Annotated in this window: 40 protein-coding genes (2 of these 40 only partly in view); 7 read left to right on the plus strand and 33 right to left on the minus strand. The window is 46.4% G+C overall.

Translation table 11 applies throughout. The features are described 5' to 3' along the window. On the minus strand, positions 1 to 59 hold the 5' portion of the coding sequence (locus tag C7475_RS06925; RefSeq protein ID WP_110052570.1) for a M48 family metallopeptidase. The gene continues 1,018 nt to the left of window position 1, outside the view; 59 of the gene's 1,077 nt are visible here — the first part of the coding sequence; it begins with the start codon at positions 57 to 59; its stop codon lies off the left edge, out of view. A 6-nt stretch (positions 60 to 65) separates the two neighbouring features. Beyond that, the gene (locus tag C7475_RS06930) at positions 66 to 1,034 is read right to left on the minus strand and encodes a YjgN family protein (protein WP_110052571.1); all 969 of its coding nucleotides are present in this window, start codon (positions 1,032 to 1,034) and stop codon (positions 66 to 68) included. A 150-nt stretch (positions 1,035 to 1,184) separates the two neighbouring features. On the opposite strand from C7475_RS06930, the gene C7475_RS06935 reads away from it, so the two are divergent. Then, positions 1,185 to 1,862, plus strand: a complete 678-nt coding sequence (locus C7475_RS06935; RefSeq protein WP_110052572.1) for an alpha/beta fold hydrolase — start codon at positions 1,185 to 1,187, stop codon at positions 1,860 to 1,862. An 81-nt stretch (positions 1,863 to 1,943) separates the two neighbouring features. Further along, entirely contained in the window at positions 1,944 to 2,804 is an 861-nt protein-coding gene (locus tag C7475_RS06940) for an alpha/beta fold hydrolase (protein ID WP_110052573.1), read from the plus strand. Between the two features lie 67 nt (positions 2,805 to 2,871). Here C7475_RS06940 and C7475_RS06945 read toward each other — a convergent pair whose 3' ends face one another. Further along, positions 2,872 to 3,975, minus strand: a complete 1,104-nt coding sequence (locus C7475_RS06945) for a metallophosphoesterase (RefSeq protein ID WP_110052574.1) — start codon at positions 3,973 to 3,975, stop codon at positions 2,872 to 2,874. Positions 3,976 to 4,242: 267 nt separating this feature from the next. Here C7475_RS06945 and C7475_RS06950 point away from each other — a divergent pair, with 267 nt between their 5' ends. Further along, positions 4,243 to 6,441 (plus strand): hypothetical protein, encoded by a 2,199-nt coding sequence (locus C7475_RS06950; protein WP_110052575.1) that lies wholly within the window; start codon positions 4,243 to 4,245, stop codon positions 6,439 to 6,441. Further along, positions 6,438 to 7,214 (plus strand): SDR family oxidoreductase, encoded by a 777-nt coding sequence (locus tag C7475_RS06955; protein WP_110052576.1) that lies wholly within the window; start codon positions 6,438 to 6,440, stop codon positions 7,212 to 7,214. The genes C7475_RS06950 and C7475_RS06955 overlap by 4 nt, the downstream gene beginning before the upstream one ends. A 137-nt stretch (positions 7,215 to 7,351) precedes the next feature. Here C7475_RS06955 and C7475_RS06960 read toward each other — a convergent pair whose 3' ends face one another. The 5 genes from C7475_RS06960 to C7475_RS06980 all read right to left on the minus strand — a co-directional run bounded on the left by C7475_RS06960 (position 7,352) and on the right by C7475_RS06980 (position 11,894). Beyond that, a complete protein-coding gene (locus tag C7475_RS06960) occupies positions 7,352 to 7,891 on the minus strand; it encodes a hypothetical protein (protein ID WP_110052577.1) in 540 nt (179 codons plus the stop codon). A gap of 347 nt (positions 7,892 to 8,238) precedes the next feature. Continuing rightward, the gene (locus C7475_RS06965; protein WP_110052578.1) at positions 8,239 to 9,222 is read right to left on the minus strand and encodes an aldo/keto reductase; all 984 of its coding nucleotides are present in this window, start codon (positions 9,220 to 9,222) and stop codon (positions 8,239 to 8,241) included. 31 nt (positions 9,223 to 9,253) lie between these two features. After that, a complete protein-coding gene (locus C7475_RS06970) occupies positions 9,254 to 9,661 on the minus strand; it encodes an NUDIX domain-containing protein (RefSeq protein WP_110052579.1) in 408 nt (135 codons plus the stop codon). Positions 9,662 to 9,678: 17 nt separating this feature from the next. Continuing rightward, on the minus strand, positions 9,679 to 10,413 hold the full coding sequence (locus C7475_RS06975; protein WP_110052580.1) for a LytTR family DNA-binding domain-containing protein: 735 nt from the start codon (positions 10,411 to 10,413) through the stop codon (positions 9,679 to 9,681). After that, positions 10,410 to 11,894, minus strand: coding sequence for a sensor histidine kinase (locus tag C7475_RS06980; protein ID WP_110052581.1), 1,485 nt, complete (start codon positions 11,892 to 11,894; stop codon positions 10,410 to 10,412). The genes C7475_RS06975 and C7475_RS06980 overlap by 4 nt, the downstream gene beginning before the upstream one ends. A 201-nt stretch (positions 11,895 to 12,095) precedes the next feature. Here C7475_RS06980 and C7475_RS06985 point away from each other — a divergent pair, with 201 nt between their 5' ends. The 3 genes from C7475_RS06985 (at position 12,096) to C7475_RS06995 (ending at position 16,974) form a co-directional block, all read left to right on the plus strand. Then, complete coding sequence (locus tag C7475_RS06985; protein ID WP_110052582.1) at positions 12,096 to 12,998, plus strand: ABC transporter ATP-binding protein; 903 nt, start codon at positions 12,096 to 12,098, stop codon at positions 12,996 to 12,998. After that, positions 12,992 to 16,492: a M1 family aminopeptidase gene (locus tag C7475_RS06990; RefSeq protein ID WP_158286441.1), complete on the plus strand. Its 3,501-nt coding sequence runs from the start codon at positions 12,992 to 12,994 to the stop codon at positions 16,490 to 16,492. The genes C7475_RS06985 and C7475_RS06990 overlap by 7 nt, the downstream gene beginning before the upstream one ends. Positions 16,493 to 16,557: 65 nt before the next feature. Further along, a complete protein-coding gene (locus C7475_RS06995; RefSeq protein WP_110052584.1) occupies positions 16,558 to 16,974 on the plus strand; it encodes a hypothetical protein in 417 nt (138 codons plus the stop codon). 39 nt (positions 16,975 to 17,013) lie between these two features. Here C7475_RS06995 and C7475_RS07000 read toward each other — a convergent pair whose 3' ends face one another. The 25 genes from C7475_RS07000 to C7475_RS07115 form a co-directional block, all read right to left on the minus strand. Continuing rightward, positions 17,014 to 18,573: a M81 family metallopeptidase gene (locus tag C7475_RS07000; protein ID WP_110052585.1), complete on the minus strand. Its 1,560-nt coding sequence runs from the start codon at positions 18,571 to 18,573 to the stop codon at positions 17,014 to 17,016. A gap of 128 nt (positions 18,574 to 18,701) precedes the next feature. Continuing rightward, complete coding sequence (locus tag C7475_RS07005; RefSeq protein WP_199236177.1) at positions 18,702 to 20,081, minus strand: ATP-binding protein; 1,380 nt, start codon at positions 20,079 to 20,081, stop codon at positions 18,702 to 18,704. A 62-nt stretch (positions 20,082 to 20,143) separates the two neighbouring features. Then, a complete protein-coding gene (locus C7475_RS07010; protein WP_110052847.1) occupies positions 20,144 to 21,130 on the minus strand; it encodes a WD40 repeat domain-containing protein in 987 nt (328 codons plus the stop codon). Positions 21,131 to 21,146: 16 nt separating this feature from the next. After that, positions 21,147 to 25,100 carry a DUF4157 domain-containing protein gene (locus C7475_RS07015; RefSeq protein WP_110052586.1) on the minus strand — a complete coding sequence of 1,318 codons (3,954 nt, stop codon included), beginning with the start codon at positions 25,098 to 25,100 and terminating at the stop codon, positions 21,147 to 21,149. 90 nt (positions 25,101 to 25,190) lie between these two features. Further along, positions 25,191 to 26,717, minus strand: a complete 1,527-nt coding sequence (locus C7475_RS07020) for a DUF4157 domain-containing protein (RefSeq protein ID WP_110052587.1) — start codon at positions 26,715 to 26,717, stop codon at positions 25,191 to 25,193. A 24-nt stretch (positions 26,718 to 26,741) separates the two neighbouring features. After that, a complete protein-coding gene (locus tag C7475_RS07025; RefSeq protein ID WP_110052588.1) occupies positions 26,742 to 27,524 on the minus strand; it encodes a ParA family protein in 783 nt (260 codons plus the stop codon). Positions 27,525 to 27,613: 89 nt separating this feature from the next. Continuing rightward, on the minus strand, positions 27,614 to 29,407 hold the full coding sequence (locus tag C7475_RS07030) for a contractile injection system tape measure protein (protein WP_110052589.1): 1,794 nt from the start codon (positions 29,405 to 29,407) through the stop codon (positions 27,614 to 27,616). Then, a complete protein-coding gene (locus C7475_RS07035; protein ID WP_110052590.1) occupies positions 29,407 to 32,628 on the minus strand; it encodes a hypothetical protein in 3,222 nt (1,073 codons plus the stop codon). The genes C7475_RS07030 and C7475_RS07035 overlap by 1 nt, the downstream gene beginning before the upstream one ends. 26 nt (positions 32,629 to 32,654) lie before the next feature. Further along, on the minus strand, positions 32,655 to 39,902 hold the full coding sequence (locus C7475_RS07040; protein ID WP_110052591.1) for a hypothetical protein: 7,248 nt from the start codon (positions 39,900 to 39,902) through the stop codon (positions 32,655 to 32,657). Positions 39,903 to 39,946: 44 nt separating this feature from the next. Beyond that, positions 39,947 to 41,632 (minus strand): tail fiber domain-containing protein, encoded by a 1,686-nt coding sequence (locus tag C7475_RS07045; RefSeq protein ID WP_110052592.1) that lies wholly within the window; start codon positions 41,630 to 41,632, stop codon positions 39,947 to 39,949. 31 nt (positions 41,633 to 41,663) lie between these two features. Next, positions 41,664 to 45,671, minus strand: coding sequence for a baseplate J/gp47 family protein (locus C7475_RS07050; RefSeq protein WP_110052593.1), 4,008 nt, complete (start codon positions 45,669 to 45,671; stop codon positions 41,664 to 41,666). After that, the gene (locus C7475_RS07055) at positions 45,671 to 46,129 is read right to left on the minus strand and encodes a GPW/gp25 family protein (RefSeq protein WP_110052594.1); all 459 of its coding nucleotides are present in this window, start codon (positions 46,127 to 46,129) and stop codon (positions 45,671 to 45,673) included. Before C7475_RS07055 ends, C7475_RS07050 begins: the two co-directional genes overlap by 1 nt. Positions 46,130 to 46,154: 25 nt before the next feature. After that, positions 46,155 to 46,445: a PAAR domain-containing protein gene (locus C7475_RS07060; RefSeq protein ID WP_110052595.1), complete on the minus strand. Its 291-nt coding sequence runs from the start codon at positions 46,443 to 46,445 to the stop codon at positions 46,155 to 46,157. 19 nt (positions 46,446 to 46,464) lie between these two features. Then, a complete protein-coding gene (vgrG, locus tag C7475_RS07065) occupies positions 46,465 to 48,252 on the minus strand; it encodes a type VI secretion system tip protein VgrG (protein ID WP_110052596.1) in 1,788 nt (595 codons plus the stop codon). A gap of 2 nt (positions 48,253 to 48,254) precedes the next feature. Continuing rightward, positions 48,255 to 48,965 carry a hypothetical protein gene (locus C7475_RS07070; RefSeq protein ID WP_199236178.1) on the minus strand — a complete coding sequence of 237 codons (711 nt, stop codon included), beginning with the start codon at positions 48,963 to 48,965 and terminating at the stop codon, positions 48,255 to 48,257. After that, a complete protein-coding gene (locus tag C7475_RS33135) occupies positions 48,965 to 49,135 on the minus strand; it encodes a DUF5908 family protein (protein WP_199236179.1) in 171 nt (56 codons plus the stop codon). Before C7475_RS33135 ends, C7475_RS07070 begins: the two co-directional genes overlap by 1 nt. A 24-nt stretch (positions 49,136 to 49,159) precedes the next feature. Next, positions 49,160 to 49,624 carry a phage tail protein gene (locus tag C7475_RS07075; RefSeq protein ID WP_110052597.1) on the minus strand — a complete coding sequence of 155 codons (465 nt, stop codon included), beginning with the start codon at positions 49,622 to 49,624 and terminating at the stop codon, positions 49,160 to 49,162. A 2-nt stretch (positions 49,625 to 49,626) separates the two neighbouring features. Then, on the minus strand, positions 49,627 to 50,070 hold the full coding sequence (locus C7475_RS07080) for a phage tail protein (RefSeq protein ID WP_012792853.1): 444 nt from the start codon (positions 50,068 to 50,070) through the stop codon (positions 49,627 to 49,629). A gap of 42 nt (positions 50,071 to 50,112) precedes the next feature. Beyond that, on the minus strand, positions 50,113 to 50,961 hold the full coding sequence (locus C7475_RS07085) for a hypothetical protein (RefSeq protein WP_110052598.1): 849 nt from the start codon (positions 50,959 to 50,961) through the stop codon (positions 50,113 to 50,115). Between the two features lie 45 nt (positions 50,962 to 51,006). Beyond that, positions 51,007 to 51,960: a hypothetical protein gene (locus C7475_RS07090; protein ID WP_110052599.1), complete on the minus strand. Its 954-nt coding sequence runs from the start codon at positions 51,958 to 51,960 to the stop codon at positions 51,007 to 51,009. A gap of 55 nt (positions 51,961 to 52,015) precedes the next feature. Continuing rightward, positions 52,016 to 53,419, minus strand: coding sequence for a phage tail sheath family protein (locus C7475_RS07095; RefSeq protein ID WP_110052600.1), 1,404 nt, complete (start codon positions 53,417 to 53,419; stop codon positions 52,016 to 52,018). Positions 53,420 to 53,430: 11 nt separating this feature from the next. Beyond that, the gene (locus C7475_RS07100; protein WP_110052601.1) at positions 53,431 to 54,654 is read right to left on the minus strand and encodes a hypothetical protein; all 1,224 of its coding nucleotides are present in this window, start codon (positions 54,652 to 54,654) and stop codon (positions 53,431 to 53,433) included. A 5-nt stretch (positions 54,655 to 54,659) separates the two neighbouring features. Continuing rightward, positions 54,660 to 55,271, minus strand: coding sequence for a DUF4255 domain-containing protein (locus C7475_RS07105; protein WP_110052602.1), 612 nt, complete (start codon positions 55,269 to 55,271; stop codon positions 54,660 to 54,662). Between the two features lie 490 nt (positions 55,272 to 55,761). Next, the gene (locus C7475_RS07110; RefSeq protein WP_110052603.1) at positions 55,762 to 57,492 is read right to left on the minus strand and encodes a hypothetical protein; all 1,731 of its coding nucleotides are present in this window, start codon (positions 57,490 to 57,492) and stop codon (positions 55,762 to 55,764) included. Positions 57,493 to 57,521: 29 nt separating this feature from the next. Then, positions 57,522 to 57,671, minus strand: partial view of a hypothetical protein gene (locus C7475_RS07115; RefSeq protein WP_110052604.1) — the 3' portion only. The gene runs 5,334 nt beyond the window's last position; only the last 150 of its 5,484 coding nucleotides appear in the window; its start codon lies beyond the right edge, outside the window; it ends in the stop codon at positions 57,522 to 57,524.

The raw sequence follows: 57,671 nt of genomic DNA on the forward strand, positions 1-57,671 counted from the left end.
TGAACAGTGACAGGAATTGCTTTTGCTACCTTGTGATCGTAAAAATCTCCTTTATACATGTCTTATTAAATAATGCTCAGGTCTAACATATCAGCCATATCCTCGCCGGTTGCGTTTCTATATTCTTCTTCAGTCTGAGCAAGTTCTGACAGGTCAACGTCTCCTTCTATTTCTACGTGTGACAGCAGGAATTGTACTGTACGCGTTTGAATCCATGCGTAACCAATACCCAATGTAAAGATAAAGATCAGTGCATTTACGATCAGCAGTCCGGCAAAATTGCTGCCAGTAGCCGTAGAACGTAATCTGAAGGTCTTTTCGCCCTGTACGAGACGCAGGTTATCGATGTAATAACTGAAAATTTCAGCCTGCCACCAGAACGAATAGATACCCAATGTCAGGACCGATAGGAAATAACCTTTCAGATTGATGAAGAAATAGTCAGTACCATTACCCTGGTAACGGAATTCGCCACTGCCGAAGCGGATATTTCCCAGCAGATAGTTACGGATGTTGATGGCTGCCCAGGAACTGTAAATGCCGATCGTAATAAGGGTCAGGAACATCTCTTTGATGAACAGTTTCACAAATTCATTCCTGTCGCCACGGTAACCGAAACGGATACCTCTCCAGGAGGTCCTTGACCAATGATAACGGCTCGCGCCATGAATAGCTACCGGCACTACCAGTAACAAAAAGGCGAGATAAAGCAGTCCTCCGATCAAAGGCAGTTTAAAGTAGGCAAGAACTTGCACTGCAATGATCAAAGCAAGGAAAATACCCATTGCTTTCAGGAACCCTTTGAACATCTCTTTACCAGTTCCGCTCCATGCAAAGCGGGAACCCTCCATTTCAGTAGAGGAATAGAGATATTGCAATTTCTTTGCTTTTGCCCAGGGGTAATACAAGCCCAACGTGATCATCGTTAACAGCCCGTTTAAAAAAAGAATGCCGAAATAAGTACCACCATCGCCGTGAAATGTTAATACGGGACGGCTGGTTACAGTGCCCGAAGGGCTGTACTGTTGTTCCATGTGTAGGGGATTAAGGTATAGGTTAATAATTAATATCATCAAATATATTAAATAATTTTATACTTCTCTTAACATCTGCGTGTAACAACAAAAATTGCCTTTCCTTTGTTCTTCAATCCATTACAGTAAAAAATCCATTAAATTCAGCGTATGAAACCATCCTTGTTAATACTCCATGGCGCCATAGGCGCATCACGCCAGTTAAAAGCTATAGCAGCCTCCTTATCCGAAAAGTATGATGTACATCTTTTTGATTTTCCCGGTCACGGGGGAAAGAAACTCCCCGAAGGACCGTTCTCTATTAAACTGTTTGCAACAGCTACACTGGAATATATCCAGGCAAATGACCTTCGCGAGCTGACCATTTTTGGCTATAGCATGGGAGGTTACGTCGCCATGTATCTGGCGAAACATCATCCGGGACTGATTAACAGGATTATTACCCTGGGCACTAAATTCCACTGGGACGAGACCACCGCCGCCAGGGAGATCAAAATGCTGGATACTGCTGTCATTACCGAAAAGGTGCCTGATTTTGCTGCTGTTCTGGCCGATCTGCATGCCCCCAACGACTGGAAGGAGGTTGTTCAGCGCACAGCCGATATGCTGACCGGAATGGGTAAAGACAATCCTCTGAAACCTGATGACTATAAGGACATTAAAACAGCGTCATTGATTATGCTGGGCGATAGAGATAAAATGGTGACATTTGAAGAGACGATCGCCACTTACAAAGCGCTGCCTGATGCAAAAATGGCTGTGCTTCCCGGCACTCCTCATCCGGTGGAAAAAGTAACGCCTTCATTGCTGGCATTCTTCCTTAGCTGAGTAACAAACAATTCCCCGTTTTCGGTGATCCCTTCATCAGATATTTTGTAGCACCTTTGTTCTCCAAACAAAACGAAGAAAATGCACCGTTACATTTTAACCCTCCTGCTGCTGACCGCATCAGGCCTTTACGCTTCAGCACAGGTGCTGAAAGCCGGAAAAACAACTACCAGCTACGGACATAATCCTTCTGCCGGCAAATATTATAACATCCGCAACTTCCGCATGTATTGTGAAGAATATGGAAGTGGCACTCCTATATTGCTGATCCACGGTAACGGCAGATCTATTGAAGATTTCAGGTACCAGATCCCCTTCTTTGCCAAAACCAATCGGGTAATCGTGGCCGACAGCCGTGCGCAGGGGCGTTCCACAGATCCTTCGGATAGTCTGACCTACGATATGATGGCGGAAGATTTCAATGCGCTGCTGGAGGCTAAACACCTGGACTCTGTTCAGGTGATCGGTTGGAGCGACGGAGGTATTATCGGTTTACTGCTGGCTATAAAACACCCCGATAAGGTCAAGAAACTGGCCATTAGCGGCGCAAACATAGCGCCCGATACCTTTGCAATAAATCCGGCACTGTTAAGCCTTGTAAAAGCAGATTATAATGATCTGCTGAACAAGCAGAATAAGACAGCTGAAGACAGGAATGATCTGAAATTAATGAGGATACTGGTAGAGGAACCGAATATTCCTGTATCAGCACTGGAAACTATAAAATGTCCCACATTGGTGATAGGCGGAGACCAGGATCTTATCAACCTGCAGCATACAGTGCTCATCAGCCGGCACATTCCGAAGTCATATCTATGGATCATTCCGGGTACAGGTCATAGCGGAGCTATTTCCCGTAAAGATGCTTTTAACAGCACCATTAAAGACTTTTTTATAAAGCCTTACCGCAGGTTGTCTACTACTGAAAGTATTTTCAACTAATACCACCTGCGTCTTTAATATAAGCAGGGACTACCGGCGAAAGGCTGATAGTCCCTGCATTTTTTAGTTATATTTCTATTGTAAAGGTATCTTCCAGTGTGGCTGTTACATCACTTCCCGGCGTACCGGGGTGGGGTATCGCATAATAATTACCGGTTAATGTCAGTCCTTTATCCCTTCTCTCCAGTGTGACCTTTAAAAAACCATGTTTATCATCACAGTAACTTTCAAGGTCAACGTTTTTTAATAAAGGATCTTCGTTGGTAAAACGGTTATCTTCAACAGATGCCACGGCATGTAATTCATCATAACCTCCTCCTCCGGCAACTATAAAACATATAGGTTTACCTTCAGGATAATTCCTTTTGAGGCGCTGGTAGTTGTGTACATGACCACTAAAGACTATGTCCGGCCGGATACCCGTTTCAGCAAAAACTGACTCCAGCAGTGTGATCATAGGAATGCTGGCCCCATGATTCACATCAGCAGAATAAGGCGCATGATGTATACATAAGATCACTGCTTTCCCCGGCCTTTCCCTATCTGCAGTCCTCAACTCTTCTTTCAGCCATTCCTTTTGCTCGTCCGTCACTATCCCGAATTTAGGCACATTACTGTGCATACCGATGATATTGGCAAGCGGCGTTGTCAGCGTCCAGTATACATTGGGTTGGACCATACTTTTCCTCTCAGAACCGCCACTAAAAGCCACCTGATGCGGGGCCGTATCACAAAATACGGTCATGAAGGCATCCAGGCTGTTGTAGGGCGCTACGTCAGGATTGACGTCACTGTCATGATTACCAGCTATAGCGAAGACTGGTCCCGGATATAGTTTATAAGGATCAAAGAACTGCCGCTGATACTGTGATGCCTCTCCATGATTATACACGACATCTCCGAGATGAAAAAGGAACTGTGGCTGATCATGCTTTGAAGAGTTCTGATACTGCCTGACCATTTGCCCTACTACCTTTTCCTGAAAATCGGGGCTGCGCATACTTCCCGTATCTCCCACCATATGAAATATCATTTTGTCATGGTTAATATCAGGTATAACATCCCGTATAGATAAATGATAAGGATAAGCACCACTTGGTTTAGGCAATGCTCTGAACTTGTAGGAGTCGTCTGGCTGATCTTTCTTTAGCACAGGTGTTTTATATCTCATGACAATAGCAATAGTACAGGATAAAGATAAGCGCAAAAACGACTACTAGGTAGTAGCATGACGTTAATGTCCGGAACAGATAGGTGCAATAGTTCCCGGAAATACTCTTCTGTCTGTTTATTACGCGCTACATACCATACCGGCTTTCTGATCCGGTCATTTAACTAAGGGGACCCTCCTGCATGGTACAGTACTTGTTGATACATAATTATCACCCTAAAACAGCAACAATCTCATGCTGAAACAGATCAAGTAAATGCATATACAATGGCAGGAGTAACACTATGGGCAGCAACTGCTATGAAGCAGCTTACCGGACATAACAGCGCTGTATTTTCAAGACAGCTGGGGCAGTACGAACTTTGTGGGTCCTCCGGTGAAGATTCATTCTGGATCACCGTCTCACTCAATACAAACATTAAAATCGCTTTCCGCACAGTATACTCTCCTGATGGCCCTGTCATTAGCAACATTGCTGAAAACGATGATAGTATCGTTTGCATGCTGACTTCATTAACGGGCACCTTTGAAGTTGAGATCAAGTTACCGGCGAAAGAGAAGCCGGTACTACACTATACAGTCCGCTTCCAGGCTGCTGTTCCCACAGCGATCCCCTTCTGGCCGAAAGACCTCCTTATCATTGAAGAAAGCTCCAGCCCACACGATAGCGAAGGCGAAGTTTATATCAGTCAAACAGGGATACGCAGCGGTTTAATATATGCAGGCATAAAAAAGCCTGAGAGCGGTTCGTTTCTATACCTGCAAAACTTTTCCGCCCTGGACGATTACTTCCAGACTACAACTACATCTGTCGGTGATACAGTCGGTGGAATGTGGCCTGAAATTGGTTTTTCCCTTCCACCTACAAAAGATAAACTATTACCGCCTGACAGGATGTTCACCATTGCGGATACATTTGTTGTATTCGACCCTGTTCGTCCGAACGACCAGTTTGCCATTGCCAGGCAGTTTATAGACCGGTTGGCGGATCTGTATATTCATCTTCCCGTTCCTGATACCACTTACCATGACTATCCTGATATTCTTAACAGATCGTTGAAAGATCTTGAAGATAATAAAGGCTGCTGGAGCTATCATAACGGCAAATCTTTTCTCAATGCTTACGTAAGCGATTATGCCAATCCTCCTGAGGTGATGGTACAGCTTGCAGTATTACTACCGCTCTTGGACTACTCGTCGTGGCAGGGGAAACATGTGCCGTTAATTGATATATTAAAAGAAGTCCTTCCGGATTTTCTTGACGAAGAGACTGGCATATTACACCGGTGGCTACCAGCCAGGGCGGATATGCTTGATGGTTCCGAACCTCATAAGCAGGCCAATGTAATGGACTCCTGGTATCTCTATCATCCTTTACTTAACCTCTCCAGAATGGCGTTGAGAGGTGACAAAGATGCAAAGACGTTATTCCTTAAATCGTTGGAATTCCCGATAAAAGTAGCCCGTCATTTTAACTACCGCTGGCCTGTTTTTTTTGACCTTAATACATTGGAAGTCATTAAAGAGGAAACTGCTCCCGGTCAGGGCGGAGAAAAAGATGTAGCAGGGATGTATGCGCATGTTATGCTGCAGGCCTGGGAACTGACTGGCGACAAACGCTATCTTTCCGAAGCGGAACAAGCTGCTCAGAGCCTTACTGCCTATGGCTTCAACATTATGTATCAGGCAAATAATACCGCGTTCTCGGCAGGCGCTATGTTAAGATTATACAATATAACAAAGAATGAATTGTATCTCGATCTTGCCTTTGTCTTTCTTGCGAATTTATTTGCAAATGTGGCCTTATGGCAATGCAGCTATGGATACCTGAAACATTTTCCACTATTCTTTGCACTCTTTCCGTTAACAAACGCTCCATACACTGCCGTTTATGAGGAACAGGAATGTTTCGCCGCATTTCATGATTTTCTACAGCATGCCAACGACGCGCCACTGGCACGCTCAGCTGCAATGCTAATGGCGGAATTTATCAGGCATTTCATTTACCGCGCTGTATATTATTATCCTCCATTATTGCCCGAGGCAATGCTTTCAGAAGAAGTTAAAACAGGAGAGGTGGACCCCAAGTTATGGGTGGCACTGGAAGACATTCATGATGGTTGGGAGAAATCCGGTCTTGTAGGCCAGGAAGTATATGGCGCCGGGCTTGCCTTTGGCATTTTACCCCGCCACTATCTTAAAGTGCCTGACGGCGATTTCCTGGTCTTTATAGACTACCCGACAGCAGAACATTGCATGGGAAACCGATTTCGGTTCAAAGTGCTTGGAGTGAAGGCACTTAGTTGCCGCCTCCGCATATTAAGTCTGAGCGGAAAACCTCTTTCCGGACTTACAGTCATAGCAGGAGAAGATAAACAGACCATTGAGGGTAAAATGACTACTGAAGGACATCTGGAATATACTATTCATGGAGATCAGATCATCGAAATAAATAAACAGCAATGACAACTAATATCACACACCAAGCATATACTGACTATCTATCGCAGAACATAAGCGGTAAGTCTATCCTGGTTACCGGCGGCACCACCGGCATAGGACGTGCTATCAGCCTGTTACTGGCTTCTATGGGAGCAAATATTTTACTTACCGGACTGGATCAGGCGCACCTCGAAGACACGCTCAAAGATGCAGGAAAGATTGACGTTGGTGACAAGATCCGTGGGATCATCGCAGACATGTCCACTTCCGAAGGCATTGAGAATATCTTTAATGAAGTGGACAAACGCTTCAAGGGACTCGATATACTGATCAATAACGCAGCATTGGCTTATCAAAGCATAGTTGATGGAAATTATAAAGAGTGGGAGTATATCATCAAAACAAACTTACTGGGCTATCTGGCCTGTAGCAATCGCGCTATTGAAAAGATGAAAGCACGTCAGGCTGGTCACATCATCAACATAGGATCTATGAGTGCTGATGTAAGAGAGAAAGGCAGTTCTGTGTATGTTGCCACGAAATCAGGAATCCAGGGCTTTTCTGAAAGCCTGCGAAAAGAGGTCAATGAATACGGCATCAAGGTAACCCTTATAGAACCCGGTGCAGTCGGGACAGATATGCAGCCCTCTTCACCGGAAGAACAACGGGAAAAAATAAAGAATCTTGAGATGCTAAAGGCAGAAGACATTGCATATGCCGTGGTATATTGTCTGGCTCAACCTTCGCGTTGCGATGTTGTGGAGCTGAAGATACGCCCGCACCTGCAAATGATCTGAGCTTATTGTCACAGCTACGCCTATCCACTTTTAACGTGGAACATCACATATCAAAATAATCCAAACCGGCTGGTAAATTAAGCGCATTTGAGAATGTTCCTTCACCAAAAGAAGCCATTCGTAAACGGTGAAGACCTTTATGTAAGCAACAATTCCTTTATTGTGCGATTGCCCGGCAAACTTTTCGCTACCACAATGACCTTACCACCCTCAGGCAATGTGGCTGCTTTATAATGCCAGTCTACTCCGTTCCGGCCCAAAAATGCCCGGCCGCTTTCTGTGATAACACCTTCTGCGTCTGTCACCCTTACCTCCACTTCTGCTACACGGAACTCATTTTGGGCAGTCACTACCACCTCATCACCTTCCAATCTGATATTCTGGACTTCGGGACTGCGGTAAGCATCCTTCACCGCTATGTTATAGGCATTTTGCCCCGGCCCTGCCAGCGACTGATAATAAGCCTTGATCTGAGGATCTTCCAGCATTATCTGCGCACGCATCGAAGCAATAGTCATCTTATGCCTTGCTTCCAACTGTTTTTGTGTAGGCTTTTTCTTTGATGGGCCGCGTTTCTTCGCCATAATGATCTGCCCATTCCTTTCGTAGATCGTGATCTGTTTGCCGAGGGTGCCCCGCACCAATTGCATGAGGATATTGTCTTTAACAATGGCCATAAAAAGGTCGTTTTGAGGTTATAATTACAAGGTTACTATATCTGTTTTCTAAGGTACGTAAAAGCTTACTAAAATGTTATTAAAATATCACCTAAACGTCACTTCAATATCGATTTGATATATAAATGACCTTTAAATACCCTTTTGGTGACCTTATGGTATGCTTGTATCAAGCAGATAGGAAGCCTATCAGAACACTTCAGAAGGATTAATTCTACTGGCGGAGGCTATTATCGAGGAATTTCCGGATCGTCAAACCCTCCGGTTCCGGACTACGATGCGTGGAGTAACGGATATGATCCAAAATAAGCCACGCCCATGATTTACCGGCGTGGCTTACTCTTTTATTAATAATGTCCCCTTATCTTACTATGGATCTGTTCATTGTATAACTTTCTCAGTTGCTCATGAACTGATGATGGTAACGGCTGTAAACCGGACGCTGCCACATTACTGTTCACCTGGCTGATCTTAGAAGCTCCAGGAATAACTGTAGTTACCTCCGGATGATCCAGTATCCAGCGGATCGCCCATTCTGCCATACGCTCATCCGGTAATAAGGTTTTGATATTACCAGCCAGTTTTACGCCTTCGCCAAACTCGATACCTGAAAAGGTCTCCCCCGCGTTAAATGACTCCCCGTTGGCATTATAATGACGGTGATCCTTATCCGCAAAAACAGTATCTTCTCTAAACTTCCCGCTTAGTAAGCCACTTGCCAGCGGTACACGTATGATAAGGGCCACACCTTTCTCTTTCGCTCTTGCAAAAACCTCGTCCGCCACATGTTGCCTGAAGAGGTTAAAAATGATCTGTAACGAAGCAAGCCCTTCCTGCTCAAGGCAGATCAACGCTTCTTCCGAAGTCTCAACGCTGGCGCCAAAATAACGGATCAATCCTTCCTGCTGCAATTTCCTTAAATTATCAAACACCTTTCCCGAACGCATTTCTTCTGTAGGAATACAGTGTAACTGTTCCAGGAACAATTGTGAAACGCCCAGGTGACGTAAAGATTCCTCCGCGTGACGTTTCATTGCGTCGTAAGTGAAGTTTTGAGGCCAGCCATTTCCCGCATCGCCTCTGCGCCCCAGCTTTGTCGCAACAAAGATCTCCTTATTCACCGACTGAAGGAATTTACCAATAATAGCCTCACTGACACCCATCCCATAGACGTCGGCAGTGTCTATAAAATTGCCTCCGGCGTCTGTATAGGCCTGCAGTATTTTTAATGCCTCATCTTCATTAATATTTCCCCAATCTGCACTTCCGAGTTGCCAGGTGCCAAGTCCTACTTCGGCAACCTGTACGTCTTTAAATGGTCTGTAATTCATAACTTATAACGATTTGTGAATGTTATGTGCGTTAATCTATGTAACCTTCCTGGTGTAATTTATTCAGTATTGCTATAACTCCGGGAGCCTGCGTCTCCTGCATTAAATAATCCGCTACAGAGAAGGACCGCACCTCCCCTATTTCCGCAGCCGGTTCAGGTACGATATCACGATGAAGCCAGTAACAGTCCTGTTCCATGATAATACCTTCCTTCTCACCAAACGCAGGAGCTGTTATATGCGTATAATAGACCAGCTCCTGCTCTGTCATGCTCACATTCAGTTCTTCCGCTATTTCCCTGCATAATGCCTGGGTTTCTGACTCTCCCTCGTCTACTTTTCCACCAGGCAAATAAAAACATTTCTTATTCTTACTGTAAGCCAGTAAAAGTTTCCGTTGCTGAACTGATAAAAGCCCAACTGTTTTAAGTGCCTTCATTTCAATTAATTATTGTATCATGTTCCCTGACCGTTCACCAGTTCCTTCACTACATGTTTGTAATTTTTCCCCAGAGGCAATTGCGCCCCATTCTTCAGGTTAATGGTATTTCCCTCAATATAGCGTACAAATTTTTTATTGAGGATATAAGATTTATGAATACGGACAAAGGTATCGGCTGGTAACTGACTTTCAAAGCTGCTCAATGTCCTCGGCGTCAGCAGGAACCGTTGTTCCTCCCATACCTTAACATAGTTACCCAGGCTTTCCAGGTAGTATACATCTTCCAGATTGAGGAGGACCTGTTTTTTGTCTGATTTAATATAGATCTGAGATGGGCTGGGCGTTGTAACTGTTGGTGCAGCAGGCACCACACCCGCCGCCTGCTGTTTCAATGTATAGTTCGACAATGCCTTATTGGCGGCTTTCAGAAAGCGGTCAAAACGGAAAGGTTTCAACAGGTAGTCGCACACATCCAGTTCGAAACTTTCCAGCGCATGTTCTTCGTAGGCAGAAGTAATAATGACGAGTGGCCGCTGTTGTAATGTTCTTAAGAAATCCAGACCGTTCAGTTTAGGCATACGGATATCGAGGAAGATAAGATCTATCGTATGCCTGCTGAGAAAATCGAGCGCTTCCATAGCCCTGTAACATTGTCCGCAATTCTCCAGGAACGGTACATCTTCCATATATCGCAGGATGACATCATGTGCCAGCGGCTCATCATCTACTATTAAACATCGTAAACTCATGAGAGGTCCAGTTGCATTTCAGCCTTAAATGTATGATTTTTTACAGCAGTTTTCAGGACATGCCTCCCGGGAAACAGTAATGCCAGGCGCTTTCTGAGGTTGTCCAGTCCTATTCCGGTATTTCCGCCAGCGCCAGGTTCAAAGGAGTTCTCACAGCTGAAATATAACTCCTTGTCGTTACATGTCAGGTGCAGGTGGAGAAAAGCAGGACTGTCTGCCGGTTCTATTCCATGTTTAAACGCATTCTCAATAAAGACGATCAGCAGCATAGGTGGTACCGGCTGCATCTCATTACCTATATCCCGGTTAAACCGGAGGTCCAGTGGCATCCTCAAACGTATCTGCTGCAACTGCAAATAATCTTCAATGTATCTGATCTCTTCCTGCACAGGAACCGTCACTTCATTCCCTTTATAGATCACATAACGCATCAGCTCCGACAATTGCAGAATGCTTTCCGGTGTCTGCTTTGACTGCTGCAGGCTTAAGGCATATAAATTATTTAATGTATTGAAGAAGAAATGAGGGTTTAATTGTTGCTTCAATAAGTCCAGCTCTGTGCGGTTCTTTTCCTTCTCCAGCGAAACAATGCGATTGTTCTGCTTCGCCCATTGCATCGCCAGTACAACAGGCAGCGTTGAAAAGACAATCAGCAATCCTCCGAAAGCATTCTCCAGTATAAAGGGATTATCTGAAAATATTCCTCCAAGCAAATTATTAACAGGCAGGAATAACAAAAGCTGTCCCATAACAGGATAAAGAATAGCGATTGCGGCAAATACACTCATTAGATAGATCACTATACCTTTTTCCTTCAGCACCTTGCCCACCAGCAACTTACTATTGATATAATATAACAGATAACCGCACAGATACATAAACATGAATTGCGCAATGAAACTAAAAAAAACGCCGGCCCTTGTAATGATCTTGTGCAGATCAAACTCAAAGCCGATCAGCAATTGATCTTTCTTATGATATAACGGATTATCAAGGCTGGACACAGCCATTGCAGAAAGTGTAATGGCTATAAGCAACAGACTTACCAATACAGCTTTATTAAGACTGATCTTTTTAAACCATTCTGAATGACTGGCCCGTCGCTGCAGGAAGCCAAGCGCAGACAATAACAACTCCAGCGAAATACAGTACAGCGCACTGGTCACAAACAAACTTTCCGGCCGTGCACCTGGTTTAAAAACAACACACAAAACGGTAGCCACAGGTACACAAATCCCAAAGCAAAGCAGCCAGTAAAGCAAATACTGCCTGCGCGGCAGTACCTGCTGCCAATGGTTCTTGTACCAATAGAATATAAAGGCTGGTAATTGTGCAAGCGCTAACACACAAAAGTTTATAAAGTATTCTTCCCAGGTAACAGGACGTTCCCCAAGGATACCGATCCATATCAGCAACCCGCTTAGTAGCCAGACTTCCAGCCGGCCCACCACGAATCCCGGTCTTTCATTTACTGCATTCATATCATCAAACAGGTAAAAAAAAGCTTATTCACGCACCTGCACAAATATTAATGACGAACGTCCTGCTTTTCATGACGTACGTCTTTAATAGCGAAAATACTCAGATACCGGTCGATCATCATCTTCTTCTGTTCCTTCCTCATTTATAGTTGAGCACTTTATTGCGGAACGCTAGTTTGCGGCCATATTCAAAATACACCTATGTACAGACTAGAGATAAGACATCTGACTAAAAGCTACAATAACAATGTCAAAGCGCTGGATGATATCTCGCTGAATATTTCCAATGGCATGTTCGGACTACTGGGACCTAACGGTGCAGGCAAATCGTCTTTAATGCGCACGTTGGCTACTTTGCAGTTACCTGACAGCGGACAAATATTATTTGATGGCATGGACATCTGTAAACACCCACAGAAGCTGCGTAATCAACTTGGTTATCTGCCGCAGGACTTTGGCGTTTATCCTAAAATGTCGGCATTGTCCCTCCTGGAGCATTTTGCAGTGCTGAAAGGATTGCTCAACAAAGCCGAAAGAAAAGAGCAGATACTTGCCCTGTTACAACAGACCAATCTCTACGCCGTAAGAAAACAGGCTGTCAGCACTTTCTCCGGAGGGATGCGGCAAAGGTTTGGTATCGCGCAGGCATTACTGGGCAATCCACAGCTGATCATTGTAGATGAACCGACAGCAGGTCTGGACCCTCAGGAACGTAACCGTTTCCATGACCTGCTCAGCGAGATCGGAGAACAGGTAGTCGTTCTGCTCTCCACACACATTGTGGAGGACGTACATGATCTATGTCCTGAAATGGCAGTATTAGCCCATGGGAAAGTCATAATGCAAGGGAAGCCCGTTTCTTTGACAGATAGCCTGACCGGAAGGATCTGGCGAAAAACGGTCTCTAAAGATGCTCTTTCGCATTACCAGTCGTCTTTCAATATTATTTCTACACGGAGGATAGCTGGCAGCATACAATTACACCTGCTGTCCGACGAATGTCCTGACCGCGGGTTTGAACCTGTCCGCCCTGATCTCGAAGATGTCTATTTTTCGGCATTACTGGGAGCACAATGTTCCGGAAAGGAGGGTGTTGTATGTTAAGCGCCATCCTTAAATTTGAAGTTTTATATCATTTCCGGCAGATCACCTTTAAGATAGCGCTCCTATTGTTCCTGGGTCTTGGATTGCTGATTATACATGGTAATTTCGGTGGCAGCGAGATACATGCCAATGCCCCGTATGTCATCACTACTATCGTTGGTTTCCTTTCTCTTTTCTCAATCTTCGTATGCACGGTATTCTGTGCTAACGTTGTTTTAAGGGACACCACCTACAAGATGGACGCAGTATTATTTACAACTGCCATCAAGCGACTTCCTTATTTCTCTGTCAGGTTTCTTGGGCTGCTGCTCGCTGTTCTGCTTGTGCTCTGCGCCGCCATTGCCGGTATCTTAACAGGTTCCTTGCTGATGGATGCGACCCGGCAAGGAACATTTGATCCGCTGTACTTCGTTCAGCCGCTATTGGTTTTCGGACTTCCTAATATCCTGTTCGTTTGTAGTATTATTTTCTGCACCGCTATGCTGACACGGAATATCCGGGCTATTTATGCGGCTGGATTACTGCTATATATCCTGTATAATGTTGGCGCTATACTCGGCAACTCACCAATATATGCCAGTTCTGCATTGAGAACCGGAGGACCGGATCTCCTCACCTTATTGACCGATCCCTTCGGATTGGCTATTTTCTTTACAGATACTCATTCCTGGTCAGTATTGCAACGTAATGAACAGCTATTACCTATTCGCGGGTTATTACTGCAGAATCGCCTGTTGTGGGCGGCATTTTCGTTTGTGCTGCTACTTATCACCTACAGATCTTTTGCATTTCGCATACAACTGCCTGCGAAGACAAAGTCACCCGGAACAGGTAATAAAATAATAGCCGCAATCCCCTACAACAGTCAACAGGTGCATCCAGCCGGATTTATCTATACCTTAAAAAGCTTTTGCTCCCAGTTCCGACTGGAGGCTATATCTGTATTTAAACACATCCCTTTCCTGGTGATGATAGCCCTATGGATCTTTATCTTCACTATCGAGTTAAAGGACAATTTATTCAGCGGCGCCTATGGCATTCACTTCTACCCGGCAACCAGTATCATCGTGGAATCCTTGTTATCCATAAAACCTGCTATGTTGTTAATCATCTTCTATACCGCCGAACTTTCTGCCCGTGAGCGTACAACAAACTCACAGCTATTGCTTTACGCCACACCTGTACACAATGCTGTCATATGGGCCGCCAAATGTTGTACACTAGGCCTGCTGATTGCAACGATCATCTCTGCCAATATTATTGTAGGAGTAGTGATGCAGTTCAGTAACGGGTATCTGCATCCGGACCTTCCGCGGTATATTTCACTATTTTATTACAGCGGCTTTCCATTGTTCCTTTTTGCGGTCCTGGCGCTCTTTATCCAGACTTTAGTTCCTAATAAGTACCTGGGGATGCTACTGAACCTTTTAATTGCTGCTGTCATCATATTCAGTCGCCGGCTGGGAATAGAACATTACCTGCTACGTTACGCCAGTGTACCTGATATGCAAAACTCGGGCATGAACAGCTTTGGCCATTATGCTTCAGCATTCAACTGGTATATGTTATACTGGTCAGCTTTTGCTGCATTATTAGCATTACTGTCCGTCAGCCTCTGGCAAAGAAGTCAGTATATCAACAACAGTTGGCGATTACTCAGGTTCAGATTAATATGGTTGTTTCCCATTCTCGCCTTTCTGATCGCAGGTGCCTTTATCTTCTATAAAACCAATATTCAGGGCGGATATAAAAGCAGCAGGGAAAAACAGGACTGGCAGGCCAGCTATGAACACCGGTACAGGACATTGGCAAATCTTCCACAACCATTTATCACTTCCGTAAAAACAACCGTAGACCTCTATTCTGATGAGGCGAAATATATCGTGAAAGGCACCTATAAACTCATCAATACATCCGGCGTTCCCCTCTCTCGGATCTGGGTGAGCGTACATCCAGAAGTAACATACTGTAACATTCACCTTCCAGGCGCCAGCCGTGAAGTATATGACAAAACATTCAACCAGCATTTATATGATCTTAAAACACCCCTGCTACCTGGAGCAGAAACAACCTTACAATTCTCAATGGAAGTTGTGCGTTCCGGCTTCACTTCTTTTAACACAGAACATGCTGTTGCAGACAATGGCACTTATATTGAGCTGGAAAAATATGTCCCTTCTCTAGGATACAACAGCAGCTTTGAACTTAGCGATACGTCCCTCAGAAAGGAGAAAGGACTGATGGCGAAAGTTCCTGATCTACCGGCAGATAGTGCCTACCATCTTATTGATATCGAAACTACCATATCTACTTCTCCGGATCAATATGTTGTAACAACAGGCACTTTAAAAAGAACATGGTCAGCCAACAACCGTAATTACTTCCAGTATAAAACAGAAGTACCTGTTAACTTTATGTTTGCTCTCAGCAGCGCAAGGTATGACGTTAAAAAAGAGACCTACAGAGGTGTGGAATACCGTATTCTCTTCCATCCTGGACAAACAGTCAACCTGACTGTTATGATGCGGGCAATGAAAGACGCAATAGATTATTGTACGCAGCATTTCGGACCTTATCCGTATAAACATCTGACACTGGCAGAAATTCCACAATACAAAGGTGCGGCAACGGCCTACCCCGGCGTAGTATTCAGTGCTGAGAATATCAACTTCCAGGGCAACTTCAACGACAGTAACAAGATCAACTATGGATACGGTATCCTTGTTCACGAAATAGCACATCAGTGGTGGGCAAACAAACTAGCCCCGGTTTATCAGCCAGGCTCCCCACTACTCACGGAAACGCTTGCACAATACACGGAAGCTATGTTGGTAGAACAATCTTTTGGAAGGCAGTTCATGAGAAGATACCTCCAGACGGAAAATCAATTGTACTTCTCCCAACGTTATCCTGATGAAAAAGAATTACCATTGGCAAAGACATACGGGCAAGCGTTCGTACATTATCAAAAAGGTAGTTTAGCCATGTATGCACTGAAAGAGGCATTAGGCACACAACGGATAAATGAGGCGCTTCGCCGCTTGTTGGATAAACATGCTTCTCCGGGAACAAGAGCCACTGCTGATGACCTGATAAACGCATTAAGTCAGGGAGCATCACAGACTGAAGTAAAGCTTATTAAGGACTGGCTGGAACGGGTGATCACCTATTCGCTGAAAGTGGAAGTAATGTCGTCTAAACGGCTGTCCAACGGACAATACGATCTGCAGTTAAAAGTTCAGATAGCCAAAACAGACGATGAGCACAACCGCCCAATTCCCGTAGATGATGAAATAGACATCGCTGTCTCCGACCGGAATACTGAAGATGGTAACTGGCTCAACAAGCCATTATATCTGCATAAACATCATTTCACACAGGCAACGACCATTTTAAATATCACCTTAAACAAGCCGCCAAAGATGGTCGCTGTCGACCCGTATGCTTACTTGCCGGATGCAGACCAATCGGATAATCTGGCTGCGCTGAAATAAATACTGCCATCGTTTCCAATTTAGAAAATGTCCATACATTTACAGTAGTATAAACCATGCGACTTATGCAAAAGGATTATATCCTGGAAATGATCGAAGAATTAGGAAGGGTTTTGAGGGCCGTTATAAGCGCGAAGAAAAGCGAGCCGGCAAGAGCATTGCAGAGTATCAAGACCGTATTTACCGCTACTAAATTTGAGACAAAAGACTTCTTCGATAGCCTGAACGCAGGTGAGTTGGAAGCATTTATCAGGGAAAAGAACATTCATTACTCCACCCTCGATACTTTGACAGACCTCCTGTTTGAGGAAGCGGATATCAGGCTGGACATGGGAGAATATACAACTGTACAACGACTTATCAATAAAATTGATTTCCTGGTCACCTACATTGCTGAAAAAGAAGCTGAAGCAAAGGTGCTTTCGTTGAAACGCGGCCCGCAAAAGGAAAGATTACAATTTCTACGAACAAGTCTTAAATAAATAAAGGCGTATGTGTCAGATACATACGCCTTTATTATTCTATTTCAGTTTATCTGATGCCGGTACCAGCTTGGCCGACAGATCAGGTTCTTTCATCTCTTTGTCCAGCGGAAACATAGGGCGTTCTATCCTTTTATACGGCAACCGCTCCAGGTCCTGGTCCACCCCACCCGGTGTAAGGGCGAGTATCCAGTCCGCCCGCATATTATATAATTCAGGTTCCAGGTAACCGATCTTCACCACAACGATATCGGATTTTCTCGGGTTCAGCCCCAGCCTGGTGAAGTCCTTTTCCTTATGATAAGGTTTACGTTTCTGTGTTACGATCACATGCACACTACCTACTTTTACTACCACTTCCACTTCAGCATCCCTATCCCCTTTTTCTATCGACTCTACGGTCCCTGACAGCCGTACAGGCGGCGCATAACGGGCATCTACAGCAGCACCAGCCAGACCATCTACCTGACCTCCTACACCAACGGCCATCGCTTTTTTAATCAGCTCAGGACCAGGAATAGAGGCATATATCAATGAGGGGCCGTTCTCTGACTTAAACTCTTTACGTTTCAGGATCTCAGTTAAAGTCCAGGTTACGTCACCAGCGCCGCCCGCTGTAGGATTATCACCTGAATCACTAATAAAGAAAGGATGTTTGGAACTGGCGATAGCCTTATTCAGGCTTCCCTCCAGATTATCGGTAGGCGCTACGAAAGCATAGCCCGAACGCGCATCCCAGAAGCTTTTAGCCAGCTGTTCGGCTGTACGCGATACTTTTTCCTTATCATCACCGGTTACCATTACTACAGCGTGATTACGCGGCTCGTCTGCCCAGGCATAACCGACCCAGATAGCAGCGTCAATAATGCCTGGTTGTGCAGCAGCCGGCGCTACCGCTTTATATACTGTTTTTGCAGGTTCTATACGGGTACTGGTCTTTTCTCCCGGCAGTAATATCGGGATCGGTATCCAGGCTTTAAATGCCGGTTTCCCCTTACCGCTTTCTATCCTGTCCAGCAGGTTTTGTACTGCCCTCCTTTTAGTTTCCATGGCATCTTCATGCGGCGCCATCCGGTAACAGGTGATCAGGTCCGTATTTTCAGCCAGCCGCCAGGAAACATTACCATGCAGGTCCATAGACGTGGATATGATCGTTTTAGTACCGATCACCTTGCGGATCCGCGTGATGAAATCTCCTTCCGGATCGTCCAGTCCAACTACACTCATAGCGCCATGTATATCGAAGAACAGGCCGTCGTAAGGTGCATTCTTCTGCAGAGAGTCCAGTATTTGTTTCACCAGCGACTCGTATGCTTCGCGGGTTACAGCGCCTCCCGGCAAAGATTTACCTATCAGCGCCGGTACCCACACCGCGCGTTGGCGCAAAGGAGAATCGACCCCGAAAAAGGGATAGGTTGTGAATACCTGCGTTCCATATTTAGCATGGAACGCTTCTTCCTTCGTCAATGCAGGAGAAAATGTACTGGACTCTATCGCCAGACCGGCAATAGCAATTCGGGGAAGTGACTTCGTTTGTGCATGTACTGAAATACATACCAAAGAATAACACGACGTCATTAGCAGGAAGACACGCTTCATATATAAGATTTTAACAGATAAATCCGGGAATCCAGGAGCAGTCAAAATAGTTAAAAACCCCCTTATTTTGTAATAAAGGTTTGACTGACCCTAATGCTATTTAAGCATAACCGGCCTGTTAATGGTCCTTACTTGTATATCTTGCCTTCCTTATTAAATTCCCTGATCAGGCCTTCTTCCAGGTCATTTGCAGATACTGGCGAGATCTGACCGTCTTTCTGCATATTCTTCAGAAAACAATACTGTGCAACGTTGATAATAGAAGCCCCGGAAATTTCATGCATGGCAGATACTTTATCCAGTATCCCCTCTCTTTCCATCATATGGTCGGGCAGGATCATTTTCCAGAGTTGCAGGCGCTCTGCCTGGTTAGGCATAGGGAATTGTATGATAGACTGAAAACGCCTGGAAAAAGCGGGATCAATATTATTTTTAAAGTTGGAAGCCAGTATCACCAGACCATTATAGTTTTCAATGCGCTGTAACAGGTAGGCGATCTCCTGATTGGCGTATTTATCATGTGCATCCCTGATATTTGTACGCTTGCCGAATAATGCATCGGCTTCATCAAAGAACAGTATCCAGTTCTTATGTTCTGCTTTGTCAAATAAGTGAGACAGGTTCTTTTCTGTTTCTCCAATGAACTTGGATACCACCAGCGACAGATCAATACGGAATACATCGAAGTCCTCCTGTGTATTGTCCGGATCTTCCGCTGGATCACGTTTTCCAAGCAGACACGCGGAGAGTGTCTTACCTGTTCCCGGAGGACCATAAAATAACGCACGATAACCTGGCTTCAGACGCTTATTGGTGGCTCTTAGCTTATCTTTCAGGCGTAACCATTTCTTCAGTTCCTGCAACTGCTCCATTGTCTGTGCGTTCAACACAAGGTCCTGCCAATCCAACGGCGTCGTAATACTTTCAGCGGGAAAATCGTTCCCAAAACGTGGCTTCGCATAGGAACCCGTCAGGAACAGATCAATGTACTCCTGCGACATCACTATCTTTCCGCTCATGGCCGGTTCTCCTTCTTCCGGCTTTTCCAGCCATAATACCTGCCGTTTTGCAAAGAGATGTGATTCGCCCAGCAGTTGCATCTTACTGATGCGGACAGACAGGTCCATCCCTGCCAGCAGGAATAAAAAGGTATCTCCGGTTGGCAATAATCCCCGGAACTGCGTGCCTTTCACACAACCGATCAGTGGAAAATCACCCTTATCTACCAGATATTCGTGAATAAGGTCTTCAAAGAATACTGCATTGATATGCGGAGCCAGTGCCATAATAAGCAGTAGCTGCGCGTCTTTATCCAGTTCATTCTCCTGGATGAATTTTGTTAGTGGGGCATCGGGCCAGGCAGTGCCTGGCTGAATATTTTCATCTGGTATTGTGGGGACTGTTCCGGTTTCGGCGCCAAAATACTGGGACAGCCGCTTCCGCATTTCGGTTTGCAGCCATGTGAGGTACTCCTGCAAGGCTGCTGCATTCATGGTATTATCAATCATAACTCTGAGGCTAATTCAAACTATTTTATTCTGTACGGGTTTCAACTAATACGGTACGATCATCAGGTCAGAAATTCTGTGATATCAGTAATAACAACTCTTCCATCCATCCCTCCTGAAATCAGCTGTTTTCCATCGGCACTGAATTGGAGCGCCTTTACTGCGTCCTCATGTATATCTTTTTCCATCAGGAACTCACCAGTCGATATACTTCTGAGAAACACTTTCCCTCCTAACCCACCAATAGCAAAAAAGCGGGAAGACGGATGAAAAGTAAAGCCGGATGAACCTTCAAAATCTTCATTCAGATATTGCGGCAACAATCTTTCCATTTCCGGCAGTTCCCAAAGCAGATCAGCATATGGCAAACGTGCTGTCACGTAAAGATACTTTTCCGATTTATCTATCTCTATATGACCTGCCTGCAAAACTCCTCCGGGATATTGCTCTTTGCGCTTTCCGGAGCTGATATCATAGACAGAAAACTTATTGTCGTTGTTCCCGGTTATAATGACGGCGCTGTCCTGTTTAAAAAACGCTGCTCCTGCAGGCAGATTACCATAAGAAGCTGTCTGTACCCAATCCGGCATCTTATAATAATCCTTAACGACTTCCGCAGACAGGCCTTTCGTAGTGTCAAAGGCTTTATACTTGTTATAGCTCCACAACTCGTCATCATTACTATCCAGCACAGATACTTCCCTGCCTACGACCAGCAACAGGTCCTTATGGGCGGCATAACGCACTTTCTGAGGACTGTCGAAAGGGATCTCCTTCTGCAGGTACATATCCTTCATGTTAAAAAACCTGATATAGTCTATCGCGATCAGATAGGCCAGTGTATCACTATGTCTGTTAAAGGAAAGGCTCAATATACTGGATACGTTTCCGGCCTCCTCTTCTACTACACATTCCCAGGTGTCTGTATTCCAGATCGTCAGACTGGGATTACGGTCTTTGTCAACGAGTTTGCCAACTGCCAGCCATTTTCCATCAGGGCTGACTGCCATGCTTAATACCGGTCCTTTGTTCTTGAATTTTAGTTCCATCGTTACTATTTATTTTCTAGCGGAATGCTTCGTATACACCACCTTTTCCTCGTATCGTCTTCGCATTTTTTATATCATTGTCTGCTATTTTACTCTGAAATCCGGGTCCTACAGACAGCTCATATGTTTCTCCGCTCTTCTTGCTGTTATGCTGTTTGGTTATTAAACGCAGATTATTATCTCCTATTACCTGTTGCTCTCTTTCACCGTCATGGGTATCACGTCCTCTGGCTGTCCATAACATGCCAAGATCATCGATATGGTCCACTTCATATTTAGCTTTCGTTGGATCATATGTCTTATAATCCGCATTTTCATCGACAATCATAACTCCTTCCTGGCGATTGCCTGACTTAGTAGGATAGTGTATTGACAACTGCTTCCATTCAGTATCGTTACCTTTCTTTGCCTTATCTTTTGCATCCAGCGCTTTGGCGACCATAAAGTTTCTGCCTCTTGTTGGATGATTGTAGATCTCATCCCTTTTCTTCTTCCAGCCGTGCATATTCTCATACAACCATGGACGTATGCTCTTACTACCCGGACTCCAACTTTTCGGCAACTCCCTCAGGGCAGGAATAGGATCATTATATTCAACCAGTTGTCCTGCTGCAACAGCCTTACTAATTATAAATATCATCTCACCAGGCCATCTGTTACCACTTTCTTTCTTGAAGGTCTTATTAGACAGGATCTTTCTCACGTCTATCATATGCACTTTATCCTGGTCCTTATATATTTCACTGATCCTGTATATATCTCCTTTATATTTAAAGTGGGCTCCCACCTTAAATCCCGGAGGAATTGTAGCTGTAGTAGCGACACCGCTTCCCGGCACCTCATCCTTCTTCTTCATTCTCTGCACATAAAGATAATTCCAATGATCCTTTTTATCAATAACCGTAATTGACTTGAAAGTTTTTCCGTGTGATTTTTCAACATCGGCAGCTACCTTCTCCGCTTCTGGCCTTGTAAGCTTTTTATCACCTTCTGCGGCCTTCTCATCTTTGGCTTTCAACGCCTTAACTCCTTCTGTAAGTTGCTTTTCGGACTCTTTACTTTGTCCTGTCTCTTCTTTCTCATCTCCAGGTTTCATACTTGCTTTCACCTTAACAGACTGCTTATTCGGCATGCCGGCCATAACACCTGTTACAATCCAGAGATCAGCACCTTGCGCTTTGAAGGTGATCCCCGTTATATTAAACTGCTTTTTGATTCCATCTAAAACTGCGCTTAGTTCGGTTCGGGTCATTGGTTTATGACCTTCCAATTCCTTTACCTTCTTCATGGCAGCGGCAAAGTTCTTCATTGCTTCAGGGTCTGCTTTGCCTTTGTCCTTTTCCTTACCTTTTCCGCCTGCTCCTGGTGCGCCGCCTTTACCCGGAGCACCTCCTGCTGCCGGTTTACCAGGTGCTGCAGGCGGTGGTGCTGCTCCTGCCGGTGGAGTGGCGCCAGCTGCACCTCCATCAACGAATTTACCCTGCTTATCTTTATCTCCCGCACCGCTCTTCGATGGTACATGATCATCCACAAGATCGGTCATGAACTTCGCTCCATCGAATTTCGCCTCACTGAATGTAACTTCCGGTACCTTACCAGAGCCTAACACGTATTCCATATCTGCTCCTATGCCGAATTCACCCGGCAACGGATATTCAAGCGCCCCAATTGGCCACGTCCATTTCTTATCCGGTAATGGTGACCACCACGGACTATCCAGTTCTACAAACAGATCGCCACTCAAACCTAAGAACGGTTGGGCTGCTATTTCCATATGCCCCTTGAAGAAGAACTCTCCGGGATCGCGGTAACCGATCGTTGGCCGCGCATCTACATAACCTTTCACACCCGCATCTGCGTTAATGCCTACTCCCACTTTCAGATCATGTCCCGCCAGTTCAATACCGGCACCTCCTTCGGCTCGTAAACGAAGACCCGCATAAGCTGACATATTCAATGACCCCGACAGGGATATATTCTTCGCTATATCAGGATCATTGGAATAAGTACCAGCTACCTCTATGTTATAGATCTTCGCAGGACCTACTTTCGCTAATGCGATCAACGCCATATTCGCAAACACAAATACATTTCCTATCACAGGCAAGCCGTAAGCAGCACGTGCTTCCAGCTTGAATAATTCTTTGTTGTAGTCTTTCTGCTGGAACAGAATGATCTCTTTGGGTGGCGCGATCTTACCGATCACCGTCACAAAACCTTTACCATCTACGATCACATTCACACTACCCGCAAACCACTCCGTCATATTGAAGGTCAACGTACCCATTCCGGCCATCCCGCGAGGGCCTTTGCCTTCAGCGGCCGGTATTTCTGCAGGTGGCACCGCTTCTTCTGCAGGTGCGCCTCCCAGTTGCGTCTTCGCAAAATTGTCCGCTGTCTTCTTATCCGTCATCACCAACATCAAAGAACCACTCAACCTGTCACCGGAGTAACCCACCATGCCTTTCACATCCAGCACTCCTTCCTGGAACTTCGCCGCTATCTCTCCCGAGAAGCCCTTGAAGCTAACGCCAAATGCGCCCTCTCCTGACATCTTATCTTCCACCAAAGTGATCTCAAGATTACCTTTGGCAACACCATTGATATCCAGTTCTGCTGACACCTGTGCTGAAGGCTTCATATTTACAAAGCCCAGGTCCATGTTCGCTTCCGCAAAGCTGCCTACCTTCACTTTAACACCATTCAGGGTAAAAGTAAAGGTCCCGTTCTCAAACGTATTCGTCGCTTTGGATAGTACGTTCTCTACATCTATACCTGTTAACCAACCTAATGCTTTGCCATTCTTGCGCAGCCATTGAGGTATGGCTTCCGGTGCATTACTTTGCCCGATAGTAGCAAAGCCGCTTACTTCTCCATTGGCAAGTCTTACCGCAAGCATCGGGTTAGCGGCACTGAACATCGGCATGTTCAATGGCAGATAAGCATTCTTCAGACTTTCCATCACACCGTCCTTCTCTCTCACTTTAATTACGCCGGCACCAGCTATCTTACCCGCGTTAATATTTACGTCCAGTCCTTTACGGCCAGCTGCTTTGATCGCTTCCGCCAGGTTTGCAGAAGGATTAAAGCTGCCAGATGAAATATTCACGACTTCTCCCGGTGCAGCTGACGGCGCTGCCGCCGGTTTAGTTGCCGGCGCACGTTGTACCGCATCACTCAATGTAGGATCTGCCTTCTTTTGTACAGCAGCTCCCTGTTGTACGGTATGCGTCAGTTCATGTGCCAGCAGATGCCTGCCTGTGCTGCTGGTCGCATCAAATTTATTGTCGTTGAAATAAATATCATTACCATGAGTGAACGCCTGCGCCTGCAGGTCGTTGCTCAGTTCCGCAGCCTCTGTACCCGTATGTACACGGACATTACTGAAGTCTGCACCTATGGATGATTCCATAGCCGTCCTGGTATCAGAAGGCAATGGCGTACCTGATCCTTTCGTCTTCTGCAAACGTGCTTCCAGTCCGCTGTTGGCAGCATCTTTTGCTCCGCTGTCAGGAGCTGCGCCAGTCTCTTTCTTCTGAATATTGTCTGGTGGGTCGCCCATACTATCGAAGATCGGCTTACGTTGCACCTTTTTCTCTTCAGCCGATATGTCTTCTTCCTTCCCTTCCTGCTCCTTCATCTGCAATGCACCTTGTTGCGCTGCCGCTGCCGGCACATGCCCGGAAGGCACTGTACTGACAGCCGCCGGTGCTGCAACCTTCGTCTCTGTCGCTGCCGGTTGACTCATCCGCTGAACCACCTTATCAGCTACCTGGTCTGCCTGCTTTTCATAATGATCGTCAGGCTTTCCGATAGTAAGTTTCCGTTGAACGAAAAAGGGTTCTTTCGCTGTTTCTTTCTCTCCGAAAAAAGCATTGCTTCCTTCGTCCTTTCCGAAAAAAGAATTACCTGCAGGCTGTTGCTGCTGAGCCTTCGTGGAAGAACTTTTATTATCAGTTGCTTTTATCATTTCTCAGAGATAGAAAATATTCATTAGTCGTGGTATAATAAAAAATATACGATACCATAGCCTATGGGTAACAATGTATTAACTCACATATCAGGGTACCGCAGGAACAGGGGGATCGGTTACATCATCAGTTGCAGTCTTGCTGGTACTATGCATGTCGTCAACATAAGTCTTAAATTCCTCCTTCCAGGCCTTTTTCAGTTCTTTAAATTCCTTCATGGTAACAGGTGTCTCTATTACGATCTCTGGAAAAGGATGAGACTTTACATATTCCATAAAATCGGTACCGTGACTTCCTTCGTGGAAACCAAGCGTACCATGCCCGGCGTCCTTGTCAGCCTTAATATGACCTCTTCCATAAGCTGAATCAGAAGACGAAGTAACTTTTTTTCCATAGATGGTCTGAATAGTCAGTTTCTTGGAAATAGTGACACTCTCAATCTTTTTCTGCTTATTATATTTCAGCGAAAAACTAACGCTGATACCACCGTTTGTTTTCGCGTTATTCGCCGGCACCTTATCTGCCTTTGTTGCCTTTCTGTCTGGTTTTACCACTACGGTAAAATCACCGATAGGAAACTTTGCGATCTTCGATTTTTTATCCGGCACCACGCCTTCAGGCAAAGGAGTTGAGATCTCCCGTTGTACTCCTGGAGTGCTATGAGCGGCCGAAGCAGAGGACGGTTTGCCTTCAATGGCAGGTGCTGCTCCCTGTTGTACAACATGCGTCAGTTCGTGTGCCAGAAGATGTTTACCGGCTGATGAATCCGTATCATATTTACCACTATTGAAATAAACGTCGTTGCCATGTGTAAAAGCTTGCGCACCCAACTCGTTACTCAGCGCTGTAGCTTTCTCTCCTGTATGAATACGCACGTTACCAAAATCAGCTCCTATAGAATTGCTCATTTCATTTCGTACGTCACGTGGAAGCGGTGTTCCATCACCCCGCTGGTCTTTCAGTTGCTGCGCCAACTGAGCACTACCTTCCTGCGCACCGCCTGAATTATTTCCCTTTGCCATTATCGCAGGTGCTCCACCTTTCTTTTCTTCTTTTTCTTCCTTCAGCACTTCGTCAGCCGCTGGTTTCTTTTCCTGTTCTTCTTTCTTCTGCACAGCAGTATCCTCTTCCTTATCAGGCTCAGATTTCTTTTGCAGTTTCTCTTCCTCTTTACCTTTATCTTCCTTTTTCTGTACTGTCTTCTCTTCCTCCTTTTTATCAGGTTCTGACTTCTTCTGCACAGGTTTCTCCTCTTCCTTATTATCGGGGTCAGACTTTTTCTGCACCGTTTTCTCCTCTTCCTTATCTCCCGCACCTTTTTTCTGCACATTCTTTTCCTCCTCCTTCTTTTCAGGCATAGCCTGTACCGCAGAAATTTCCTTCCGCTGTACTGCCGTTCCTTCTGCTGCCGCCGGACGGTTCACAACTTTGTCGGCAACGCTGTCAGCCTCCTTTTCATACTGGTCTCCCGGAGCACCAATGCTCAGTTTCGGTTGAAAAAAAGCATTCTCTTTTGCTTGTATAGGTTTTGAAGGACTGAAAAAAGGGCCCTCTTTTCTATCTGTTTTCTCGGGGTTACGATGTCTCCGATAGCGACGACTATTACTCGTTTTCATATCTATCGATTTTATTGAAGCGGGCTATTGTTCAGCCACTGTTAAAAGGCGTTCTTTTATTTCCGTTGCCAGGGCGTAATAATCTTTTGCGCCATTGGCATTAACATCAAATGTGAAGATATCTTTGGATTGCTCCTGTGCCTTTGCCAGGGAGATATTACTGCGAATACCTGCCTCCAGCACCCATCCGGGGTACAGGTCCTGTAGCTGTGACCTGATCTGACGATGCATGCTTTTATGTTCGTCAAATTTTGTCAATACAATACCGAGTATTTCCAGCCTTTTGTTTAACTGCTTTTTGATCAGCTGTACATTCTTTACAAAACGTTGTACACCTTTAAAAGGCAGAAATTCCGCCTGCAGGGGCATTAATACATAATTGCTGGCAGTAAGGGCATTGACTGTCAGCATACCTACTGCCGGTGGACAATCGATCACTACCATATCGTAGGTATCATCCAGCTGACCAAGTATCTGGTTTAACAGCTGCTCTCTGCCATACATGCTTACCAGCTCCAGTTCAGCGCTGGCCAGTTCGAGATTGGCCGGAATAAGGGGCAATACGCCCGTTTCCACAATTGCCTTGCTGACATCCGTCAGCTCTCCGGAGGCAGCCTGTTTTAGCAGTTCGTATATACTCAGGTCCGAATCGTCCGCGATACCAAGTGATTGGGTAAGATTGGCTTGTGGGTCAAGGTCAATGAGCAGCACGTTCTTTCCCATCCGCTGGAAGGCAGCAGCAAGATTCAGAGCCGTCGTTGTTTTGCCTGAACCGCCTTTTTGTATTGCAATGGACAGAACGATCATGGGGGTGAATTAAACTGAATGATTAAAATTGGATTCTATTTACATCGTTTTTGGCGTAGGGCCTCAACCGGTAATACCGAAATCATCCCTTAGGTCCACACAGTCTTTATCAACCATGGCATCCACGATAATCCTACCACACTAAATCCCCATGGTAATCTGTTCAATAACATATCATATGCCTGCTGCGTTACATACAGCTGCCACTCTTCCTCTTTCCATTCCAGCTTTCCTTCCCGCAACAGGAAGTTACCACGCAAACCATCCGGAGACGTATTACCCAATGCATTCCAGTGAGAGATCACAGATGTAAGCAATTCATTCGCTTCCGTTTTCTCCAGATCTGTTAATGGTACAAAGCGTTTCACCGGCTCTGCAGGCAGGATACCGCACAATAATTTAGGTAATACGAGATCATACTCAGGAATTTCCTCCTCTCCATAAGCCAGATATCCCAGTAACTGTACCGCCCTATGCTTTGCAGCTTCATCTTTGAACTGCTTTCCATCCCTCAATTCCAGCGCATCAAAGAAGAAAGACAGGTAAGGATGCAACAATATCAGACCTGCGTTATTAATGTAATACACAGTGCCCTCTGATGGCGGTTCCGGTGTGGTCCCTGCCTCATCGGACAATGCTACTGCCCGTTCAGATGAAGAACTGTTTATTCCATCTTCAGCGTGCTTCGCAGTGGTCCCTGCCAATTCATCTTCCTCTTGTTCCTTTTTTTGTCTTTGTTGCTGGCTTTGTTGTTCTTCTTTTACTGATGATGTTTTATCCGTCCGCACCTCTTCCGGTTTCTTTCCTGTAGAAGCTTCAGATGAAGTACCTTGTTCATGGTCTTTCCGCTGTGATGCCTGCTGTTGCTCCGGGCGGTCCTTCACATCAGTCTTCTCAGGCGAAACTTTATCCTGTGTGGCTACCGGCCGATTATCTGCGATGTTTTTCTGTAGTACAATGATCTCTGCTGCATATTGCGTGGAAAGTGCAGTTGCTGTCTCCTGCAATAAAACGGCCGCTTTTACCGGCGCTGTAGTTGTTTTTTGCAGGATGTATAGCCAGCTTGCTACCAGTTCCTCTTCTACGCGACCCGTCAATCGCTGCATCAGCTGTTGTAGTAATGCCGCATTACTTATTGTGCGACCCGGTACTATTATTTCCCTGATCAGCCAGATGATAATTCCCTCTTGATACGTTGCCCTATCGGGCAATACAGGCATTGTCATTTGCTGCAAAGCCGTTGATGTTTTCATCACGTCTTTCAGTCGCGGGTGATAGGCAAACACCTCCCACTCCGTCATTAACTGTAATACCTGCCGGTAGGCATCTGCGCTATATGCTTGTATCCAACTATGAACAAACGCTGGAGAGAACTGTAACACCAAACGCCTGATAGCATATGGATATTCCAAGAGTAATACTTTACATTGCTGCAAAGCATACGTTTCTGAAGACAATGCGGCCAGGATACCAGCCTCCCACTCCTCCTGCCTCCATTTCACGGCTGAAGATGGCAGGATACCCCGCTCCAGGAAGTACAACCAGCTTTCATAATATCCTTGTGTCAGCGGTATCCTTTGCATACCAGCTTCTAATGATAACTGTGTCTGTATGCCCTGGTAATTTTTTCGCAGGTAGTCTATCACCATCCCCGGTAGTTCCTTGCGTAATGTTTCCATATCGCAGGATCCCAGGTCTATTTCGAGCTTGTCGATCTGTAATAAAGTATCAGGATCTGCCCAGCTATCCAGCAGTTCCGCCAGCATCGGCTCCAGCTCTGTAGTACATCGCGTGCTCAATGCACCTTGCAATGCAAAGGCGTCCTCCCTGGAAGGCAATTGCACTTCCAGCAAAAGTTTCCCGATGGCATGCTGCTGTTCCATTAAGCGATCAGTCCTTTATAAGTGTTTACTGTTTTTTCATTTTCTGCTGTAACAATACCGGTAGTGTTCCATACCTGGTGCCACTGCGCCACACCGTCCTTCTGTGCAGAGATGGATTCAGCTGCTGCCTTTACCAGTTTCCTGGCTATTGCCGGCACTTTATCAGGAGACGCCACTATCAGTCTGTCAATATAATAGGCGGTAGCATAAGCGAGCATTTTGATGACCTGTGCCTTCTGCGCCACTTTCAACTTAGAAAACCCTGTCTGCAGGTTTGCCTGTAACTTTTCATAACCGGCATGTAATGTCTCCGGTGTTCCGCTTGCCAGCAGGAAGGCTTTGGTATCTGTCCAGCGATTGTCCTCTAACAGAGTCTCATCTTCCTTCGCCATCTTATTGACGTCTCCACGGTAACCGAGGATCCGCTTGTTCAACACAGCATCGTTATTGGCGACTGCCTTGTTACTTTCATCAGGAGCCAAACCTTTATTAACAACAGGCTCTTTTCCTGTCGGTGTAACAGCATTGATCTCAAGTCTTCCACCGGCGCCTTCACACCCTTTTACATTAAATACATATTCCAGGGTATAAATTCCAGGCTGTGGTTCATATATTGTCAGGACTGCTTTTGTTTTATCTTCTTTCCAGTCTATGTCAAATCCCGAAGGGTCAATATCCTCCTGATTGTCGTTCTGCTGCAAAACAAGGGTGAACCGGCCGCCAAATGGAGTAACTTCTATTTCCACTTCATTTGAATCCGTAATATCCAGGTTTACGCTATCCTTACCATTGCTGGTAACCTTCACTTCTCCCTTCGGACATATCACGATCTCCGTTGAATACTTACTGTCCATACCATCGCGGGAAGCTGTCAGCAGTACGGCAAACACTACACCTCTTTCTCTCTTCAGATCAAACTTCACCACTTCATTAATATCGTTAGTGTGTTTGTCTGTTATAAACTCACCTTTGAAATCATATAATTCCCAATGATACGTATCAGCTCTCAGCGACTGATTCTTAAGTGACACATTTACGCCTTCACCTTCCGGCAATTCGTTCTGTTCTGCAATATCGAAGCGTGCCACCGGTGGCGCATCCTGGAGTACAAGGTTGATAGATGGCTTGCCGGAGCAACAGATATAAGGCAGACTGAAATCCGCAACAATATTATATCCTTCCAGTTCTTTCGCCAGACTGATAGCCGCCGCTTTTTCTTCTTCCTTGCTGCTAAGCAGTAAATTCACCAGGTTTGATCTCTTTTCTTCCGAAAGGGAAGCCACATCGTTTTTAGTACACAACAATATCAGTGTGCCACCTTTAGGGACACCGCCATTGTGCTCCAGACCCGGATGTTTTTCCGCAAAACGACTGAATAAGAGGCCATCCAACAGTTCCTTTTTGCGGCCTATATATTCTTTATAAACTGCATAAAGAGATGTTAAATGCGCCCTGCAGCATGTTTTATTTTCATCGTTACAAACCCCGTCCTCGTTGCATATCTGATCAAGCTTTTCTTCAAGATCAGCAGGTGGCTTATCAAAGAAACTCACCAGTGCTTCAAACATATTACCGATCTGATCGCGGTCAAACCCATCTCTGAATATTATCCTTTCGAAATCATCAGAACAGGTACGTGCACAACGGATATCGTTCACGATCTTTTCCAGCAGAATAGTCAGATCGCTGAAAGCTGCCGATCGCTGGCGCACTAAAGGGTCCATGTCTGCATCCGTACCCAGGTAAACAAACTTAATATCAAAAGGCAGGTGCAGGTCTCTCCGCTGATTCTCTATAGCCGTCTGCGTCACCTCAACGTCGCCGCCGGTATGCCCTTTAATACGGAAGAAATTATAGTTCTCCATGTTCGTCGTCAGGAACTTCCTGTCCCGTACGTCATCTATGCCAGGGATGTCGAATGTCCTGCGACTACGTGTTAATGCGGCGCTCCAGGACTGCGATAATGCAGATGGATCTTTATAATAAAATGGGATCGCCCTCTCGGACAGCTGCTTGTTAAGACCAGCGTCTGGCGTAAAAAGTACTCCCGAAGGTGGAAATCCTGTTTCATTAAAACGTGTATGTTCCACATCCGCCAGGTATTTCATACGTTCCATCAGCAACTTCGGCTTTTCCAGCGCATTAAGGCTCAGATCAGCAAAAGGAGGCCTGTACAGGCCCATACGGTAGGCCAGTTTGTTGTCGCCTGTACGAACACTGCCCAGGGAAATATAACCGGGAAATCTATCTTTCTTTGGTATATAGGACAGATAACTGAACATGTCTGTCGAAACAAACTCCTGGTAAGCTGCCACCAGGTCCCTGTAGTAATCGTACAACCAGGGGTAATTCCTTCCGCCTCCACTCTTCACACTCTTGTTCAAATCTGCCAGGTCACCCGTCAGTTCTTCAAACGGATTGACAGTGTCCAATCCAAGCTTACTTTTCACCAGCTCGTACACCGCTTTGTAAGCTTCTCCTATCAATGGCTCGGCTGCTTTACAAACTTCCTCAAATCCTAAACTGAATGGCGCCCAGCTGGTAAAGCGACTGAAAGAGATATGCGGGCCGCCCTGCTCTTTATCCGTATAACCAAAACGATTAACGAACGGATCTTTATCTCCCGCATCTGCCACACTGCCAATAAACCACTGTTCCAGCTCTCCCGGCTTAAAAAAGCCTTTAGGGATCAATGCAGGATAAATATTCTTGTTCTTCTTACTTTCATTATTTTCATACCCATACAAACAGCTGGGTACCGTAGTTTCATCGTCGAGCACAATGAGAACGATCAGATAAGGGGTGGTATCATCCGGTAACTTTGTTGGTGGCTCAGCAGGGTCTACACCGGAAAGGCGGTGAATAAGCTCACGATTATTATCGTTTCTGTTGTTGAGCACCTTGACCGTAACCGGCCGCTCAAACAACTCTATTTCAAAGTCTTTCCCTTCTTTCTTGCTAATACCATCATAAGTGATCTCCTTTTCCAATGCAAAGAGGTAACCATCTGAAGTCACTGCCGTACCAGGCAATAGCTTCACTGTACCCGCTCCCGGATTAACTTCGATATTAAGACCATAAAAGATACCCGATCCTTCCAGATACATACGGGTGGCCCAGTCCTCTCCCTCCGCAAATTCAACAATACCTGTCAGGCTGCCACTCTTCAGCTGCTGCCCCTTTTTAAAAAGTGGGTAAGGATTATTTTCATTAATTATCATTTCTGAAGAATTTATTTATTTTAATATTACCCAAGCATTACCTCATCAAGTATGATCAGTGGTTTGTCGTCACCGCCTTCATCATCATACAGGTATGCAGCCGGATATACATTTTTAAGTCCCTTTAATACATTGTTTAAGGCCTGCAGGCTCTCATCGTAGTTACAGCTTTCTTCTCTTGACAGCGCACCCAGCCATTGCCGCCATGCTTTTTCGAACTGCAGCATCTGTTGTGGGCTTATCCAGACAATATTCAGTCTTACATGTGATGGTGCTTCTCTCCGTAATGTGTCTTCGAAGAACTGCCTGAAGCGCGCCAGGCGGAAGCGTTGTGGCCATGCCGGCAATACTACCGTCGCCCAGAAAGAGTAAGGGTCTGCAAAGAAAGTGCGGTCACAGAACGCCGCGTTTTCCTCGTCAATCTCTTCTTCATCATCACAACACAGACAAACGTCACTACATACAGGCAGGATGGCATCTTCTGATTTGCAGACAATAGGAATGACCAGGGTGGTAACACTTCTCACAGATGCGCTCTCCAGCAGTCTGGTCATCTCACTACGTACAAATGTGAGATCACTCAACAGGTTGATCACCTGTTCCGTTGCCTCTAATGTAGCTACAGCCAGTTTTTCACCCTTTTTATACCAGGAAATGGTCATGGTAGCGCCCTGCCTTTCAACAAATACGTCATCCTTTTTGGAAGCTGCCTTTAACGCCTCTATGAAAGCCGTCGCATCTGCAAATGCTGAGTCACTCACTATATTCAGTGCGATTGAAAACTTAAGCTTTTCTTCTTCCGCCCAGTTCAGTTGTAACTGCAGTGCTTCGTAAGACTGTTGCTGTCCGCGGGGGCGCATCAGGATATGTTCCAGCAGATGTAAACCTTCAGCACTGATAGTTGTCTGGACATGTTCCATCGCTTCGTTACGAGCAGCCATACTGGTATAAGAAAGTGGATGCTCTGCAAGGATACCGGCAGGGTTGACAAGTGTAACTCCGAACGGGCCACAACTGTCTTCATCTCCACGCTGGTAATTACGCAGGTCTAACAGCAGGTCTTTTGCAGTTGTTAATGCATCTTTCGCTTCCTGGGGCGTATCGTACACGTGTATGGATTCCCAGATAGGCGTGTATTCATAACTGATCTTATCACCAGCCACCACCTGCTCTATATTATTGATCTCAAATGAATATCCTTTCCCATTTTCTACTATAGGGAACATCATGGCGTTAAAGATGCGGGTGCCACGGTCGTTCTCTATGTCTTCACCACATATCACTTCCGTAGCGACAGCAATGATCTTACCGTCCATATCTTTCAGATAAAGGGTATAGGCATTCTCACAACCCGGCATCTGCTCATAATAATATGATGTCTCAGATCTCGCCATTTCCAGCAGATAAACAAAGAAATACTGTTCCGACTTCTCTGCCAGTTCAGGCGTATTATAACGGGTCACCGTCTGCCACATCACTTTACCACCTTTATCGAACAATTGATAATAGTACAGGCTTGGAACATCTTCAGGCAACTCATCCCCTTCGGGTTCTCTTAATGGGTCCGCAGCTGATTTCCATATCGCCGTAAGAGAAGGAATAGCTTTGTAGGTCATCCACAGCTGAGAATAGTTGATCCTTTCAGGTTTATCAAAATAGGCCACCAGGATACGGCTGTCCATTTTATCGTCCGTATCAGGGTTTACAAACCAACCATAGAGCCGCTTCTTGCAGTAGATATCTGCCTGCAATTTCATCCTTGCTTCCTCTCTTCTTTCCATACCCTGATACCAGCCTGTATGCTGCGCTACACGGTATACACTATCATCCACCATACGGAACGAATACCGGCAACCAGCAGCATAATTCGTGTAAGGGAAGAAATTCCTGTCATCAGGATCGAGATTGTCAAGAAAGAATTGTAACGCATCCCATGCTGCTTGTTCAACACCCACTTCTTCTTCCTCTTCCTCATTCCCGCCTTCGCCTTCATCATCTTTCTTTTCACATATTTCAGTCACATGTTGAATGTCAAGCAACACTTTGCCCAGGTTGATGGAATAGTAACATCCCACTGTTTCGTTGTCCAGGCAATAGTTCCCCCTGAACAACAGCAGTTGCAGGAACTCCAGCAGGTCTGCCATGGCAGCATCCGCATCAGGGTACGTATGGGTACTCTCCCATTCGTATCTATTCGTCTTGGTATTGTAAATATGGAAAGCAAACGTCCCATCTGCTTTACGATATATACCATGTTTGCGGGCGAATTGTTGCCTTGCCTTTACAGCGGCAGTATAAGCATCATAACTACCCGGTGTGATCTTAGCTACTGCGAGCGCTTGTCCCTTCTCGTCATTCAGGTAAAGATCTTCTGTAACAGGCGTCCAGGCACTGTAATTTTCGACATACAGAGAACGTTGTAACAGCTCCCAGCTTTCAACCTGGAATGCTGCTGCTGCATCTGCTGCTGTAGCATAAGCCTTCACGCTCTGCCATAGCAGCAGATCATTCCGGCGCAGCTGATAATAATAAATACCTTTCTCCCCGGTTACCACAGATGCTCCCTTTTCCAACACAGTATAACCCGGTTGCTTACGATGATAACGTTCCAGCAATGTTGTTATCACCTGCTCCCGTTCTTCCGCTGTATCGAACTGCTCACAATACCGGGCCATCCTGAAATCACGGTCCCATAGACGGTAGCCGATCGCTGCTTCTTCATCATCGCCCTTATAGAGGTCTGTGCGTACATCTTTCTCTATCGAATAGCTTTTAGCATCTATTTCATCTAACTTAAATTTCGCCCAGACAATCAGTCTGTCACGCGCTACTTCTCCTTCACGTTCTGAGTCATACCAGTGAGGATGCACCGCCACACGCTCTTCTCCTTCCAGCAGATATACCCGGTAACCGCCCTCTTCTTTCTCTACCTTGTAATTGCTCTCTACGGTCGCGAGTGTATTCAGTATATATTTCAGCGCATTCTTTGCATCTTCTTTTTCAGGTTTCTCGTCCAGCCCTTCCAGTGCAGTTTCAGGATACCAGTAACAGCATGACAGCCATTGCCAGCTATAACGCCAGGCGCCTGTCAGTTTCACTTCGGTTACCGTCTGGCCATATTCCTGCAGGAAGCGGAGCGTACGGTCAACAGCCGCGTCCCTGGCAGCCGTAGTAGTATATTCAAACGGATGTATTGCCAGTACGTTTTTGTTACTATCGATGATCTTGAAACCGTAAGTACAGTTATCATGAATCGTCAGCAGGTAATATTGCCGTTGTTTCCCAAACTTAACTGTGTTATAAAAAGCTGTACGCACTTCATCATAACTGGTATAAAAATGCGGTTCCTGCAACAATAGGCCTTCCTTGTCACTGATCTTAAAGTAATAATGATACAGTGTAACGGCAGACCATCCGGTGCTTGTCTGCAAAGCAGTCACTTGCTGATTAACCGATAACAATACAACATCTCTTTCTTCTGCGGAAACATACCATTTACCTTGTTTTGCGAATGGCGCACCGTCTTTTGCATAAGCGATGTAACCATATCCGCTGCCAGGTTGCTGATCTGCCTGGATATCTGCTGCTGTTGCAGTCAGTACCCATCCCAGGAAAGATGCGACTGCCGCCTGCTGGTCGTCCCATACGGCAATGCTCTGTAATAGTGGAGTATGCGTAGCTTCGTCTTCCCAGAGGAACCCATACGCATTCACCGCATCTCCTTTCTCTACCCAAAGCGTATCCTGCCCGGCTTTCAACAGTATCCTTTCCAGTAAATTAGTAGCTGCGATATGATCGTTTGTTTCAGGGCTCTCAGCCAGCAATTGTCCGGCATCATCGCGCACCTGCACCACATACCGGCAGTCATCTGCTGAATACAATGAAACTCTTTGTGGATTACCTGCGTGACGGATAACATTGCGCGTTACCTGTGCTACCGCAGCTCCATCCGGAACGGGACGAACAGTTGTTAAAAGAACCGCAGGCTGTCCTGCCTGTGCTTCCAGGTCTTTAAAATGATATATAGCTGCCGGCACGGTCGTCACTAAGCTGCTTACTGTCAGCCATAAACGGTTGAATAACACCACATAGTTATTCAATGATTGTTGCGCCGCATCCGCCGTAGGAAAATCAGACTGGTGTACAGACATTACGGTATTGACAGATGTACCTTCCTCATCGACAGTTTCCTTACGGATCACCTGCAAACGGAATTGCCCGTCACCGGTCTGCACAACCTCATAGTTCTCCGCTTTTGCAGCCAGTTCAATAAACTGAGCAAAGGCCCGGGGTAACTGCGTTTCATCCTTAAATGGAATAACGCCCTGCCATGCCGGCTTCCCCTCATGGGTCATCAGCCAGTTATATAATTCAGATGTTTCACGTTGGTATACGAGATAATGTTTGCGGAAGTATTCCTGCAATTCTTTCATCTTCTGCTCCGCAGCTTCTTTCGTACCATATGTCTGCGGATGATATGCGATCTGGATATTATTGTGATTAACAATGATCCTGTAACTTCCCGTAGCCATATCAGGCTCCACTTCCCACGCGTTGCTATCCTGTAATATCTCCAGGCAATCATACCCGTGAGATAATGCTATCTCCGGCGTTTCAAAGCCTTGTTTGCTTTTCAGTAATGTCTTGCCATAATCATCAGGTAACAGGAAATAATATCCCTCCTGTGTCTGTGGATAGAGCTTGTATTGGCCATTGCAACGGAAGAATTTTACGAACCACTCTATCACCTCATCCCTTTCCTCTTCGGTCGTGTACTCAAAAGAATACTTTGCAGCAATCCATTCACTCGCCGTTAGCGGAGATTGTATATAGAAACCAAATACGCCTTCTCCCGGACATCCATAAGGTTTATAGTTAACCTTCTCTTTTCCGAGTTCCAGGAATTTCCCAAAGACGTCACTAATATTTTCTTTACTATGTAAGCTTTCGCTAACAAACAATGGAGTGTTCTGACCGGTTATGGCGCAAACGAAACCTGTCTGCTTTTCAGCAGTAACAAGATCAAAATTATTTAACGAGGCAGAAGGAGACTGCCGTATGCCCATTAGTCCTGCCACTCTTTTCTCCAGGCCACATACGGGGAAACCGGTAGCCGGATTTTTATAATCGAACGCCAGTGCACGGTTAGCACTGGTTTCTGGATAAGCGGACAGGAACGCCGCCTTGTCTGCTATATTACGTGCGGGATCATTCTTCTTGCCGCTGAGATTGTACATCATCAGGGCATAGTCTGTAAAGTCTTCTGAGAACCTTGCCAACAAATGATTCTGAAAGCGTTCTTTTCTCTCCTGGTATTGCTCTGCGGTCTCATACAATGCAGTCAGCATCTCAGTATCGCCAGCATCATTGTACACCAGGTCGAAGCTATAAATATCGTCCTGCCGGTTGTTATTACGGCTGTAACTGCCGGATAATGTAGCGAGGAAAACAACATCCAGTGCTGCCTGTTCAGCAGCAATTTCTGTGCTGAAGAAAACAGTACTTTCCAGCAGTACGTTCCCGGCAGCATCTCTCAGCTGAAAATACCAGTTACCGGCATCTTCCTGCTGTTGTATGATACGTGTTACGTTATTGTTTGTACACTCGCTGATAATACGGCGGATCATCTCATCACGGAGGTACATGGAGTTATACACCTTCCGGCTGGCGCCGCTGGCATCCGGTTCATACGCCAGCTGCATACCGTTGTAAGATGTGCCTTGCGTATTCTGTGGTAATTGCTTCTTATACCGCAAGAGGGAAGGCAGCTGCGGGATGCCGTTAAGATCAGCAGAAAAGTAAGTATGTTCGGATCCGTCCTGTGAAGGATGCAGCGAGAATAATTTTCTGACACCCGATAACTGGGCGAAATAATCCGCCAGTAACCTATCGAAGAACAACAGGTAGGCCTGCAATTGCAATGCCTGCGCTTTTCTCGCTGCTGTCGAATCGCCCGGTACATCATTCTTACCGATCATATACACCTTCGGGAACTCATACTGTACGGAAGTATATTGCGCCAGGTCAAGCTGTCGGCCCTGCGGCACAACGGTGTCCAGTGCATCCTTTTGCTTCGGAAATTTATTGTAATCGGAGATGCCTTTTTTATATCGCTGGTTTACAACTTCCCTATTTGCACTAAACGGCATTTTGTTGCGGAAGAAGATCACATTGGAAGTCTCAGGTGACAGTACAGGACGATGGTCCTTCTTCAGACGGAGGCACCACTCTTCTCCTTCTTCAATGATTGGATTGCCATCCGCATCTGTTTTGGCATATCCCTCTTCATCAAAGCTGCTCATCTGCAAACGGGTCACACCAGCCACACCAGGCACCTTCATAATGATGCGGTAAAGATCTGAAGCATGCAGCTCTGTCAATCTTTCCAGACTTTCCAGCTCCTGCACGTCAATAAAACCGTTCTGTTGCAAAGGCACATCGTTGATAAAATCGTAGGGACGTCCTTCAAAAATCTCCTCCATACCTCTGCCTTTTTCCAGCAATTGTTGCAGGCTATAAAAGACAGGGGCTGGCGACAGGAAATCCTGTATATCGCTGTAAATTTTCAGCAACACATCGTCAGGATCAAAGTTTGCTGCCAGTTCAATATGCAGACAAAGGCTGATCGGCTCTTTCTCCAGCACCACGATATCAGGGAAGTCTTCACAAAGATTACGATGCCCATGCAGGCGCGTATCAATTTCTGTCAATACCGTATCCATCGGGAACACGTCATTGCCACAGGCATCCTTTTCATAAGCGGCCGCATACACATCATCAGGCTCTATATACACACGGTATAATCCCTTCAGTGGAACTACCGATTGTTCTTCCGTAAACCTTGTGTTATCAAGGTTACCGGTATTACAATCATATACGAGTGAATATGCCTCTTCTGTTTCCGTTTCATTGATCGGCGCCAGCCAGGCATTACGTACACCTTTAATATCGATGAGCATACGGCGGATGTCTGCAATGGTCAACGGATTGTTTCCCAGTATCTGTGCAGCCGTATAAAAGTTATCTTCCTTAGAGCCAGTACGGAGTGCGACAAGGTCTTTGAAATCCAGTTTGGTACGATAGTCCAGATCGGTCAGCACATAGCAAAGCGCCTCCAGCATCGTGATGCCCGGGTCATGCAGGTTGTGGTCCGTCCATATCTTGCCTGAAAGCTCCGCAACGTGCTGAATGCCCAGTTTGCGCAGCATGGCAAAGTCCAGGTATTCCGGGAACCCGCTGTTCTTATCTGTAGTTATATATTTAAGATCAGGCATTTTAAGATAGTGCTTGGTATAATATATCGGTGATCGGTACCTGGTTATTTACCCTCCAGGGCATCCAGGCGTTTCTGCAACGCAGCGATCGTTTCCTGCTGTTCTTGTATGGCTTTGGTCAGCACTGCCACCATATTCGCATATGCCAGCGTCTGCGTGCCATCGGTGTCTGTATTTACCAGTTCAGGGAAGAACTCTTCCACCTGGTGCGGCAGGAAACCTATCTGCGCTTCTCCTCCGGGGCAATTGGCCTTCTGCTGATTAAAGGTGAACGTAACAGGGTTCAGCTTCTTCACCTTATCGATCACGTTACCCAGTTTCGTAGGATTGTTCACCTTACGGACATCCGTATCGAGATACAAACCAAAGGCGCGTGCCTTACCTTTTACATTCAGGTCAAAGCCTGCCGGTGTAATGCCACCGATGATAGTTTTGCCTTCAGCGGAGATCGTTACGAGATCCTCTCCCTGGTTTATTTCCAGTTCGTTGCCGTTACCATATTCACGGCCCTTTTTAAACACAAAACCTTTCGATGCATCTGTGAGGAACGCGCCCCAGTCATTGTCTGCACCCAGCAGCAAGTAATTGCGTTTTTCATTATTAGGGCGGTTATTGATGATACTGAATGCGGGATTGGTATTATCAAGGCACATCAGGAAAGCACCTGCGCTATTGGCTTTGGTGATCTCCACATTGGTAACAGGTGTCTCCGTACCAATACCTACACGGCCATCCTGTTTAATAGCTACCAGTGTTTCCGATGAAGGTTGTGATATATTCTTCAGATAGTTCCTGGTTTCATCCAGCCCCCTGCGGAAATAAAAACCATCAGGTGCATTGGTCGTGAAACTGGATACATGATCGTCCAGAGTAACACTCAGGTGGCTCTGCTGACTGAATTCCGCTTTATGGACCCATACAGCCTGTGGCACCACTGCCTGCACCGGATTCAGTAACAGGCGTGCAGAAGACTGGTTCTGGATGTCCACACCTGCTTCGGGAGCAATAGTACCGATACCAACGGCTGCACCGGCGTCCGGTGTCATAATGAACACTGGTTTTACGGGTACTGCTTCTTTGGGCGTATTCTCTTCGCCATCTGAAGGCACCGGCGGTACGGTAGTGGTGAAGAGGAACCCTTCTGTATTGGTGGTAAATACAGCTTTATTATCGGCCAGCTTTTCTGATAATGACTTTGTACCATCACCTGTGTGCTGTATTACGAACTCGGGCGATTGCGCATTATCAGGGCTGAAAAGGAAATCACTGCTCAGTTCTTCTACATGGATGTGCACCCGTGCTTTAGGGTCTTCCGTACCCATACCGATCTTGCCAAATACTTTGGCATACATGATAATGGGAACTTTATCTTCATTGCGGATGATCTCCCAATCTTCATCGGAAGCATCAATGTCCAGCATTTTCCAGTTGGTGCAATCTATTTCAGGATTATCCACGGAGCAATGTCCTTTGCTTTTATCGGCTTTCACATCGCCGTCCTTACCGTCGCAACCGCATGGCTTATCGCCAGCCGGCACACAGGTATACAGCGCATTATTATAGATCACTACATCGCCTTCGTAATAGCAGATCCCAGCCGCCCATTTGCCGAAAAAAGCATCATCCCTCCTTACCAGCGTAGAGTCTATCAGGTTAAAGAAATCCTGCGAGGTCGGTATAGCGCCGGTCTTAAATTGTGCTTTCAGCGCTGCTCTGGTTGTTATAGACATGGGAGTATCTTTTAGTTTTTTTGTGAATGATTTATTGGACCCTGAATACCGGTTGCTGACTCGCGCCCGTACAGGTATCTTTAGTGATGATTGTATAAGTTTGTTCGCCGCCGATCAGTACAGACCACGGAGTATCAGCTGTTACCGCTTTTACTGGTGGTCCTTCTACTCCGCCCGTGTTCACGAACATGGTGAAGTCGGTGACATAATCCACGTAATCACGGTTCTCAATAAACTGTAATACGGAGGACATCATCATGGTGCCGCCGAATACGATATCCTGCGAACCGCTGTTGATCCATGGCGACAGATATGCCTGTACTTCGCCGACCAGTTTCTTCTGGTAGAAATTGGCATCCTTTCCCGGCCGCAACCGGATGCTGCCTCTGAAGCTCACAGGCTGGTATACCGGATTAATGACCTGTACCTTTGCAAATACAGATGTGCGGGAACGCAGGTATTCGCTAACCCGCTCAAGAATGATACGGCTCACTTTAGGACTGAATCTTTCATCTGCAGGATAATCATCTATCCGCGGTATCACCGCCAGCGTTACCCATCCGGGAGATTGCAGCTGCGTAATGTTTCCCTGCGCGTCACGGCACATTTTACTGTGCGGGATACATTTGATCTTGAAGATCTCAGGGAATGCATCCAATATGATACGCTCGTAGTCGAAAACATTAATAGCTCTTCCTTTGTGGCGTAAACGCTCGCTGACGCGGATATAGAACTCGTCCGCCGTTTCTTCTTTCCTGCCTCCGAATGATGGATAAGGTTGAGAGATCTTTGTGATCATCGCATCCGGCACTACTAAACTGCTGATAGTCTGAGCTGGCAGTGCAGCTCCCACACGCGCGGGATCATTCTCCTGGTTGCGGAATACCGCCAGTGATGCCTGTGCTATAACAGCTACAGCTTCACATACCGCTGCCGAATACTGATGCGTTGTAATACGCAGCCAGTGGAAACCGGATGGCAATACAGTATGCCCCGTGTCAGCATCCCACGGCAATGCGATCGTTACAATACCCGATACCAGCATTTCCCGGGTAGTATCACTGATGATCTGTGTATTCTTCTCCAAAGGCTTCCATTCATTACCTGACATGTAATGCCATTGTATGTCGGCCCTGCGGATATCAGGATTAGCTGTAAATTCTGACAACTGGAACAGCAATGCCACATTAGTACCAGGTATGGCTTGTTCCAGCCCGATATAAAGTGTACCCTCGTCTTCATACACCGGCATGAAGTGAGCAGTAGCACCGGAAGACAAGGTCTTATAGTTACCTTCCTCATAAGGATACTTATGCAACAGGGTCACATCAGCACCTGTAGCGGTCGCATCATATTCCAGGGAGAATGCTTTAATAGTAGGAGTATATGGCGGCGCAGGGAATCCGATTATCTCACCCGGATTGTTACCTACAAACCAATTCATCCACCATGCCTCACTATACGTGCTTTCCGCACTTGTATCTGCGTCAACGACTGCTTTTCTCATCAGCTCGAACACCGTATCCGGATCGTCCTTTGTTATCGCATTCGCTTTTTTCTTCGCCTCCTCTGTCAGTCCCTGCGTATCATCCGCCTTACCTAACAAAGTACCTGCCCGTGACTGTATGTCGGTCAGCTTCAGGTTGCCCACCTTCATCATCTGGGAAGCAAGGATCCCCGGATATTCATCGTGTTTAAAACTATTAACAAGCCTTAACCGTAAGAAACCATACAATGCTGCATTGTTGTAAGGAAGCAATGGAGCCGTTTGTGTTACTAAGGGAATCTTATCTGTTTCCGGTATAGTAATATTGCTCTCCGGCGAAAGATCACTACCGTTCTGAGCGAACAGCTGTGTACCGGAACCGCCCCCGATGTCATCCCACTTTCCGTTATTCAGGCGCTGTAAGTTTGCCGTGAAATAGGTATTGGAGATGCCCGGGATATTATATGCCGCATAATGCGCTGTAAAATTCTTTGGTAGTCCTTCCCATTCCATTTTGAGTTTCAGAGAAGTCAATCGCTTCCTGAACACCTCATCACTCCCTATATAGAAGTTGCTGCCAGCCTTCGGTATGCTGGTGAAGGGAAGGAACTTATTGTTAGCATCCAGTGGTCCTTCGTCATTACCGATCAGCAGATTTTTAATATTGGTCACATGTACATTGACCGTTGTATTCTGAATAACAAGGTTGCTGAGCGTATCATACCAGGGCGTTGAGCTTTCTGCCAGGTAATAATGCAGGCTATGATTGAACAGGATGCGCAGTAAAGGATCTTCTACCGGGTATGTAGCCTTTATCACATCCGGCAGTGGCGCAGTCAGTGCCGGCGCATCTGCAGGAAGTTCAAAGTTTACCGTCAGCTTATTGCCATCTACCAGTGCCAGGGTCAATGTCTTCGCGGGTGCAGGATACCATCCGTCTGCGGTAGTACAATCCACCTGCAACAATCCTCTGCGTGCAATCTCTTTTGCTGCAGGCAATTGCTGTGCGCCAACGTTCGTGTACGTTGCAAAATCATTATCACCTGCGCCGTCTTCCAGCCACTTTTCTGTAACACCGGCAATCTTCATTTTATTTTTGATAGCCGTTACACTGCCCTTATCAATACCACCTTTCTCGAAGGCTTTCAGTACATCTTCATTCAGCAGATAAAAGGACTTGCCCAGCAAGGCCGCCAGCTGCGCCGCTTTGTCGGCCAATGGCGTCACTTCAATAATAACCGTTACATTGCGGGTACCTTCTTTCAGCAACAATACAGGGGAAGCAAGTAACAATCCTGTAGAAGCGAAAGGGAAATGGGTGGTACCTGCCTGCGGATTATTCTTGCTTACGTACTGCGCTGCTCCCAGCAGAGGCCAGCTGTTATAAGCAGGGTTACGGAATCCTTCACCCAGGCCATCAGCACTGGCAGCTACGGGAGCAACATATACATTCGCCTTATCATCTTTGAAAAGCGTACGCAGCTCGCTCACCTTTGCCTTGTTCAGTACAACATCTTCCTCCGTATAGAAACTAACTTCTTTGCCGGTAGCATCTTTGCCGGCTTTTACGGCAATATCTTTTTTCAGCAGGTAATCGGGTAACTGTTTGGCCAGTTCTGCTACCAGGTGTACATGATCGGGTGTGAGCGGTTTCTTTTTCAGCTGCAATACCTCTTCGTAGAAGAAGTTCAGGTGCTGGCGGCCGATGGTGTTCATCTGCGTCTTCACCTGTGAAAAGAGTTGCAGGAAGGCGTACAGCAGGCCTACATGGGGCTGATGTTTCTGCTGGCCATGCAGCACAGCGTCGAAATCCTTCACAGCAAAATCCTGTACCTGCAAAATGCCTTTATAGAAGATGACAAACAGTTCGTCCAGCTGCGTTAGTACTTTCTCACGCTTGCGGCGGGGATAACTGCCCAGTCTTACCAGGTAAGCATCTTTGGCGATCAGTTTATCCATCGTCAGGTTCCAGTCCGGATTCCCGCGCAGAACAGCAATATTGTTCACTGCTTCTTCCGGCAGCGGATTATCACTGTCCACCATCGTATTAGCGATAGCAATGAGGCGATACAACGCCTTGCTGAAATCTGACGATACGAGTGCACCCAGCATGCCGCTAAGTCCTGTAGTATCGTCCAGTTGGGAATGCCAGCTGTTTATCTGCATCACCATATCCAGGATGCGGAAGAACATAGACCAGAACTGGTCTGCCGGCAACTGTTGCGGCAATGCTGTCCGTGCCTTCTGATAAGCAGCGTCAAAACCGGCAGTATCAAATTGCTGGATGGCGGCATACTGGAAAGGAGGATTACTGCGGAAGAAGTCCTGCCAGTCGCCACGGGGCATCAGCGGGGAGTCTGCCTTGCGGAAAGGCTGGTCCCTGTCATCGTAATAAAGTACATACCTGGCATAGCGGTAGAGGAAGCCCAAAAGCTGCGCCGTACTGCGTTCGTCTATCTGCACACCTTCTGTTGACAGCGCTTCCATTTTGCGCTGCAACTGGCTTACACCATCGCGTACCAGGTTAATTGATATGTTATCTGAAGCATTCATTATCTTATTGCTATGGCTGCATTTATTCCTTCTGAACGGCCTTCCTGTACATAAAAGTCATATACATAGTTGTACCGGGAATTAGTTGCCCTGATGGTATAATCAATGTTAATGCGCAAGTATCCCTGTATGGCATCCCAGGAGTCTGACTGGGATACAGTGATCTTATCGGCCTTTATTCTTGCTTCATAGTAGAGAATGGCATTTGTTACCAGGTCTGTAATGAAACCGATCAGTGTATTGCTCATGGATTCAAACTGGTAATCTGCCAGGTTACATCCAAACTGGGGAAGCATTACGCGCTCTCCCAGACTGGTCGATAAAAGAATATGCAGGCTTTGCTCTATATCCTCCCGCCCTACGGCCATTACGGCGTAACAGTCTTTGTCGTTATTGTCTTTGCGGAAGGTGGGAGGAAAAGACCAGCCGCAGCCTAAAAAATCCTTTGCGTCGAGCATATACAAAACTTTTAAGCGTCAAAATTTATCCTCCTATCATCACTGTCGGCAATCCTAATACGATAGAGCCGCCATGGGCCGTCATATCGCCCATACGGGCAGCAGGCTTGCCTCCTATCATCACAGTAGCGGAACCTTTTACGATCACGTCCGGCGGACCGGTACACACCAGCATGTCGCCTACCGTAGCTGCAGGCATTCCGCCTATCAGCACTGTGGCTACCCCGGGGCCGGAAATAGGGCCGCCAACATGTGGCACTACGCCGGTTACCATGGGACAAACATGCATATCTGATATTCTTGCTGCCGGGGGCATTGTCTTTTGTTTTATTCCTTTAGTTAATCTTGACCATTCCACCCTGTAGTTCCAGCATGGCCGAAGAGGCTACTTTGGCTTTCGCCTGTCCGTTCAGCTCCAGCGTGGTACTTGCTTTACCGGCAATGGTCGTTCCTTCTATTTTGATATCAGTACCGGCTTTCAGCGAGAAAGCACCTGTAGCTTCCATCTTAATGTCTTTTGCGCTTTTAATGGTTATACCGGCTGATTCCATTTTGATCACGTTGCCATGCTGGTCCTGGATGGTGATAGCCTTGTCTTTTTCACTCAGCTCGATGAAATTGCCCGCAGGCGTTTCCATCTTCATCACCTTGTTCTCATCGTCAAACATGGTTTTCATTTTGCTGCGCGTTACCAGTCCTTTGATATGGTTTGTATCTGTGGCCTGCACCGGCGCCGGTTTATTGCTGCTGTGCAACATGCCCAGCACTACCGCAAAACGTGGATCATCATTAACAAAACCAACGATCACTTCATCGCCTATTTCAGGACGGAAGTAGTAGCCCCTTTCCTTTCCGGCATCCAGTGACGCCATTCGTGCCCAGGTGCCTTTATCGTTGTTGTCTGTCAGCGGCATCTTTACCAGGATGCGGTCCTCTCCGTCAGGGTCGCTTTCCAACTGTACCACCACACCTATCTGTAAACCCTGTACTGCAGGCATCATGCCCGCAGCAGGCGTTTCTATCAGTTCAGGTTTATGATGGAACCACTCGGGAGAGATCCCGAACTGCAATTGTGTAGACCAGATGCCGTCCGCATATTCATGACGTACGCCACTTACATACACTTCTCCGTTGAAGCGGCTGCCGAGCCCTTTCAGTTCAATGGTATCACCCGGTTTTGTATCGGGAGATCCTTTTATCTTGGCACGGCCGCGGATCTTCGACATCCTGCTTTTCAGCATCACCGACTCGGTCCATGCTTTCAGTTCCGGCTCGCTTACCAGACCGCTGTGACGCAGCTCCAGCTTTGCAGGCGATACCGCTTTGGCCAGGTTACTGCCTGTCAGGTTACCGGCTTCTTTGAAAGGAACACTTGTTGTAGCGTTCTCTTTTACTGCCTGGTCCTTGTAGCTCCACGAACTGGCGCTCACTTCCTGCCACTGTGTACGGGCGTCTATTTCCGCGTCGAGCTCCTCGATCGTTGCGCCGTACACCAGTACAATAGATGGCGCCTTCGTTGCAGGTTTCACCATATTCACCTTACCATCCTGCACCAGCAGGATACAACTGTTCATTTCAGCGCGGCTCAGTGCAAAGTCCCAGTCCGTGCAGTAGAACTGTACCAGTTCCTTATGCTGTACGGAGGTGGCCTCCAGCGTACCGGCCTTACTGCCCAGCACCTGTTTCAGTGCATCGCTGTCAGTAATGTCCCTGAAATACTTGTTCTTCCTGCCCAGTGTAAGTGATACGGCTTCGTCCCGGCAATCGAGATACAGACAGCCGTTACCGTTCTCAGTAGCTTTAATGCCATGCTTGACGATAATGCCTTTGAAAACGCTGACCTGTTTACCATCACGTCCTACCTGCAGTTCGATCTTATTCCCCGGAATGAAATCCGCCGCGTCGCTCACCGCAAATTTCTCCTGGGATATATCTCCGTCCAGGTACTGGATGCGCGCATATGGTATCTGGTTCGCTTCCTTCACGACACACACTGAGCGCAACTGATACGAAGGCTCACTCACCCTGTTACCGTTGATCAGCACCTCGATATTGGTGTAATCATAGATGTTCGGGGTAGGTATGATCCGTTCGTCTGTGCCTATGTTCTCCTCGTTCGCCATGTTCAGGAAGTTTTTTGGGTCTCAGTATTTTTTACCGGCGGGAAGGCCAGTTGATCGTCCGTACGTAATTTCCGTACGCTGACCAGTTCATTGTAATAAGCAACCTGCATGTACAGAGCAGGATCTCCGTAGCTTTTGTAACAGAGCTGTGGTAATGTATCGCCGTCAGCCACTCTTACACTACGGAAAAGGTCAGGTGAGTGCTTATCCTCTTTTGCGACCCGTTTTTTGGGCTCAACGTATTGAGTGAACGAAGCACTCACCTTTGCCCTTAAAGGCGCTCCATCGGGCTTAAAAAGCACATAGTTGATATCCAGGGTAGCAAGGATGCAGTCAAAGGTGAACAATCCCCACTGGATCTTCAGGATGGCAGGCTTATGGGCCTCGCCCTGCATCTTGTACACGACATTCAGCAGTTGGTCCACCTGGTCTTTTACTTCCGTGCCGTTCAGGATATTCCCCTCAATGGTACCGGTGTTGTCCAGCGTGAAATCCAGTTTGAGCTGTTCAGGCGCGGTGAACTTGTATTCCGGAGCGCTTCCCTGGTTACCGCCGGTCGATTTATCTTTAGCCTCTACCTTGTAGGACTGCGCATAACTCTCCGGGTTAATGGGGATGGTAAAATCGGCGCCGGCTGATTTATCCTGTTTGGGATTGAGGAAGGGCCGGATGACGATCTTCTCTACATTCGCCGTTTCTTTTTTCGTTGCCATCAGCGTTCTCTTTGATCTTTCAGGATTTCCAGCACTTTTTCCACGCAGGTGCGTACGATCGCATCAGGAGATCCCTCCTGCTGTCCATTGCTGCCGCCTGTGTTACCTTTCTTACCGGCAGCTTCATCGACAGCTACCTTGATGACCATTTCTCTTATCTCTACTGGCATGGGGCCTGTTTTTTAGGTTGCTAACTATTCCACGTTGAAATAGTTATAATTGAGTTCAAAGGTTTCAATGACCACTTCGCCTTTATCCGCATTGAAGTCTGCCACCTTCCAGCTCTTCGGCCACACGCGGTGTACTTTCCACACCATCAGCGGCTCGTGCTGTTCATTCAGCAGGGTAACGTTGAGATCAATGGGCGCAAAGCTGAAGTTCCTGAACGCATCCAGGCACCACTGCGATACGGTAGAGTCTTTCGGTTTGAAGATGCCGCGGCGCAGTACGAGGTCCGTACATTTATTGCGCATTGGGATGACATGCTCAAAGCGGTTCTCTCCTCCCTCCCGCAACGTGTCTGTCTGCATTTGAAAGTTGAGCCCTGATACTGACTGGAAAAAGATGTCGTTGCCCGATGGCGGTGTCTCACCCTTTGGGTCGAACAGGAACTCTACTTTAAAATGAAACCCTACAGGAGGATAATTAGCGGCTGCCATTATTATTTATTTTCGATCACCAGGCCTTCATGCACCAGTTCCACGCTTTCTACGGCGATCTCGTTGGCGTCAGCTTTCAGGTCTGCAGACTGTACCTTGATAGGCCATGCATTTTTTACTTTCCATACGATGATGGGCTTGTGCATTTCGTCCAGCAGGCTGATAGTGATATTTCTGCGGTATTTACCATTCTGCTCCTGGAAGAACACGGTTTCTTCCCACCAGTCGAAGTATTCGTTGTCTGACTGGAATGTTCCGCGTTTCAACGTGATGTTGCTGTATTTTTTCAGACCCGGTTGTTTGGTCTTATGGTATTCAGGACTAGCGCCATGGCGGTATTCGATGGCTTCTGTTTCAACAGTGAGACCGGTTACTTCTGTGAAACCGATGTTTTTACCACCCCATTCTACCTGGAAGTGAAACTTGGGTAATGGATAATTTGCCATTGTAATTATTTTGTGCTGTTATGATTAATGTTGAAATCTTGTTTATCTCTTTGCAGCAGCAGGCGCCGGTGCAGTTTCACATGCCTTTGCTGCCAGAGCCGCCGCCAGCGATTTGTCCAGCGCATTCTTACGGGCCTGTGCAAATTCACGTTTGCAGGAAACCACTTCTACATCTTTCTGCAGATCTTTCAGTTCCTCTACAGTGTCTTCGTACTGGCGTTTCGTTTTAGTATAGAAATCGCAAGACTCGTCGTCCATAGGGAATAATGGAGTTTTCTGCGGATGACAGGAAGCACACTCTTCGAGGTCAGGCTTTTTGCCATCGGTCATTAACTTATAAGAACCTACTACCTGGTACAGCAAACCTTTTTCACCGGCCAGCAGTCCCCACAGGTCTTCTTCTTCATGATAAGTGGTCAGTAGTGCCTTGATAGCATCTTTGATAGCTGCCACAGCATCATCTGTCGCCGTTTTCAGACCTGTCAGATTAGCAATGATAGAATTCGGGCCTTTAGCAGGGATCTTGTTATCGATACGATCGGTCAGTACTTTGATCTGTCCTTTCAGTACTTCAGAACAATCCAGCAGTTTCTTTGCTTCGCAGATCAGGATCTTGATGGCATCGATACACAGCCGTGCATTCTTACCGGATTTTTCATTGTACTTGCGGGTCCTTTCCAGGGTACCCAGATAGATCATACCGAGACGGTTTGTTTCGGTAATAGTAGCCAGCAGATCTTTCAGCACATCAGACCAGCGTTTCTTTTTCTCAAGAGCGCTCCTCTTGTATGCCTCCTGGGCAACGGCGTTTGCCAGCTCCTGGTCCGCTGCTACAACGTCTTTTCTCAGACGGTCCAGGTATTGTTGTACGGAATCTTTATTGAAAGCCATGATAATTAAATTGTGTACGGTGTTTTAATAAGGTGAAACGGGCTGTTACAGTGCTTCGCTTTCATGCGATTCATTCGGATTTCCGCAGTTGCCACTGCCGTATGCACTTTCTGCCTCTTCTGAAATTTCTTCCAGTTTCTGACAGCCACCGCCGTTACAGTTATTATCGTCTACGAAATCCTTGGTCGAAGCAACAGCTTCCTTCAGTACCCAGGCTTTGTTCTTGGATGTACTGGCTCTGCTGAGACCTTTCAGTGCTTCGCCCAATGGTCCGCGGGATTCATCATACTTCCTTTGGGATTGCGTAACATTGGCCGCTACGTCCGCGATCAGCCTGCCGCCGTCAGCTTTCGAAGTAGCGATCAGCGCCGACAGGTTGTCTATATTGACGAAAGCGTTGATCCCGGCTACCTTCACAGCTGCCTGCGCTACGTCGTCCACCTGGTTCACGATCTTTTCAGCGTAGGCTGCAAACTCCTGTACGCTGTCTTCGATGTTCTTTTTACCAGGACCACCTTTTGAAAGATTTTCGCGGATCAGTTTTAACTCCTCCGAGTTGCATGAATCTGCAACCGCGTCTTTCAGTTTACCGGCCCATGTATTCACCAGGCCTACTTTCTGCTTGGCAGTCTTGATAGCCAGTATTGCAGCATCGAAAGAAGTTTTAACAGAAGTATATTTTGCCTGCGCAGCGGCTACTGTTTCGGTAAGACCGTCCAGGTCCTGTCCTGTATATACAGTTACACAGTTGCTGAGAAAATTATATTCCCTTACAGACCTGGCCAGCTTTTCGTTGACCTTGCGCTCAACGCATACCACCTGGCTGGCAGTATTGGTCAGGATCACTTCCGCTTCAAGATTAGCGGAACGCCCCTGCAGTTCTTCTTTCAGGGTAACTCCGTATTCCTTCATCAGCAGGTCGAACTGGGATGGGGATGGCGGTACACATTGTACTCCCGGCTGTGGTTGTTGTTCACCCGGATGTTTAAAGTCGCTCATATGTGGTGTATTTTCTGGGGTTTAGAGTTGTTACAAATGGGGCACTTCAATCAGATCAGGACTCCTGCATTTTGTGGCTGAACTTCAGGATGATGAATTCAGCTGGACGTACTACCGCCAGGCCTATCTCAACGATCATCTTTCCTTCCAGGATATCAAATGCAGTCATGGTTTCATTGATGCCGATCTTCACATAGAACGCATGTTCAGGTTTAGCACCGGCCAGTGCACCAGAGCGCCATTGATTGATGAGGAAGTTCTCGATCATCGCTTTTACTTTCACCCAGGTATTAGCGTCGTTCGGTTCGAACACGAAACCTTCAGACGCTTTCTTGGTAGATTCTTCCACCATGTTGAAATAGCGGCGTACAGATACATAGCGCCATTCATTAGAGTTGCCGTCCAGTGTACGTGCGCCCCATACTTTGATCCCTCTGCCAGGGAAGAAACGGATCACGTTCACAGATTTACCTGCATTTACGTCCACGTTCAGGTTACGCTGGATCTGATCGCTCACCTCACAGGTTACGCCTGATACAGCCAGCAGTCCTTCGTTGGCCGGAGCCTTCCACACACCGCGTGAATTGTCAACACGTGCATAAACACCTGCTACAGATGCTGACGGCGGTAGTATGATGGAGTAGTTGGCGATAGCCAGCCTTACGTTCGACTTGTCGAGGTTATTCAGGTCGGCGTATTTATCCGATTCTCTACCTACGATAGTTACCGTTTCAGGATCGTACGCATAGTCGAATGTAGAACGGATGTTAGGGAAGTATACTGCTCCGTAGCTCAGACGGTTCTGATCAGAGGAGATAGCACTTCTGAATGCGTTTGCCGCATCGAGGATTTCACCTTCCGTTTTCAGTTCAACACCACTGTCAAACAGGTCCATGATCACAAAACGGTCCTTGAGCTCAAAACACTGTTCCAGTGCTGCCTCCAGCAGGGTTTTATACATATCCGGCGGCATGTTCTGGCCTTCAGGGAAAACGATGAGTGTAGGCTCATCCTGCTTTTTGAGCTCTGTCAATGCATCAATGAAATCATCCTGTCCTTCCAGTGGCGTACCCAGGTCCTGGTATCCGCCTACAGAAATGATGTAGCATGGACCACCACCGTTTGCGTAGAACTGTTGTAGCGCATAATACATAATGTGCTTTGATAATCCCTTGCCTGGTTCTTCATTCACGCTTACGTTGTAGCGTATGCCTGATGTGTCACTTTCAGTGATGGTAACCACCAGGTTCTGTTCCTTCTGCGGACCACCAAAGATATTTTCATACTCCAGCAGTGAGCTGATACGTACGGGCGTACCGGTCACTGATTTTCCGTCTGCAATCGCTGTGTCTGTGAAGCCGATGAATGCCGGAATAGCTGTTTCCACCGCTGTGATAGATGGGGGGAACTTGGAGATCTCTTCAATATACACGCCTGGTGTATAGTATGTGTTTGCCATAATCGATCAATTTATAATTTCATTTTAGGAAGTAAGATTTCGGAACATATCAGGTCTCCCTGCCGGCTGATCATCTCGCCGTCGGGATTTGGAAGATTCACTGTTGCATAGCTCACTTTGCGGTAAGCCTGCATCAGCGGGTAAGGCTGTTTACTGATGATCACCTTTTTAATGCCCGGCGGAGCAGGAAGCACCTCTTCCCAGTTAACGTCTGCACCCGGCGGGTCTCCTTTCTGCAGATAGTATTTCCAGTAAGTAGCCCTGCTGGCGAAGCGCAATTCGAAAACAGGTGCGGATGGCATCGTGAGCAAACCATCTGCATCCATTAGTTGAAATGCAACATCGGCCGGATGCATTACCAGATCGAGCACACCCCATGCATCTTTCTGATAAAGCGTTGAATGCAGGTATACCGTGTAACTCCTGTCATAGTTATTACTGCCGGTGATCTTCAATGTATAGATCCCGTCCGGTGTACCCGTAAAATCGAGGGCTGCCTCCTGCAAACCATCTGCATGCTGAAAAGGCAATGTCTTAATTTCGTCCGCTCCTTTGAGTAACACGAAGTTTGCTTGTGTTATTCCCTGCTGGTCGAACGTATAGGAAAATTTCTGTGGTAACAGGATACGATCATATTCGTTAATGAAATGAAAGTCGTCCGTTGTTACCCAGCCGGTAGCGGCACTATCTGTACGGGCGATTGCCTGTGATACATTGCCGTTTACTATGGCCATCTCTCCCATCTCATATAACCGTCCGTCCGTGAACTCCTTTACGGCGGTGGAAAGTGAGGGAAAGGATTTACCGGTGGTAATATCATCGTTCGTGAAATAGTAACATGCGGGAAATACTGGATTAATACGCAGGTTACTACGGGATAACAATGCCGCGTTCTTCAGACGGATCACAAATTGTAACCGCAGCTGACCGCTGGCTGGCACCGCTGTTGTTAATGCGCCATTAAGGCCCGGTGCAGAAGCAATACCCAATACCAGTCCGGTGGACGTTTGACGATACACGATCCGCTGCCCTCTCAGCAATTTTTCCGTTGCGGGCGTCGGTGCGATCGTCACATTATCCATCAGGCTGTACCGGTTATCCATAAGGAGATCGGCCAATCTAAATTCCTGGTCTTCCTGGGACAGGCTATAGTAGTTGCTTCCCTCTTTGTCGAGGTAGAAGCTGTGCAACATATTCACCACTGCCAGGCGCCTGTATGTAATCTGAAAAGCCATTATTATTATTTGGGGAAAGTAATACTGTCTTTTGATTGGATCTGTTCCACAATAGTACCCAGTCCTGTGATCCTGTTTTCCGTGATCTTTACCAGTCTTACTTTATATAATACACTGGGCATCTGTTTACCGCCTAAAGCGCCCCATAGATGATTCAATTGCTCGAACGAAAGGGAAAACAGTTCTAAGTGTAGTTGCAGATCGTCGGGTGCCTGACCGCTGTTGATCAGGGCTTCGTTTGGAGAGTTCTTCAGTGTAAAACTTGTCTTACCCTGAAAGAACTGGATAGCCTGGGATAGCCGTGACAACGCATCCTCATAGTTCTTGTAATGCGCGGACACAAGCATATAGAGGTTCAGGTATACAGGAGGATTGTGATAAGCAATGCCTTGCGCATTCCTGTAAAAATGCGAGCTATTCTTCAGGGTCGCTTCTTCCTCAATGTTAACCATGCTCAGGATGATCCGTTCTTCTGCGCCCGGAGGCCTGTCTGGTGTTTCCAGGGTAGCTACATTATCCAATACAACGTGGCCTTCAGGGTCATTTCCCATAGGATTAAAGGATTGTATATAACTATCCAACTGGTCTTTTAATAATTTAAAAGCAGTGAAAATCATGGTTATGATTTTAGTTATCAAGGGATGGAATGGTCAGCCCGTTGACTATTGCCAGCGGCTGTAACTTGATAATGATATATGTTATCTGATTTTTCGAATACGGCTGATGGGGAAAACCTAAAACGGCTTCCACGTGCAGTACTTACAGCATTCTGCTTACGGATTTTTCGGGGGTGTATTCGCCATAATGCATATGTTGCGGAGACTGCAGCACATCAAGAGTTTAATGAGTTCTTCTTTTCTGTTATGATTTTTCTTTTGGGGTAAATTGATTTTGTCTTTTAACTAAAAAATGGAGTTCTTCAAACGCTTAACACACGATTACCATAGAGACTGTAAAACTAGGTAATAATTCCCAAATAAAAAACTTTTGAAGGCCTGTAAGTATAAATTGCGTACTTGTACGCAAACGTGTTTTACACACGATAAATTAACGTTTTTATCATTGAAACTATTGCATTCCTCCGTGTAGTTTAACACAACATTACACTTATGGTATATCCTCTATCTGATCAAATTTAAGATTGCTCCATCCTTCTCCTTTACCTGCCTGTTTATATCTTCCTGTCCACAGGAATGTCTTACCATTTAACCACCTTGTACGCTGGAAGGAACGGCTTACGATCACTCCTGCACGTGGTATTTCTTCTTCGTTAATGAAATACGGAGCGGGCTGTTCTTTGAGTAATACACCGTATGCTGGTTGTGCTCCTGGCATACGTCCTCTCTGAAAACGGATCTCTGTATCACTGTTGTTGACATGTACCGGTATAAACGGTGTCCAGTTACCAGGCACCGTAGTACCTAATACATATCTGATCTCCGCATTACCCACAGGAATAAAAGGAGGCGCAGGTATATCTGTCATTGCCATTTCATTTCCTCTTACACCTTTTCCTGTATGCGACGGTACGATGTTCTCTACAGCCCATACCATATTCGCCATTTCATCACGCAGGAAATTCACTTCTTCCAATGGCGGGCATTCCAGCGCTTTGGTAATAGCAGGCGTAAGGTAAAAGAAGTTGGTGCTGTTTGCCGTTGCTACCTTTGATGAATGATGGAACATCGCCCATCGATGCCAGTTGCTTTCTGCTCCCTTACCTGCAGGCCGTACCAGGATCTCCTGTCCGAATACATCTGTTATTACAATTCCTTTTATTTCACACAGCGTATTGATGGCAAGCGGGTAAGGCAACATGAACCAATCGTTGGAATAGATCAATCCGAATTCCGCCAGCATCAGATGCAACAAACCCGTAGCAGATGTATCTATCTTTCCAAAATCGGTCTGGTTCTCTTCCATCATCCAAAACCGTGGATGCGGCATACCTTTGAATGCAATAGGTGCAGGCAGGAAAGAAACAAAGTTCTCTACAGGCCCTGCCTGTTCGCCATCCTGTCCGGGCAGCGGCACCTGTTTCCGCGGGTCCATATCAAATGAGTACCAATCGAGATGTCCCTCGTAATATTGGTCTGCTGCCAACGTCGCCTGCTGGTTCTGTGGAGACGATATACTGAACTGATATTCCAGTTGAGATGGCAACCAGGCGGTATCGCTGGCGTTTGCCGGCTGACTGTAATTCCGTTCGTGCCATGCTGTAAAAAGAGACCCTATTGTTTTGAATGTAGCCGCATCTGCAGGAAATGCAGTATCCACCCATATCTCATAAGCTGTGGGCGCTACTCCTTTCATATCGAGGTACAAAGCATACCCGTCAAACATTTTATTCTTAACAGCACTATACAATGTCACAGCATCTTTGTCATGCGGGTCTATTGTATAGTTGAGCGGATATCTTGTAATAAAGTCCGGCAGTGTTCCTTCCAGCGTTTGCTTCTTCATCAGCTTCAGAAAATATCTTCCCAGCTGCACGGAAACAGACAGGTCAGGACGGAGATACTCCCTCTCCACATGCGTTTCCAGTGGCATATCCTGCTTCAGGGGAAATGGATCTCCTATGGGAAAGCTAACCCTGTCCATCCCTGTATGTACACCCAGGATCTGCGCCGTTACAGGAGAAGCAGCATCTTCGCCTTCAAACTCTCCGAATTGCCATTGACGGGTCAGCATCCATAAAGGATCTCGTATTTCTGCCTTCAGGCTTCTGTCGAAGTTAGCAGTACGCGGAGAAGTTTCCAGCCTGTTATAGGCCGTAATGGAAGGTATCCTGTACTTAATCTGTAATAAGTCGGTATATGATCGGGCTACTTCAGGCATATAGCATTTTTTGAAATGGTAAACCTATTTTAAAGTGATGCGACAGACGTTATTGGTAACGCATTTGCCAGCATAATTAAATTCAACCTGTAGTCCAGGGACACGTTCAGGTCGTATTGGGTAAAATCAGCCACAATAGCAGGCCGTAATACACTAACGGCGGTATTGTTCACCTCATC

Source organism: Chitinophaga sp. S165 (assembly GCF_003182155.1).
Lineage (GTDB): Bacteria > Bacteroidota > Bacteroidia > Chitinophagales > Chitinophagaceae > Chitinophaga.

Coding starts and splice junctions, on each gene's coding strand:
- C7475_RS06930 (WP_110052571.1), bottom strand. CDS start 1,034: ATGGAACAACAGTACAGCCCTTCGGGCACTGTAACCAGCCGTCCCGTA.
- C7475_RS06935 (WP_110052572.1), top strand. CDS start 1,185: ATGAAACCATCCTTGTTAATACTCCATGGCGCCATAGGCGCATCACGC.
- C7475_RS06940 (WP_110052573.1), top strand. CDS start 1,944: ATGCACCGTTACATTTTAACCCTCCTGCTGCTGACCGCATCAGGCCTT.
- C7475_RS06945 (WP_110052574.1), bottom strand. CDS start 3,975: ATGAGATATAAAACACCTGTGCTAAAGAAAGATCAGCCAGACGACTCC.
- C7475_RS06950 (WP_110052575.1), top strand. CDS start 4,243: ATGGCAGGAGTAACACTATGGGCAGCAACTGCTATGAAGCAGCTTACC.
- C7475_RS06955 (WP_110052576.1), top strand. CDS start 6,438: ATGACAACTAATATCACACACCAAGCATATACTGACTATCTATCGCAG.
- C7475_RS06960 (WP_110052577.1), bottom strand. CDS start 7,891: ATGGCCATTGTTAAAGACAATATCCTCATGCAATTGGTGCGGGGCACC.
- C7475_RS06965 (WP_110052578.1), bottom strand. CDS start 9,222: ATGAATTACAGACCATTTAAAGACGTACAGGTTGCCGAAGTAGGACTT.
- C7475_RS06970 (WP_110052579.1), bottom strand. CDS start 9,661: ATGAAGGCACTTAAAACAGTTGGGCTTTTATCAGTTCAGCAACGGAAA.
- C7475_RS06975 (WP_110052580.1), bottom strand. CDS start 10,413: ATGAGTTTACGATGTTTAATAGTAGATGATGAGCCGCTGGCACATGAT.
- C7475_RS06980 (WP_110052581.1), bottom strand. CDS start 11,894: ATGAATGCAGTAAATGAAAGACCGGGATTCGTGGTGGGCCGGCTGGAA.
- C7475_RS06985 (WP_110052582.1), top strand. CDS start 12,096: ATGTACAGACTAGAGATAAGACATCTGACTAAAAGCTACAATAACAAT.
- C7475_RS06990 (WP_158286441.1), top strand. CDS start 12,992: ATGTTAAGCGCCATCCTTAAATTTGAAGTTTTATATCATTTCCGGCAG.
- C7475_RS06995 (WP_110052584.1), top strand. CDS start 16,558: ATGCAAAAGGATTATATCCTGGAAATGATCGAAGAATTAGGAAGGGTT.
- C7475_RS07000 (WP_110052585.1), bottom strand. CDS start 18,573: ATGAAGCGTGTCTTCCTGCTAATGACGTCGTGTTATTCTTTGGTATGT.
- C7475_RS07005 (WP_199236177.1), bottom strand. CDS start 20,081: ATGATTGATAATACCATGAATGCAGCAGCCTTGCAGGAGTACCTCACA.
- C7475_RS07010 (WP_110052847.1), bottom strand. CDS start 21,130: ATGGAACTAAAATTCAAGAACAAAGGACCGGTATTAAGCATGGCAGTC.
- C7475_RS07015 (WP_110052586.1), bottom strand. CDS start 25,100: ATGATAAAAGCAACTGATAATAAAAGTTCTTCCACGAAGGCTCAGCAG.
- C7475_RS07020 (WP_110052587.1), bottom strand. CDS start 26,717: ATGAAAACGAGTAATAGTCGTCGCTATCGGAGACATCGTAACCCCGAG.
- C7475_RS07025 (WP_110052588.1), bottom strand. CDS start 27,524: ATGATCGTTCTGTCCATTGCAATACAAAAAGGCGGTTCAGGCAAAACA.
- C7475_RS07030 (WP_110052589.1), bottom strand. CDS start 29,407: ATGGAACAGCAGCATGCCATCGGGAAACTTTTGCTGGAAGTGCAATTG.
- C7475_RS07035 (WP_110052590.1), bottom strand. CDS start 32,628: ATGATAATTAATGAAAATAATCCTTACCCACTTTTTAAAAAGGGGCAG.
- C7475_RS07040 (WP_110052591.1), bottom strand. CDS start 39,902: ATGCCTGATCTTAAATATATAACTACAGATAAGAACAGCGGGTTCCCG.
- C7475_RS07045 (WP_110052592.1), bottom strand. CDS start 41,632: ATGTCTATAACAACCAGAGCAGCGCTGAAAGCACAATTTAAGACCGGC.
- C7475_RS07050 (WP_110052593.1), bottom strand. CDS start 45,671: ATGAATGCTTCAGATAACATATCAATTAACCTGGTACGCGATGGTGTA.
- C7475_RS07055 (WP_110052594.1), bottom strand. CDS start 46,129: ATGCTCGACGCAAAGGATTTTTTAGGCTGCGGCTGGTCTTTTCCTCCC.
- C7475_RS07060 (WP_110052595.1), bottom strand. CDS start 46,445: ATGCCCCCGGCAGCAAGAATATCAGATATGCATGTTTGTCCCATGGTA.
- vgrG (WP_110052596.1), bottom strand. CDS start 48,252: ATGGCGAACGAGGAGAACATAGGCACAGACGAACGGATCATACCTACC.
- C7475_RS07070 (WP_199236178.1), bottom strand. CDS start 48,965: ATGGCAACGAAAAAAGAAACGGCGAATGTAGAGAAGATCGTCATCCGG.
- C7475_RS33135 (WP_199236179.1), bottom strand. CDS start 49,135: ATGCCAGTAGAGATAAGAGAAATGGTCATCAAGGTAGCTGTCGATGAA.
- C7475_RS07075 (WP_110052597.1), bottom strand. CDS start 49,624: ATGGCAGCCGCTAATTATCCTCCTGTAGGGTTTCATTTTAAAGTAGAG.
- C7475_RS07080 (WP_012792853.1), bottom strand. CDS start 50,070: ATGGCAAATTATCCATTACCCAAGTTTCACTTCCAGGTAGAATGGGGT.
- C7475_RS07085 (WP_110052598.1), bottom strand. CDS start 50,961: ATGGCTTTCAATAAAGATTCCGTACAACAATACCTGGACCGTCTGAGA.
- C7475_RS07090 (WP_110052599.1), bottom strand. CDS start 51,960: ATGAGCGACTTTAAACATCCGGGTGAACAACAACCACAGCCGGGAGTA.
- C7475_RS07095 (WP_110052600.1), bottom strand. CDS start 53,419: ATGGCAAACACATACTATACACCAGGCGTGTATATTGAAGAGATCTCC.
- C7475_RS07100 (WP_110052601.1), bottom strand. CDS start 54,654: ATGGCTTTTCAGATTACATACAGGCGCCTGGCAGTGGTGAATATGTTG.
- C7475_RS07105 (WP_110052602.1), bottom strand. CDS start 55,271: ATGATTTTCACTGCTTTTAAATTATTAAAAGACCAGTTGGATAGTTAT.
- C7475_RS07110 (WP_110052603.1), bottom strand. CDS start 57,492: ATGCCTGAAGTAGCCCGATCATATACCGACTTATTACAGATTAAGTAC.